Below are 57671 nucleotides of genomic sequence, written 5' to 3'. Positions count from 1 at the left end.
CCGCGTGCAGAAGGGCGATCATGTCCGCCCCGGCACTGGCCTCGGTCTTGCGATCTCCCGCGGATTCGTCGAAGCCATGCATGGCACGATCTCGGCCGCCAACCGCACCGACCGCAGCGGCGCCGTGTTGACAATCCGGCTGCCGATCCCGGCGGCTACTGCTGCGCTGGATACCGCTGCATGAACGCAACACCGATCAAGGTCCTTGTCATCGATGACGAGCCGCCGATCCGCAAATTGTTGCGGATGGGGCTGAATACGCAGGGCTACGAGATCCTCGAGGCCTCCAACGGCAAGGCGGGACTGGAGATGCTCGCGCAAGGTCCCGCGCTGATCATCCTCGATCTCGGCCTGCCGGACATCCAGGGCCACGACCTCTTGCGCATGATCCGCGCGCGCAACGAAAGCGTGCCGATCGTGGTGCTGTCGAGCCGCGGCGATGAGGCGGGCAAGGTGCAAGCGCTCGACTTCGGTGCCGACGATTACCTGACAAAGCCGTTCGGAATGGATGAGCTGCTGGCGCGGCTGCGCGCGGCGCTGCGCCATCAATTGCAGGTGCAGGGTGAACGGCCGGTGTTTCGCACCGGTGATCTCTCGGTCGATCTCGTGCGCCGCATCGTCAAGGTCGGCGATCGCGAAGTGAAATTGTCGCCGAAGGAGTACGACCTGCTTCGTGTGCTGGTACAGCACGCCGGCAAGGTGCTGACGCATCGTTTTCTGTTGAGGGAATTGTGGGACGAACTCACCGATGCGCAATATCTTCGCGTCTATGTGCGTCAGCTTCGCCAGAAGATCGAGGCCGATCCCGAGCGTCCGCAATTCGTGCTCACCGAAACTGGCATCGGCTATCGCTTGCGCGCCGCGGACTGAAGCGGGTTGCATAGGCGGAACTTTCTTCGGGCAAGGAAATTAATCTCCTTCAACCGGGAGATATGCCAATGGCACGAAAATATTCCAGGAAAACATCCGGCGACGTCAGGCGCGCGATGAAGAAGCGCAAGGCCGGCACGTTGAAGAGCGGCCGGTCCGGCCGCAAGGTCAAGAGCCGCAAACAGGCGATCGCGATCGGACTTTCGGAAGCACGCGCCAAGGGCAGGAAAGTCCCGAAGAAGGCGTCGAAGAAGAAAGCTTCCAAGAAGAAAACGACGAAGAAGCGGAAGACCGCAAAGAAGCGGAAGACGAAGCGGTAGGCCGTTGCGACACCCGTCATTGCGAGCGTTAGCGAAGCAATCCATCTTTCCGCGTGCGGAAACATGGATTGCTTCGTCGTTCCGCTCCTCGCAATGACGGTGGCTACTGCTACCCCGCCTTGCGTGCGCGGGTGGTCGAGCGATGGGCTTTCCGCGCTGTGCGACGGTGCGATGGCGGCCGGCGCGCCGTCGAACGACCTCGCTTCGCCGTCTTGCCGCCCTTCAGGCTCTGCTTCAGCGCATCCATCAGGCTGACGACATTGCTCGGCCGCTCTTCGGGCTCCGGGGCCTCGATCGGCTTGCCGGCCGCCTTGCGCCGCACCAGCGTCTTCAGCGCGTCCTCATAGTCGTCCTTGAATTTCGAGGGATCGAAATGGGCCGCCTTGCTGTCGAGGATATGGCCCGCCAGCTCGACCATGTCCTTGGTGATCTTCGGCGTCTTGATGTCGTCGAAATAGTCGGCCTCGTCGCGCAGCTCGTAAGGATAGCGCAGGGTGGTGCCGAGCAGGCCCTTGCCGAGCGGCTCGATCGCCATGACGTGCTCGCGGTTGGTCAGCACGATCCGCGCCAGCGCCACGCGGTCCTGGTCCTTCATCGCGTCGCGGATCACCGCGAACGCATCAGCGCCGGCCTTGCCGTCGGGCGCGATATAATAGGGATGGTTGAGATAGCGCTTGTCGATCTCATCGCTGGGCACGAAGCTTTCGATATCAATACTGTGATTGCTCTCGATCTGGACGGACTCGAACTCCTCCGGTTCGATCTCGACATACTTCCCTTTCCGGAGCTCATAGCCGCGCGCCTTCTGGTCGCTTTCGACGACGTCGCCGGTCTCGGCGTCCACCATCTGCTGCTTCAAGCGGTTGCCGGTCTCCTTGTTGATCATGTGGAAGCGGGTTTTGGCAACCGAGGTCGAGGCCGGATACAGCGCCACCGGGCACGTCACCAGCGAGAGCTTCAAGGTGCCTTTCCAATAGGCGCGAGGAGCCATTACATTCTCCGGATATCTCAGAGTATGGGAACTTCAACCGATGCGAGGGGTTTTGGTTCCTGGTATATACCGCCGCAAGGCGGCGGCCATTTGCGTGAGGTGCACCCGTGCTGCAGAGAAACCTGTCCACCTACCGCAAGAAGCGCGACTTCTCCAAGACCGACGAGCCCTCCGGCGAGGTCAAGGTCGCGCCATCCAAGCAGCGGCGCTTCGTGATCCAGAAGCATGACGCCACGCGGCTGCATTACGACCTCCGTCTCGAAATGGACGGCGTCTTCAAGTCATGGGCGGTGACCAAGGGGCCGTCGCTCGATCCGCACGACAAGCGGCTTGCGGTGGAGGTCGAGGACCATCCGCTCGATTACGGCGATTTCGAAGGCACCATTCCGGAAGGCCAGTATGGCGGCGGCACCGTGATGCTGTGGGACCGCGGCTATTGGGAATCGGACGATCCCGAAGCCGGGTTCAAGAAGGGCGATCTGAAGTTCACCCTGGACGGCGACAAGCTGCATGGAAGCTGGGTGCTGGTGCGGATGCGCGGCGATCGCTTTGGTGGCAAGCGCACCAATTGGCTCCTGATCAAGCACCGCGACGAATACGCCAAGGAGGAGGGGGAAAGCGTCCTCGATGAGGATTGTTCTGTCGCTTCCGGCCGCACGATGGAGCAGATCGCGGCCGGCAAGGGCAGGGCGCCGAAGCCGTTCATGCTGGCGAAGAGCGGCCGTGGCGGCGCGAAGGCCGATGCGGTCTGGCAATCCAACCGCGAGGAGACCAGCGCGGCGCGTCCGAGGACGAAAGCGCCGGCGCCCAAAACGCTGGCGTCCAAGTCGCGCGCTTCCGCCAAAGCCAAGGTAAAGAAGATCGAGGCGATGCCGGACTTCGTGGCGCCGCAGCTCTGCACCGCCGTCGATCGTCCGCCAGGCGGAACAGGCTGGTGCCACGAGATCAAGTTCGATGGCTACCGCGTGCAATTGCGTGTCGAGGACGGCGAAGCCACGCTCAAGACCCGCAAGGGCCTCGACTGGACTGGCAAGTTCGATGCGATCGCGAAAGAGGGCAGCAAGCTGCCGGATCTGATAATCGACGGCGAGATCGTCGCGTTGGACCAGAACGGCACGCCGGATTTCTCGACATTGCAGGCGGCGATCTCCGACGGCAAGACCGACGATCTGATCTTCTATGCCTTCGACCTGCTGTTCGCCGAGAATGAGGATCTGCGCGCGCTGCCGCTCGCCGAGCGCAAGGCGCGGCTGAAGCGGCTTCTGGAAGCACGAAAAGGCAAGGGCAAGCTGATCCACTATGTGGAGCATTTCGAGAGCGGCGGGGATGCGGTGCTGCAGTCGGCCTGCAAATTGCAGCTCGAGGGCATCGTCTCCAAGAAGCTGGATGCGGCCTATCGCTCCGGCCGCTCCGAGCTGTGGACCAAGGCGAAATGCCGTGCCGGGCACGAGGTCGTGCTGGGCGGCTGGAAGACCACCAGCGGAAAATTCCGCTCGCTGATGGCCGGCGTCTATCGCGGCGATCATCTGGCGTTTGTCGGGATTGTCGGCACCGGCTTTGGCCAGGACACCGTGCGCCGGCTGTTGCCGGTGCTGAAGGCGCATGAAGCCGACGAGAGCCCGTTCGGCGGCGAGAATGCACCGCGCAAGACCCGCGATATCCATTGGCTGACGCCCGACCTCGTCGCCGAGATCGAGTTCGCCGGCTGGACCGAGGGCGGCAATATCCGGCAGGCCGCATTCAAGGGACTGCGGCAGGACAAGCCGGCCAAGGAGGTGGAAGCGGAGGAGCCGGCCAGGACCGAGATCGCCGAGCCGAAGCCGGGCAGGGCTGTGGCGAGGGCCGCGAAATCGACTGCGGATAAATCCTCTGTCGTCATGGGCGTCGTGATCTCGAAGCCCGACAAGGAGCTGTGGCCGAATGCCTTCGACGGTGAGGCCGTGACGAAGATCGATCTCGCGCGCTACTACGAGGCGGTTGGCGAATGGATGATCGTCCATCTCAAGGGCAGGCCATGCTCGATCGTGCGCGCGCCCGACGGCATCAATGGCGAGAAATTCTTCCAGCGTCATGCGATGCAGGGCATGTCGAACCTGCTGGAGCTCGCAAAGGTCTCGGGCGACCGCAAGCCCTATGTGCAGATCGATCGGGTCGAGGGATTGGCGGCGGTTGCGCAGATCGGCGGGCTCGAGCTGCATCCCTGGAATTGCGCGCCCGATCTCTACGACACACCGGGACGACTGGTGTTCGACCTCGATCCCGCCCCGAACGTCGAATTCTCCGATGTGATCGAGGCCGCCAAGGACATGCGCCAGCGGCTTTCGGCGGTCGGGCTCGAGAGCTTCTGCAAGACCACCGGCGGCAAGGGCCTGCATGTCGTGGCGCCATTGCTTTATGGCACGAAGGACCGCGTGAGCTGGAAAGAAGCCAAGGCGTTCGCGCAGGCGATCTGCCAGTGGATGGCCAATGACGATCCCGAGCAATATCTGCTCAACATGTCAAAGAAGCTGCGCAAGGGAAAGATCTTCCTCGACTATCTGCGCAACGACCGGATGTCGACCGCAGTGGCGCCGCTGTCGCCGCGCGCACGCGAAGGCGCCACCGTCTCGATGCCGCTGACCTGGGCGCAAGTGCGCGGCGATCTCGATCCCAAGAAGTACACGGTGCGAACCGTGCCGTCGCTGCTGGCCAGGAGCAAGGCGTGGGATGGCTATGATGATGCCGCCTCGTCGATCAAGGCCGCGATGAAGAAGCTGGCGGCGCAGAAGTAGCAGTGCGTAGGGTGGGCAAAGCGCAGCGTGCCCACCACTTCTCCGCGATTGTGTTCGTGAATGGTGGGCACGCTACGCTTTGCCCACTACGATTTCTACGACTCGTCATTGCGAGGAGCGAAGCGACGAAGCAATCCATATCTCCACCTGCGGAGAGATGGATTGCTTCGCTTACGCTCGCAATGACGGGAACGAATCATCGGATTGGGGTGAGCGTCAGATCCTCCCGAGCAATAGCAGGATCAGCAGGATGACGATCACGAGTCCAAGCCCGCCGCCGCCGTAGTAGCCGGTGCCGTAGAACGGTCCGCCGCCCACGCCGCTGAAGCCGCCCAGCAGGAGGATGATCAGAATGATAAGTATGATCGTTCCAAGTGACATATATCTTTCTCCTCAGCCCGGAGGGCCTGGTTGCGTTCTGCCCTTCGCCTGAGGAAACGAACCGAAATCATGAAGGTTCCGGCTTTTGCGCGGCACGGATCGGCCTTCTGTTCGGCTGACGTGGCACTACATGCAGTTGATCATAGGAGGATTTTTCCAATGTCTGCTCCATTGGTCGTTTCGATTCCACATAGCCTTGGCCGCGAGGAAGCGATGCGTCGCTTGAAGACGGGGCTCTCCCGCGCCACGACCAGCGTGCCGGTGCTCAAGGTCGACGAGGAGCGCTGGGAGGACAATCGCATGATCTTTCGCGTGCACGCGCTCGGACAGGCGGCGACCGGCCATGTCGATGTCAACGAAGATCATGTGAAGGTGGAAGTGACATTGCCCTGGCTGCTGCAACGCTTTGCCGAAGTCGCGCAAACCGCGATCCGTAATCGTGGCCGCCTGTTGCTGACGAAACGCGATTGATGCGCGGTGTATCCGCGAAGAACGCTGCGCTCCCTCTCCCGCTTGCGGGAGAGGGTTGGGGTGAGGGTGTCTCCGCGAAAAGAGCAGAGATTATCTTCGGAGAGAGCCCTCACCCGGCGCTGCGCGCCGACCTCTCCCGCAAGCGGGAGAGGTGGCGTCGCTTGTTCAAGCGCGGACGCGCTTTCGCGCCGGCCTTGGAGCGGCGGCGACCTTTGCCTTGAGGACGGCAACGGGCATGTGCCGAAAGAGCGTGGGGAGCCGAAGCTCGTTCTCGCCGGCGTCGGTGACATAGCCTTTGACCGCGACCGCGCCATCGAAAGCGTCCGCTCTCGGCCAGACACGGCCGATTTCGGTGAAAGATGCAAAGGACTTTGCAGCGACGACGATGACGGCGTCGCGCTCCCATTGTCGCGCAAAGGCGACGACATGATCGCGGTGCGGTCCGCTCGTCTCCAGCGGCAGATAGTTGCCTTGCGTGAACACGTCGGGGAGTTCGCTGCGAAGCCGCAGCAGGTGGCGCGTCCAGGCGAGCTTCAGCCGACCATCGGGCCACTCGCGCACGAGCTGCGCCCAGTCCGGCGTGGCCAGCGCGGCAAGAGCGGATGCGCGCGCGGCAAAGTCGACGGGGCGGCGATTGTCGGGATCGACAAGCGAGAAATCCCAGAACTCGGTGCCCTGGTAGAAGTCGGGCACGCCGGGAAGCGTCGCCTTCAGCGTGAGCTGGCTCAGCGAGTTCAGCGCGCCCAATAGCGACAGCCGCCGTGCCAGGGTTTCCAGCGCGTTCAGGAATTCGGCCGAGCGCGAACGGTCCAGGATGCGCTCGAGGAACGTCTTGACCCCGGCCTCATAGGCCTGGTGCGGATTGAGCCAGCTCGTCTCCTGCTTGCCTTCGCGAGATGCCTTCAGCGCATAGGCCTGCATGCGCTCGAGGAAGTGGGGATCGTCGGGCTGCCATGCGCCAAGCAGCGCCTGGTAGAGCATGTACTCGAAGGTCGCCGACGGCGCGCGAAATTCGCCGTCGACCACAAGATGCGGCGCGTTGAGGACTTTCCAGCGCGATACCGCGCTGGTCCATTCGCCGGGAATTTCCGCCAGCGCCAGGATGCGGGCACGGGCGTCCTCGCCGCGCTTGGTGTCGTGGGTCGCGGTCGCGGTCATGCCGTGCGGCGATTCATTGGCGCGCCTCTGCATCATCTCGTGAAATGCGTCGACAGACAGCGCTTTCGTGGCGGGATCGCCGCCGACCTCGTTCAGCGCGAGCAAGCGGTGATAGCGGTAGAAGGCGGTGTCCTCCAGCGACTTTGCCATCATCGGCCCGGTGAATTGCTGCACCTTCTGCGCAAAGCGGCGGACGCGCGGCGCGCTGTGAGTGGCGCGGCCGGGCTTGATCAGGTCCATGGTCAGCGCGTCCTGGAGGAAATCGAAAATGCCTTCGTCGGCGGCGAACCAGTCCGTGCGCGCCCGCGCGATCGTCTCGGCGATCAGCGCCCGATCGTGCGGCGTCGGACCGGAGGCGCTGAGATAGGTGCGATAGACCGGGAAGTGCAGCACGTAGAGCTCGAGCGCCTGCCGCAGGCTGTCGGCGGAAAAATCGCGGGTCGAGTAGTGGCCGTTCGCGATTCGCGCCAGCAGCCGCCACAGCACGGTGAACTCGCTGGTGAGCAGCGTCTCGAGCACGCGGCGCTTCGCTTCTTTCAGCACCGGCGCCAGCCTCGGCGAGCGGTTGCTGATCTGTCGCCAGATCTCATCGAGCGGCTCCAGGCCCTTGCCCTCGGCCAGGACCTGGGCGATCGCGTTCATCCATTCATAGCCGGTGGTGCCGTGAACGCCGGCGAGCGCGGGCAGCTTCTCGTGCTCACCGAGGATCTTTTCGATCACCAGATAGAACGGCCGGCCGCCGCCTTGCGCATGGCGGATCAGGCGGCGCAGCCGCTGGCAATATTGCGCGGGATCGCACAGGCCGTCGATATGGTCGAGCCGCAATCCCTGCAGCTTGCCTTCGGCGATCAGCCGCTGCACGAGCACGTGGATCGCCTCGAACGTGCCGGCGTCCTCGACGCGAATGCCAGCGAGATTGTTGACGTCGAAGAAGCGGCGGTAGTTGATGTCGCTGGAGGCGAGCCGCCAATGGCCGAGCTTGTAGTGCTGGCGTTCGAGCAGGTGATGCAGCGCGAGCGTTTGCGCTTGGCGGCCCTCGCCGGCGCGATAGATGGGTAGCCCGCGCGTGATGATCTCGGCGGCATCAGCGATTGCCTTCAGTTCCGCCTTGAAGGCCGGTGCTTCCTTCCGATTGGGATGCCGAAATCCCCGGTAGCGCGACGCGAGCGCGAGAATGCCCTTGCCGGCGTCGCTCTCGGCCGCATCAGCCTCGCGCACGATCGTTCGCAGCATCTCGCCGTAGCGCTCGGGCGCGATCGGCAGGCGGTGCTCGAAATACCAGGCGGAGAAGCTGCCTTCTTCGGCATCGTAGCGCAGCTCGATCTCGCCACGCTCCAGCGCCTGGCCATAGGACGAGCCGAGGATCGGCAGCAGCACGCCGCCGCGGGCGCGGTAGGGCAACTGCTCCCAGTCGATGTCGAAGGAGATCGCGTGCGGCGATGTCGGGCCCCATTCGAGCACGTCGAGCCACCAGGGATTGTCGTCGAAATGCACGCCGACATGGTTGGGCACGAAGTCCAGGATCAGCCCGATATCGTGCTGCTTCAGCGCCGCATTCAGACGCTCGAAGCCGGCCTCGCCGCCGAGTTCCGGATTGAACTTCGTGTGATCGACGATGTCATAGCCGTGGGTCGAGCCCTTGCGCGCCTTCATGAAAGGCGAGGCATAGAGATGCGTGACGCCAAGCGCCTTGAGATAGGGGACGACTTCGGCGGCGGCGTCGAAGTCGAAATCGGCGGTGAGCTGCAACCGGTAGGTCGCGATCGGAATCGCGGGGGGCATTCTTCTATCCGATGTGCCAGCACACCGACCAAGGAGGGACGTTATCGCCCAACGCACTGCCCCACATCAATGTTCCCGCAGGCCGGTCTTTCGGCGCCGCGATCTCGCGATCCCCGAGATTGGCGGTCAGCGACAGCCGCCTGCCGTCGCCCATGCGCCAATGCGCCGTCAGCAAGGCGTTATCCGCACGCGCGTCGCCGAAACTGGCGCCTTCGAGCCGCGGCGTGATTTCGCGGCGGCGCATCGCCAGCAGGCTTCTGACCAGCGCCAGCCGCGTCCGCCCCGGCTCGCGGTCGCGCTCGGTCCAGTCAAGCACGGCCGATCGAAAGGTCGATTGGTCCAGCGGATCGGGAATCTCGTCGCCATATTTGGCGTACGCCCACGCATATTCCTCGCGCCGGCCTCTGCGGACGGCATTGGCGAGATCGCCGTGGAAATCGCAGAAGAACGGAAACGGCGCCTTCGAGCCCCATTCCTCGCCCATGAACAGCATCGGCGTCATCGGCGCCAGCAGCGTGATCGCGAGCGCGGCCTCGATGGCCTTGGGATCGGCGAGACTCTCCAATCGGTCGCCGAAGGCGCGATTGCCGATCTGGTCGTGGTTCTGCAGGAAGTTGACGAAGCAGGTCGGCGACAGCGCGCCGCTCGGCTCGCCGCGGGGAATGCCGCCCCAGAAGGCCGAGACCTCGCCCTGATAGACGTAGCCAGACGCCAGGGCACGCGCGAGGTCGCCACGCGGCGAACGCTGGTAATCGCCGTAATAGCCTTGCGCCTCGCCGGTCAGCATCACGTGCCAGACGTGGTGATAGTCGTCGTTCCATTGCCCGCGATATTTGCCGCGCGGCGGGTCCTCGGTGGCGTCGAGCAGGCTCGCGCGATTATCGCTGTTCTCGAGCACCATGTTGATGTGCCGGCCGGTTTCTGCGGCCAACTTGCCGACGGCGATGCTGAGATCGTGCAGGATCGGGATTTCGCCGGCCTCCACGATGGTGTTGACGGCATCGAGCCGCAGGCCGTCGAAGCGGTAGTCGCGCAGCCAATGCACCGCGTTTCCGATCGCGAAGTCGCGCACTTGTCTGGCGCGATAGTCGATGGCGCTGCCCCAGGGCGTGTGCGCGTCGGTGAAGAAATTGGGCGCATAGCGGCCGAGATAATTCCCTTCGGGGCCGAAATGGTTGTAGACGACATCCAACATCACCATCAGCTCACGCTGATGCGCAGCGTCGATCAACGCTTTCAAATCCTCCGGCCGGCCATAGGCGCTGTCCGGCGCGTACCACAGGACGCCGTCATAGCCCCAGTTGCGTGTCCCCGCGAAATCGGCGAGCGGCATCAATTCGAGCGCGATGATGCCGCTCTCGACGAGATGGTCGAGCCGGTCGATGATGGCGCGGTAGGTGCCCTCTGATGTGAAGGTGCCGACATGCGCTTCGAGGACGACAGCCTCATGCCACGGCCGCCCGCGCCAGTCGGCGGCGCGCCACGGGAAAGCGTCGTGATCGATCACCTCGCTCGGGCCGAACACGTCGTCGGGCTGGAACGCGGAAGCGGGGTCGGGGACGTCGATTTCGTCATCGATGCGGAATTTGTAGCGCGCGCCGGCGGCGACGCCAGGAATTTTCGCGGTGAACCAGCCATCGTCGCCGCGGCTCAGCGCATGCGGCTTGTCGAGCAGCACGTCGACACGCCTGGCAGCCGGCGCCCACAGCCGGAACAGCGCGCCGTCCTTGGTCAGCAGGGGGCCGAAATGCCGATCATTCATGCCGAGCCCGCAAAGGCGAGCACCGAGCGGGGAGGCGCCTTGGTGTCGGCGCCGGACGCGAAATCAACGGGCATCTGCTTGTTCTCGGTGGTGTTGAGCACCTGGCGCCAATTCCTGTACTCGGGCATCACAGGCATCTTGAACGCGATCTCTTCCGGTGCAGCATTCAGCACAATAAAGATCGGCGCGTGCCCTGGTTCCATCGGTCCGAGCACATAAGAGAGAAAGCGTCCTTCCGGAAAATTCCAGTCGGACTCCTTCATGTCTTCCGCCGCCGGCGTCAGCCAGAGCACGCCGTAGGAGCCATCGGCGCGGCGGCCGTCCAGCCAGCGCTGCGAACGAAGCTGGGCGAACTTGCGGCGCAGTGCGGTCAGATGGCCGACGAAAGCGGTGAAGTCCTCGGTCTCGTCGCCAAAATTGTCCCAATTGACCCAGCCGACCTCGTTGTCCTGGCAATAGGCATTGTTGTTGCCGTTCTGCGAATTACCGACCTCGTCGCCGGCGAGCAACAGCGGCGTGCCCTGCGCCAGCAACAGGCAGGCGAGCTGGTTCTTCCGCAATTGGCGGCGCAGCGCGATGATATCAGGGTCGTCCGTCGGGCCTTCGACGCCGCAATTGTTGCTGTGATTGTCGTTGGAGCCATCGCGATTGTCTTCGCCATTGGCTTCGTTGTGCTTCTGGTTGTAGCTGAAGAGGTCCATCAGCGTGAAACCGTCGTGCACGGTGATGTGATTGACGCTGGCGCGCGTCGCGCGGTTGTCGTGATTGAACAGGTCCGATGACGCCGTCATGCGGCGCGAGACTTCGCCGATCAGGCTGCCTTCGCCGCTCCAATACCGCCGCATCGCGCTGCGATAGCGGTCGTTCCACTCCGACCATTGCGAGGTGAACGCGCCGACCTGGTAGCCGCCGAGACCGAGATCCCAGGGTTCGGCGACGAGCTTGACGGTGGCGAGCACCGGATCCTGCCTGACCGCGGTGAGGAAGGACGCAGTGCGGTCATAGCCGTTCGGTTCGCGCGCCAGTGTGGTTGCGAGATCGAAGCGGAAGCCGTCGACATGGCAGACCTCGACCCAGTAGCGCAGCGAGTCCATCACCATCTGCAGCACGCGCGGATGGGTGAGCCTGACCGAATTGCCGCAGCCGGTGAAGTCGTCGTAGTAGCGCGGATTGTCCGGCTTCAGCCAGTAATAGGAGGCGTTGTCGATGCCGCGGAACGACAGCGTCGGACCCATATGGTTGCCCTCCGCGGTGTGGTTGTAGACGACGTCGAGCATCACCTCGATGCCGGCATCGTGCAATCGCGCCACCGTGGTGCGGAAGGAATCGAGCGCATTGTCCTGGGCGTAGCGCGGCTCCGGCGCGAAGAAGGCGAAGGTGTTGTAGCCCCAGTAGTTGACGAGCTTCTTCTCGACCAGGATGCGGTCGTCGATCAGGCCGTGGATCGGCAATAGTTCGATCGCGGTAACGCCGAGCCGCTTGAGATGGTTGATCATCGCGGGCGAGGACAGGCCGCCATAGGTGCCACGCAGGTTCGGCGCGACATCCTCGCGCTTCTGCGTCAGTCCCTTGACATGGGCCTCGTAGATGATCGTGTCTTCCCAGGGGATGTTGGGACGGATTTCGCGGCGGCCCCAGTTGAAGGTCTCGTCGACGACGACCGCCTTGGGCATGCCGCGGGCATTGTCGCGCCGGTCAAAGGAAAGGTCTTCGCGCGCGCTGCCGGTGCGGTAGGCGAAATGCGCATCGCTCCACACCAGCCGTCCGGAGAGCCGCTTGGCATAGGGATCGAGCAGGAGCTTGTTGGAATTGAATCGGTGGCCGCGCTCCGGCGCGTAGGGGCCGTAGACGCGATAGCCGTAGAGCTGGCCCGGCGAGACGTCGTTGAGATAGCCGTGCCAGACGTCCTCGGTTCGCTCCGGCAGTTCGATGCGTTCGAGTTCGCGCCGGCCCTGGTTGTCGAACAGGCACAGCTCCACCTTCTCCGCGTTCGCAGAGAACAACGCAAAATTGGTACCCCTTCCGTCCCAGCTGGCGCCCAGCCGGGACGACGTTCCCCCAGTCAGTCGCATACGTCAGCTTTCAGGTACGAGGAAGATCGCAGCCAGCGGCGGAATGGTCAGGCTGAGCTCGGGCACGATCCCTTCCAGCGTGAGCACCTCGCCGATATTGCCGACATTGCTGCCGCCATAGTGGGAGGAATCCGAATTCAGCACCTCGCGCCATTTTCCGGCAAAGGGCACGCGGACGCGATAGTTATGATAGACGTTCGGCGAGAAGTTGACCACCACCAGGCAGCGCGACCGCGCGTTGTTGCCCTTGCGGATCCAGGCGAACACGTTGTGGTCGGCGTCATCGGTGATGACCCATTCGAAGCCGGCCGGATCGCAATCCAGTTCATGCAGCGCCGGCAGCGCACGATAGAGCCGGTTGAGATCGCGCATCAACGCCTGGACGCCGGCATATTTCGGTTGCTCGAGCAGATGCCAGTCGAGCGAATGTTCGTGGGCCCACTCGCGCTCCTGGCCGAACTCGCAGCCCATGAACAACAGCTTCTTGCCGGGATGGCCGAACATGAAGCTGTAATAGGCGCGCAGATTCGCGAAACGCTGCCAGTCGTCGCCGGGCATGCGGCCCAGGATCGAACGTTTGCCGTGCACGACCTCGTCATGCGAGAGCGGCAGGATGAAGTTCTCCGAGAAGGCGTAGTGCAGGCCGAACAGGATGTCACCGTGGTGATATTTGCGGTGAACAGGCTCCTTGCCGATGTAGCGCAAGGTGTCGTGCATCCAGCCCATGTTCCACTTGTAGCCGAAGCCGAGCCCGCCAAACTCGACCGGGCGCGACACCTGCGGCCAGGCGGTCGATTCTTCCGCCGCGGTCGTCGCCTGCGGGAAGCGTCCGAACACTTCGGTGTTGAAGCGGCGCAGGAAGTCGATCGCCTCCAGGTTCTCGCGGCCGCCATATTTGTTCGGAATCCAGCCGCCGGGAGGACGGCTGTAATCGAGATAGAGCATGGAGGCGACCGCATCGACGCGCAGGCCGTCGACGCCGTAGCGGTCGAGCCAGAACAGCGCGTTGGAGACCAGGAAATTGGTCACCTCGGTGCGCCCGTAATTATAGATCAGCGTGCCCCAGTCGAGATGGCGGCCCTGCAGCGGGTTGGCGTGCTCATAGAGCGCGGTGCCGTCGAAATGGCCGAGGCCGTGCGGATCGTCCGGGAAGTGGCCGGGCACCCAGTCAAGCAGCACTCCTAACCCTTCGCGATGACAGGCATCGACGAGCGCGGCGAAGTCGGCCGGCGAGCCGAACCGGCTGGTCGGCGCGAACAGGCCCGTCGGCTGATAGCCCCAGGAGCCGTCGAACGGATGTTCGCTGACGGGGAGGAACTCAAGATGGGTGAAGCCCATGTCGCGCGCGTAGGCCGGAAGCTGCTCGGCGAGCTCGCGATAGGTCAGCCATTCATTGTTGCCCTTGCGCCGCCACGAGCCGAGATGGACCTCGTAAATCGAGATCGGCGCACCAATGGTGTTGATGCCCAACGGCGCTGCTTGCGGATGAGGAATGTGGTCGAGGTCGACCACGATCGAGGCGGTCTTCGGGCGCACCTCCGCGCCAAACGCCACCGGATCGGACTTCAGCGGCAGATGCTGGCCAGTGGGGCCGATAATGTCGAACTTGTAGTGGTCGCCGGCGCGGGCATGCGGGATGAACAATTCCCAATAGCCGACGCCGCGCACCCGCATCGGGTGCCGCCGCGCGTCCCAGAAATTGAAATCGCCGACCACGCTGACCCGCCGTGCGTTCGGCGCGAGCACCACGAAGGCGACGCCTTCGACGCCGTCGAGCGTCATCGGATGCGCGCCGAGCTTTTCGTAGATGCGCTGGTGGGTGCCTTCGCCAAGCAGATAGAGATCGAAATCGCTCAAGACGGGCGGGAAGCGGTAGGGGTCGTCGAGATCGACGACATTGTCGCCGAAGCGGGCGCGCAGCTGGTAGCGGCGCGAGCCGTTCGGCAGCGCACCGGCGAACAGGCCCGCGTCATGAATGCGTGCGAGCGTTGCAGTCTCGCCATGTTCGCCGATCGCCTCGACATTCGAGGCTTCCGGCAGGAAGGCGCGCACGACGCTCTGGTCGCCCTCGGCATGAATTCCGAGGTAGCGGAAGGGGTCGGAATGCCGACCCTCGATGATGGCGTAAGCTTCAGCAGGCAATCTGGTCATTGCAGCTCATGCGGTTGTTGCGCCAGGATGCGGAGCATCCCGGTAAGCGGGACGCGCAGCCAGTCGGGACGGTGCGCCAGCTCATATTCGATCTCGTAGAATGCTTTCTCAAGCAGGAAGAAGTTGAGCATCCGCTCGGCGGCTTCCGGTTCGGCCGGCCACAAGGGCTGGCCCGCCATGGTCTCGCGATAGGCAGCCAGGAATGTCGCGGTGGCCTGATCGCGCCAGTCGGCAAGCGCCAACGCGAGCTTGCCTTGCTCGTCGGGTGCAACCTTCAGCACCCGATCGAGCGCAGCGGTGACGGAGTAGTCGATCGAGCGGACCAGGCCGGCGACATCGCGCGCCGCCGGCGCCTTGCGGCGCCGCTCGGCGATGCTGCGGCGCGGCTCGCCCTCGAAATCGATGATGAAGATGTCGTCCTTGACGATCAGCATCTGGCCGAGATGGAAGTCGCCGTGATGGCGGATGTTGAGGCCATCGATGTTTCCGGGCAGCAGCGCCTTCAGCCGGGCCGGCAAGCTGTCCTGCTGTGCCAGAAACTGGGCCACCAGCGGCCGATCGGCCTCTTTGAGCGTATCCCGCCGCTGTGTCAGCGTCTCGAAGACGCGGTCGGCGCGGGCCAAGATGTCATCGATCCAGCGCTGCACGTCTTCCGGACTGGTCGGCTCCGGGACGAACTCGGGCAGGTCGCGGTTGCTGGCCAGCGCAATGTGCAGCTCGGCGACCCGTTTTCCTGTTTGCGCCATGTAGCGCAGATAGGAGATCTGCTGTTCGCTCTGCTTGGTCTCATGGTTGGTCGCAAGCAGCCGCTGTTCCTCGACGAAGCGGTCGAGATAGGCGGCGGTCACTGTCCATGCCTCGCCCTGGTTGGTGACAAAGGCATGTACGATGCCGATCGCACTGCGCTTCTCGCCCTCGATGAGCTCGACCGTGCCGAGCAGCGCCGGCGTGTTGGCGAAGCCGGCGACATCAGTGAGGAAGCGCCCCATCTCGATCTCCGGATTGATGCCGGGCTCGAGCCTTCGATAGATCTTGACGACGTAATCCTCGTCCACCAGCGCCGTGCTGTTGGACTGCTCGGTCTCCACAGCGCGAATGCGCTGGGGCTGTTTGATCGGCTTGTCCGTGAAGCGGCTGGTCGGGCGGAATTCGAGGCGCAGCGCGATGCCCAGCTCCTCGTCCTCGACCGTCAGCGATTGCGCCAGATTGCGCAACAGCAGCGCGATGAAGATCTCATCGGTCGCAACGTCGAGCAGCGTGCCCTCGCGCGCGCCCTGCCGTACGGCGGCAAGTGCGCGCGGATTGTAGCGCTCGCGGTCGAAGCGCACCCATTCGATCCGGATCGGCAGCACATAGCGTGAGGTGGCGCCGCGCTGCGTCGTCTCGAAGAAGGCGAGCCAGGGGCGGTTGTCGCCGATGTCGCAGAACGGAATGGCGGAGACCAGCAGGGGCTGGATCGCTTTCGACAAACTCTCAGGGTACCAGCGCGCCCGCGACAGGTGGCCCGGCAGCACGTCGCGCTCGAACACGCCGCGGGCGCGCGCCAGCGACACCCAGGTCGAATTCAGCGGCACCACCAGCGTTTCGAATTCCGGCACCGCGCGCCGCGGCATGGCGATGGACTTGTCGGGCTCCTGGAGCTGGAACCAGTAGAAGCCATACGGCGCCAGCGTGACCATATAGGGCAGTTCGCCGATCGTCGGGAAGCGCGTGCGGCCGAGCATCTCCAGGGGAATGCGTCCCTTGAAGGCGGAAAGGTCGAGTTCGGTCGCCTGCGCTGAGCGCGACAAATTGGCGACGCAGAGAATGACCTCGTCCTGATACTGCCTGACATAGGCGAGCACCGAGCGGTTCTCGGGGCGGATGAAGGTCATGGAGCCCCGGCCAAAGGCCAGCGTTGACTTGCGCACCGCGATCAGCCGCTTGGTGGCGCTGAGCAGCGACGAAAGGCTGCGCGACTGCGCCTCGACGTTCACGGATTCATAGCCATAGACCGGGTCCATGATCATGGGCGCATAGAGCCGCGCCGGATCGGCGCGGGAGAAGCCGCCATTGCGGTCCGGGCTCCATTGCATCGGCGTGCGGACGCCGTTGCGGTCGCCGAGATAGATGTTGTCGCCCATCCCGATCTCGTCGCCGTAATAGATGATCGGCGTGCCCGGGAACGACAGCAGCAGCGAGTTCATCAATTCGATCTTGCGCCGGTCATTGTCCATCAGCGGCGCGAGGCGGCGGCGGATGCCGACATTGATGCGGGCGCGGGGATCGTTGGCGTAGGTCGACCACAGATAGTCGCGCTCGACATCGGTAACCATTTCCAGCGTCAGCTCGTCATGGTTGCGCAGGAACAGCGCCCATTGGCAACTGGCCGGGATATCCGGCGTCTGCCGCAGGATGTCGGTGATCGGAAACCGGTCCTCCTGCGCGATCGCCATGTAGATGCGCGGCATCAGCGGGAAGTGATACGCCATATGGCATTCGTCTTCGCGGCCGAAATATTCCTGCACGTCCTCCGGCCATTGATTGGCTTCGGCGAGCAGGATCTTGCCCCTGGCGTAGGTGTCGAGCTCGCGCCGCAGCAGTTTGATGATGGCGTGGGTCTCGGGCAGGTTCTCGTTATTGGTGCCTTCGCGCTCACAGAGATAGGGAATGGCGTCGAGCCGGAAACCGTCGACGCCGGTGTCGAGCCAGCGCTTCATCACCTGCACGATGGCGCGCACCACGCGAGGGTTGTCGAAGTTCAGGTCCGGCTGGTGCGAGAAGAAGCGGTGCCAGTAGAACTCGCCCGCTTCGGGATCCCAGGTCCAGTTCGACTTCTCGGTATCGGTAAAGATGATCCGCGTGCCCTGGTACTTCTGGTCGGTGTCGCTCCAGACATACCAGTTGCGCGCGCTCGAGCCGGGATGGCTGCGGCGCGCGCGCTTGAACCAGGCGTGCTGGTCGGAGGTGTGATTGACGACGAGCTCGGTGATGACGCGCAGGCCGCGCTTCTTGGCCTCATGGATGAAGCGCTTGAAGTCCTTCATCGTCCCGAAATCGGGATTGATGTCGCCATAGTCGGCGATGTCATAGCCGTCGTCGCGTCCGGGGGACGGATAGAACGGCAACAGCCACAGCGCGGTGACGCCGAGATCCTGCAGATAGCCGAGCTTCTCGGTCAGCCCCGCGAAATCGCCGATGCCGTCGTTGTTGCTGTCGGCGAAGGCCTTGACGTGGAGCTGGTAGATGATGGCGTCCTTGTACCAGAGATCGTCCGCCGTCTCGGTGACCACCAGTTCCTTTGTCTCGACCGCTGAAAGCACGTTCATGGCGCTGCCCCCTTCAGGCCAGGCAGCGGAACAGCACCGCCGGATCGCGCATCGGATCAATCCGCACCCGGATGCCACCCCAGTCGAGTGCATAGCGTTCGCCGGTGATGAGATTCTCGACCGCGGCGACATTGCGGCGCTCGTCGCCGGCACCTAGCTGGACGTCGCCCAGCGGCAGCCAGACTTCGTGGACGTCGCGCGACAATGCAATCACGACCGCAACCGTGTTGCTCCCGTCGACGGCTTCCTTGACGAACCCGATCACGTTGCTGTCCTCGATGGGCAGGAAACGCAGATTGCTGGTCTGCTGCAGCGCTGCGTTGGCGCGGCGCGCCAGGTTGAGGTCGCGGATATAGGGCTTGATATTGCCGGGCTTGTCCCAGTCACGCACCTTGATCTCGTATTTCTCGGAATCAAGATATTCCTCGCGCCCCGGGATCGGCTCGTGCTCCAGCAGCTCGAAGCCGTTGTAGACGCCGTAGGTGCTGGACAGCGTCGCCGCCAGCGCCACGCGGGACTTGAACATCCAGGGTTCGCCGCCCTGCAGATGGAAGGGCAGGATGTCAGGCGTGTTGACGAAGAAATTCGGCCGGTAGAAGTCGTGCTCGGGATAGCCGGTGAGCTCGATCAGGTATTGCTCCAGCTCCCAGCGCTGGGTGCGCCAGGTGAAATAGGTGTACGACTGGGTGAAGCCGAGTTTTGCCAGCCCCTTCATCAGTTTCGGCCGCGTGAAGGCTTCGGCGAGAAAGAGCACGTCGGGATGGTGCAACTGCACCTGGTGGATCAGCCATTCCCAGAACGGGAACGGCTTGGTGTGTGGATTGTCGACGCGGAAAATCTTCACGCCCTGGTCGACCCAGAACAGGATCACGTCCCGCAACGCATTCCACAGCGCGCCCGCGTCCTCGCAGCCGAAAGCCGGGTTGACGATGTCCTCATATTTCTTCGGCGGGTTCTCCGCATAGCGCATCGAGCCGTCGGGCCGCTTCTTGAACCATTGCGGATATTCCTTCAGCCAGGGATGGTCCGGCGCACATTGCACCGCGAAGTCGAGCGCGACTTCCATATCGTGCTCTTTGCATGCCAGCACGAAAGCGCGGAAATCCTGCAGCGTCCCCAATTCCGGATGGATGGCATCGTGGCCGCCTTCCGCCGAGCCGATCGCATAGGGGCTGCCGGGATCGCCTTCCTTGGCGGTCACCGCATTGTTGCGTCCCTTGCGGTTGATCCTGCCGATCGGATGGATCGGCGTGAAGTAGACGACGTCAAATCCCATCGCCGCGACGTCGGGCAGGCGGTCGATGCAGTCGTGGAAGGTGCCGTGCTGGCCGGGCACCTTGCCCTGGCTGCGCGGGATCATCTCATACCAGGAGCCGAAGCGCGCCCGCGGCCGGTCGGCGACGAACGGGAAAAGCTGTGAGCGCGTCAGGTCGGGCCGCAACTGGCTTTCAGCCATCGCGTCCTGCAATTCGGGCGTGAGCAGGGGAGCCGGATCGCCGGTCTGGAGATAGGTCTCGCACTGCTTGAGGATGACGGCCGCAGCCGCCCGTCCGCCGGCCTGCGCCTTGGTCAGCATGCCCGCGCCTTCGATGGCGTCGAGCGTCACATCGGCGCCGGCCTTCTGCTTCAGCTCAAAGCCGTGGCGCCAGGTGGCGAACTCGTCGGTCCAGGCCTCGATCGCATAGAAATAGCGGCCGGGCGTGTCGGGGACGAAGGAGCCGAACCAGCGATCATTGGCATGCAGGGTCATCAGTTCGCGCCGCCACTCGTGGTCGAGTTCGCCGCGCCAGATCAGTTCTGCCGCGACGATGTCATGCCCGTCGCGGTAGACGTCGGCCCAGACCTCCACGGGCTCCCCCACGATGCGTTTCACGGGGTAGCGGCCGCCGTCGATCAGCGGATAGACGTCTTCGATATGAAAAGTGCCCGCGGCACTCTCGACAGTTTGAGCGGTTTTGTTCACGGTGATGCCGCCATTGACAAGGAAATGACGCCCCCGTTGCGTGAAGGATACGCTCCGGACTGATATAGAAAGCCGCTCGCGGGACATTGGTTCCCACGGAACGGCTGGAAGGACAGTGAGTTAAACATCATCTATCCCCTTCCTGCATCTACATAATTTTGTGACCCGCGCTCCCGGGTCGTGTGCAAAGTGCGTGCCGAATGGACCTCTACGCCAAAGCCAGAGACCTTGGAATTACGACCGAATATATCGACGGTCAGGGCCACCGCCGTGTGACAGACGCGGCTGCGTTGAAAACGATCCTCGACGCCTTGCCGCCGCGCGAGCCCCGCCGCTGGATCGACCACCCGGTCGTCGTCCGGCTGGGTCGCCCGACGCCGTCGCAGCTTTCGATGGACGCCAAGCTGCCGGTCGCATGGACGATTTCGGCCGGTGGCAAAATGATGGCAAAGGGTGAGACGAGCGACCGGACTATATCCTGGCCGCAGGACTTGCCGGTCGGGGTCTACCAGTTGCGCCTGAACGACGCCGGCGGATCGACCGAAGAGCTGCCGCTGATTGTCGCACCGGAACGCGCCTTCGGCGGCGAGTTCGACCGCTGCTGGCTGCTGGCGGTCCAGCTCTACAGCGTGCGCTCCGCGCGCAACTGGGGAATGGGCGATTTCACGGACCTGCGGGGCTTGATCGAACTCGCCCATCAATTGGGTGCCGGTGGTGTCGGACTTAACCCGCTGCATGCGCTGTTCGATGACCGCCCCAATGATTGTAGCCCCTATTCGCCGAACAGCCGACTGTTCCTCAACGCGCTCTATATCGACGTTGAGAAACTGCCGGAATTCCGCGCCGACCCCAGCGCCAATGACAAGCTCGCACAACTGCGTGCCGGGGACATCGTCGACTATCGTGCGGTTGCGGCGTCAAAATGGCAGGCGCTGCGCTCGGCGTTCGCCAATTTCAAGGCGAGCCCGACGCTCGAGCGCCGGCAGGATCTCGAACGCTTCAGGACCGAGCGCGGACCGCTGTTGTCGCGCTTCGCCTGCTTTGAGGTTTTGCGGAAGAAGTTCAACCAGCCCTGGTGGGAATGGCCCGAGGAATGGCGGCGGCCGGACGACGCCAAGTGCAGCCGTCTGCGCAAAGGTGCCGATTTCGGCGAGATCGAATTCGTCGAATTCGTGCAGTGGAATGCCGATCGGCAGCTCGCGGCGTGCGACGCGCTTGCGCACCGGCTCGGCATGAAGGTCGGGCTTTATCTCGATGTCGCGGTCGGCGTGCAGTCCGACGGCTTCGATGCCTGGAACGAGCAGGGGGCGATCTCGCGCCTGCTCGGCGTCGGCGCGCCGCCGGACCCGCTGAACACCGCCGGGCAGGACTGGGGTCTTGCCGGCTTCAACGCTGCCGGCCTCGAAATGCGCTCCTTCGAGCCTTTTCGGGAAATGCTGCGCACCTCGATGCGCCATGCCGGCGCAATCCGGCTCGACCATGTGCTCGGCTTGAAGCGGCTTTATCTGGTGCCGCACGGTTTCGGCCCGGAGAACGGTGCCTATGTGCAGATGCCGTTCGAGGCGCTGCTCGCCGCAACCGCGCAGGAGAGCGTGGCGCATCGCTGCGTCGTGATCGGCGAGGATCTCGGCACCGTGCCGGAAGGTTTTCGCGAGCAGATGAACGACTGGGGCATCTGGTCCTATCTCGTGATGATGTTCGAGCGCGACGACAGCGGGGCGTTTCGCGGCATCGATCGTTACACCGCCAACGCGCTCGTCACCTTCAACACCCATGATCTTGCGACCTATGCCGGCTGGCGTTCGTTCAGCGATTTGAAGCTGAAGCGTTCGCTCGGCATCGATCCGGGCGAGAGCGACGAGGCGCGCTGGCGTGCGCTCGGCATGCTGGACGAGGTGCTGCGCCAGAATGGCATCGACCGCCACGATCTTTATTCGGTGGCTGCTTTCCTCTCCCGGACCAGGTCCCGCCTGCTGACGATTTCGCTCGAGGACCTGCTCGGTCTGGTCGACCAACCGAACGTCCCCGGCACCGTCGACGAACATCCGAACTGGCGGCGGCGGCTGCCGGTGTCGATCGAGCACATCGCCTCCGCCATCGACGTCGAAGCGCTGAAGAACGCCACCCGCGAGCGGTCAGCCGCATCAACTTAAAAAAGGGAGCAGTCGCCACCGTGTCTTGCAGGATCGAAGATTACGGACTGATCGGCGACTGCGAGACGGCAGCACTTGTCGGCCGTGACGGCTCCATCGACTGGCTGTGCTGGCCCGCCTTCGATTGCGATGCCTGTTTCGCCGCGCTGCTCGGCAACAACAGGCATGGCCGCTGGCTGATCGCGCCGGCCGAGGCCATCATCAAGACCTTCCGCCGCTACCGCGACAACACGCTGATCCTGGAAACGCGGTTCGAGACGGCAAGCGGCGTCGTAGAGATGATCGACTTCATGCCGCCGCGCGGCAATGCTTCCGACGTCGTGCGGCTGGTGCGCGGCGTGAAGGGGACCGTCAGCCTGAAGATGGAGCTGATCATCCGTTTCGGCTTGGGCGCCGATATTCCCTGGGTCAAGAAGAGCGAGGACGGATCGGTGCTGCTGGCGATCGCCGGGCAGGACATGATCGTGCTCCGCTCGCCGGTCGAGACCCGCGGACAGGACATGACCACGGTGGCCGAATTTACGGTCGGCGAAGGCGAGACCCTGCCTTTCGTGATGACCTACGGACCCTCGCATCTGCCGGTGCCCGGGCCGATCGATCCTGCGCAGGCCCTGCAGGACACCGAGGTGTTCTGGACTGAGTGGTCGAACCGCTGCACCTATGAGGGGGTTGCCCGCAACCTCGTGCTGCGCTCGCTGATCACGCTGAAGGCGCTGACCTTCGCGCCGACCGGCGGCATCGTTGCGGCGCCGACGACCTCGCTGCCGGAGAAACTCGGCGGCCAGCGCAACTGGGACTACCGCTACTGCTGGCTGCGGGATGCGACCTTCACGCTGCTGGCGCTGATGAACTCGGGCTATACCGAGGAAGCGCTGGCCTGGCACAATTGGCTGCTGCGCGCGGCCGCCGGATCGCCGGCCAACATGCAGATCATGTACGGCATCATGGGCCAGCGGCGGCTGCTGGAATGGGAAGCGCTCTGGCTACCCGGCTATGAGGGCGCGCAGCCGGTGCGCATCGGCAATGCCGCACATGCGCAACTGCAGCTCGACGTCTACGGCGAACTGATCGACGCCTTCCACCAGTCGCGTGTGGCGAAGCTGCAGCTCGACGACCGGAGCTGGTCGCTGGAGTGCACCGTGCTCCAGCATCTTGCCGAAGAGTGGGACCGGCCGGACAACGGCATCTGGGAGCGGCGCGGCGAGGGCAGGCACTACGTCTTTTCGAAAGTGATGACTTGGGTCGCCTTCGACCGCGGCATCAAGAGCGTCGAACAATTCGGCCTCAAGGCGCCGCTCGACAAATGGCTGGTGCTGCGCGAGACCATCCACCGCGAGGTCTGCGCCAGGGGATTTGATCCTGAGCTCAATTCGTTCGTCGAATCCTATGGTTCGAAACTGCTCGACGCCAGCGTCCTGCTGCTGCCGGCGGTTGGGTTCCTGCCACCAACCGATCCGCGGATCCTCGGCACGCTGGCCGCGACCGAGCAATACCTGATGCGCGACGGCTTCGTGATGCGGCACGATCCGCGCGAGGTCTCGGAGGAGAAGCAGCCGATCGAAGGCGCCTTCCTCGCCTGCACGCTTTGGCTCGCCGACGCCTATGTGCTCGCGGGCGAGGTCGGGAAAGCGCAAACGCTGTTCGATCGCGTGACCGCCGTCGCCAATGATCTCGGCCTGTTGGCCGAAGAGTTCGACGCCGTCGCCGGCCGCCAGACCGGCAATTTCCCGCAGGCGCTGACCCATATCGCGCTGATCAACACCGCGCACAATCTCAGCGACGCCAAGCGGACGGCGGAGAAGCCGGCCGTGCAGCGGTCGAAATAGGCTGCCGCCTGGACCTGCGCGAAGGAACCCGCGGGGTCAACGATCATTGTCTGCAAACATCTCGCTGGAGGATCGGGAATGGCTCGCCTGTTCGCCGCAGTGCTGCTTGCGTGCTGGTTTTCAGGAGCGGCGTTCGCTGCCGGCCTCGATGCCGCAGCGATCAACAATGCCACCTACCGGGCTCGCCCCGCGACCGAGGACAAGGCCGATGCGACAATCATCAAGGCCCAGGTCCTGCTCGAGCGCGCGCTGTTTTCGCCCGGAGAGGTCGACGGCAAGTTTGCCGAGAATACGCGCAAGGCGCTGCAGGCGTTCGCGGAAGCCAAGGGTCTGACGTTTCACAAGACGCTCACTCCCGAGATCTGGGCCAAGCTGAACGAGACCAGCCAGAACGAGATCATCACGAGCTACACGATTTCCCAAAAGGATGTGAAAGGACCGTTTATCAGCAGAATTCCCGCCAAGCTGGAGGCGATGAAATCGCTGCCGGCGCTCGGCTACAAAACCGCGCGCGAGGGCCTCGCGGAGAAATTCCACATGAGCGAGGGGCTATTGACCCAGTTCAACCCCGGCAAGAAGTTCGACCGCGCCGGCGAGACCATTTTCGTCGTCAGCGGCCGCGATCCGCAACTCAAGCTGGGCGTGGCGCGGATCGAGGTCGACAAGTCGCGGCAGACCGTCAAGGCCTTCGATGGCGGCGGCGCGCTGGTCGCGTTCTTTCCGGCAACTGTCGGCAGCGGGGACAAGCCGACGCCGAGCGGGACGCTCAAGGTGACTTCATCCGACGCCAATCCGTATTACCGCTACAACCCGGCCTACAAGTTCAAGGGCGTGCACGCCAAGCGGCCGTTCGTCATCAAGCCCGGTCCGAACAATCCGGTCGGGGCATACTGGATCGGGCTCTCGGGGGAAGGGTACGGAATCCATGGTTCGCCCGAACCCTCGAAGATCAGCAAATCCGCATCCCACGGCTGCGTCCGCCTGACCAATTGGGACGCGACGCTGCTTGGCACGAGCGTCAAGAAAGAGACGCCGGTGGATTTCGTCGAGGGCGCGGCGAGCAAGGAGAGTTGAACGCTCCAGTCATTACGAGCGGAGCGAAGCAATCCACCTCTCGACACGCGGAGGCGTGGATTGCTTCGCTCTACCCATCCTACGGCTGTCGTTCCTGCGATGGCGGTCAAGCAGTCTCGTTGTAGTTCAGCACCATCTCGATCGCCTTGGCGAAGCCGTCGTGCTCGTTGCTGTCGGTGACGAACTTCGCCTGGCTCTTGACCTCGTCGGTGGCGTTGCCCATCGCGAAGGAAACGCCGCTCCTCGCGAACATCGGCAAATCGTTGCGCATGTCGCCGATGGTTGCCACCGCCTCGGTCGGAATGCCGAGCCGCTTTGCCATCGCCTCGACAAAGGTACCCTTGTCGTAGCCGGGCGGGGTGACGTCGAGGTAATAGGTTTGCGAGCGGACGGCGGTCGCCTCCGTGCCCACCGCCTGCTGCATCGCGGTTTCGCAGCGCGCGAGCAGCGCGGCGTCGGAAGAGGCGCCGACGATCTTGCAGGCCTGGTCGAGATAGGGCGTGAAATCGGTGACGATGGTCGGGTCGTGCCGGATGGTGTGCCGCTCGTGCGCGACATATTCGCCGTCGGGATTGGCCGTCAGCCAGCGGTCGTTGGTGAACAGCCAGATATCGACGCCGAATTCGCGCAGCAGCTCGATGCTCCGCAACGCGGTCGCCGGCGGAATCAGGTGCTGCTCGACGGGCTTGAGCTGCGGATCGATGATTGAGCTGCCGTTGAAGGAGCCGACCGGCAGCGTGATCGACAGCGGCTCGATCAGGAATCCCATGCCGATCGAGGGTCGGCTGGAGACGATGGTGAAGCCGATGCCGGCAGCATGCAGTTTTTGCGCGGCATCACTGGCAGCGTCGGTCAGGACTTTTTCCTTGGTCAGCAGCGTGCCGTCGACGTCGGAAACGAGCAGGGCGATGCGGGTCATGGGGTGATCTGTTTCATTTGGCGGATGATGGCGTTGACGATGGCGTCAACCGTCCCGTCGATCGGGACGGTGATCGGATGTTCGCTCACGCCCGGCGGCTCCAGGGTCTGGAACTGGCTGGCGAGCAAGCCCGGCGGCATGAAATGGCCCTTGCGCTGGGTGAGCCGGTTCGCGATCAGCGCCTCGGTGCCGTCGAGGTAGACGATGCCGACGTCGTTCCGTCCATGCAGGAGGATCTCGCGGTAGGCACGCTTCAGCGCCGAGCAGGCGACCACCACGTGCTGGCCTGCCTTGCAGACGCGATCGATCTCGTCCGCGATCGCCTGCAGCCAGGGACGGCGGTCGTCGTCGGTGAGCGGCTGGCCTGCGCTCATTTTCGCGACGTTGCTTGCGGGGTGAAAGCGGTCGCCGTCCGCGAAGCGCCAGCCGAGCCGCGCAGCAAGCGTCTCGCCGATCGTGCTCTTGCCCGAGCCGGACACGCCCATCACGACGAGGGCGCAGAACGTTGTTGCATCAGCCACGAAAATCCTCCGGCCGCGCCGGCTCGTCGATCAGCCAGACGGTCTCGCCGATGGATTGCGCGCGGTTCGCCGGCAGGTTCTCGCCGGCGAAGGCGCGCGTCAAGATTGCGCGCTTCTCCTTGCCTGCGGCCTCGAACAGCATTTCCCGACAGCAGGACAGCGTCGGCAAGGTCAGGCTGACGCGCGGCACGAACGGCTCGACATTGGCCTTGGGCACGCCGACCACCCATCGGTCGATCACCTCGATCGCCGGGTAGTTCGGAAACAGCGAGGCGGTGTGTCCGTCCGGCCCGATGCCCATCAGCACCAGGTCGAACAGCGGACGGGCCGCGTCGAGCGCCTCCGCGCCGTAGAAGGATTGCAACTCGCGTGCATAGCTCTCCGCCGCTTCATCGGGATTTGCGGCGCCGGTCGGGATCGGATGGATGTTGGACGTGGGCGCGTAGCGATCCAGGAAGGCCTTGCGCGCCATCGCCATGTTGTTCCTGGGATCGTCGACCGGCACGAAGCGCTCGTCGCCGATGAACCAGTGCACGCGATCCCAGGGGATCTTGGCGCGGTACGGCTCGGTCGCGAGCAACTGGTACAGCGCTTTCGGGCTCGATCCGCCGGTCAGGCAGATCGCGATCCGGCCGCTGTTGGCGTCGATCCGCGCCAGCACCCGCTCGGCGGCAGCCGTCGCCAGCGCCGCGGGATCGGCGACCGTGATGATTTGGCGGCGACCGACGGCGGTCATCATCAGCCCAGCTTTCGCCAGCTGCGGCCGTCGCGGGTCAGAAGCGCGTTGGCGGCCTCTGGCCCCTCGCTGCCGGCTTTGTAGGGTTGCAGGCCGGCGCCGCCGGTCTTTTTCCAGGCATCAAGGAACGGTTGCACCGCCTGCCAGCCGGCCTCGACGCCGTCGGCGCGCTGGAACAGGAGGTTGTCGCCGATCATGCAGTCATAGATCAGGGTCTCGTAACCGGTCGACGGCTCGGCCTTGAAGTAATCCTTGTAGCGGAACTTCATCTCGACGCCGTCGATATTGATGGTCGGGCCGGGAACCTTGGTGTTGAACTGCAGTTCGATGCCCTCGGTCGGCTCGGTCGAGATCACGAGGTAGTTCTGCGAAAGCTGGTCGACCGGCGTGTCGCGAAACATCGCGAACGGCGCCTGCTTGAACTTGATCGCGATCTCGGTGCGCTTGGCGGCCAAAGCCTTGCCGGTGCGCAGATAGAACGGCACGCCGGCCCAACGCCAATTGTCGATGATCAGCTTGAGCGCCGCATAGGTTTCGGTGCTGCTGCCCGGCTTGACGTCCGCGGTCTTGCAATAGTCCTCGATCTTGCTGTCGCCGATCTCGCCGCCGCGATACTGCCCCCGCACTGAATTGTGCAACGCCTCCTGCTGGCTCTGGATCTGGATCGCGGCCAGCACATTGGCCTTCTCCGTGCGCACCGAATGCGCGTCGAAGCGGATCGGCGGCTCCATCGCGACCAGCGACATCAGTTGGAACAGATGGTTCGGCACCATGTCGCGCAGCGCGCCGGTCGAATCATAGAAGCTGCCGCGATGGCCGACGCCGAGCTTCTCGTCGACGGTGATCTGGATGTGGTCGATATGATTCCGATTCCAGATCGGCTCGAACATGCCGTTAGCAAAGCGCAGTACCAGGATGTTCTGGACGGTTTCCTTGCCGAGGTAATGATCGATCCGGTAGATCTGATGCTCGTCGATGAGCTTCAGCAACTCGGAGTTCAGGTGCCTGGCCGAGTCGAGGTCCGTACCGAACGGCTTCTCGATCACGATCCGCCGCCAATAGCCGTTCTCCTTCAGCATGCCGGTGCGGGCGAGTTCCCTGGTGATCGGCAGGAAGGCGCCCGGCGGTGTCGCGAGGTAGAACAGGCGGTTGCCGCCGGTGTCGCGTGCGGCTTCCGCCTTGTCGAGCTGGACCCGCATCTGGTCAAAGGACGCAGGGTCCTTCGGGTCGGCTTCAACCGCGGTCACGCATTCGAACAGGCGCTTGGCGATGGCCTCGTCGACCGGGCGGGTCGCGAACTGCCGCAATCCCTTCATCAGGCTTGCGCTCAATTCCTCGTTCGACATGCCGCCGCGGGCGACGCCGGCGACGCAGAACCGGTCGGGCAACAGGTTGGTCGCGGCGAGATTATAGAGGGCAGGGATCACCAGCCGGTGCGCGAGGTCGCCCGTCACGCCGAAAATGATGAAGGAGCAGGGGTCGGGTTTCTTTTGCGCGTGACCGTTCGTCATCCTTTGCCCTTCTCTTAGCTCTTCTTGGCGCTTTGCGGCGGCTCCCGGTGGCCGCCGAAACCGGCGCGCATGGCGGACAGAATCTTCTCGGCGAAGGTGTGGTCCTTGCGCGAGCGGAAGCGGGCAAACAGCGCTGCCGTGAGCACTTCCGCAGGCACCGCCTCGTCGATCGCGGCGTTCACCGTCCAGCGGCCTTCGCCGGAATCCTCGACGAAGCCGGAGTAGTTGTCGAGGGTGGCGTTCTCGGCGAGCGCGATCGCGGTGAGGTCGAGCAGCCAGGAAGGGATCACGCTGCCGCGGCGCCAGACCTCGGCGATATCGGCGATGTCGAGATCGAAGCGGTGATCCGGCGGAAGCGCTTCGCTTTTGGCATTCTTCAGGATGTCGAAGCCCTCGGCATAGGCCTGCATCAGGCCGTATTCGATGCCGTTGTGGATCATCTTGACGAAATGCCCGGCGCCTACGGGGCCGGCATGGATGTAGCCCTGCTCGATGCGGCGATCGCGGCCGTCGCGGTGCGGGGTGCGCGGGATGTCGCCGACGCCGGGCGCAAGCGCGCTGAAGATCGGGTCGAGCCGGTCGACGACGGATTGCTCGCCGCCGATCATCATGCAGTAGCCGCGCTCGATGCCCCAGATGCCGCCGGAGGTGCCGACGTCGACATAGTGCAGGCCGCGCTCCTTCAGCGCCTTGCCGCGGCGGACGTCGTCCTGCCAGAACGTGTTGCCGCCGTCGATGATGGTGTCGCCCGGCTGCATCAGCTTCGACAGCGCTTCGATCGTCGCCTCGGTGATCTTGCCGGCCGGCAGCATCACCCAGGCGGTGCGCGGCTGCTCCAGCTTGAGCACGAACTCCTCCAGCGAAGCGGAGCCGGCGGCATTGTCGGCGGCAAGTGCCGCAACCGCCTTGGGGTCCTTGTCGTAGACCACGGTGGTATGGCCGTGGGCCATCAGCCGGCGGACGATGTTGCCACCCATCCGCCCCAAGCCGATCATGCCGAGCTGCATGTTTTCATGTCCTTGACTTGCGAGCGTGATCCGAAAACCGTGTCCGGTTTTCGGGACCCTGCTCTAGTTGAGGGCTTCGTTAAGCGCCGCGTCCAGCGTGGCCAGCGCCGGTCCAATTCCGCCCTTGAGATGGACGCGCAGCGCGCGTCGGCCACGTTCGGTCAGGACGTCGAAATCGCCGCGCGCCTGCGCCGACTTGATGACGCCGAAGCTTGCCTTCTGGCCCGGTACCGGCAGGTCCTTGGCATCGTCGGCGGTGATCTGCAGGAACACGCCGCTGTCGGGGCCGCCCTTGTAGGCCTGGCCGGTCGAGTGCAGGAAGCGCGGGCCGAACTCGGCGCAGGTGGCGAGATGCTCGCTGTCGCGCACGGCAAGCCGCATCTTCTGCAGCGCATCAATGAAGGCCTTGTCGCGCTCGATGTAAGCGAGCAGGGCGACGTAGTCGCCGCGCTGCGAACGCGAAAGGTGCGCCTTCAGCCAGGAGCCGAGCGTGCCGTCGGCCCCGGCTTTACGGAGCTCGGCAGCGTTGCGCTCGTCGGTGTAGAGGTCGGCCTCGGCGGTGGAGACCACCGGCTGTTCGGCCGGCAGCGATCCGGTCTTCTCGAAGGCTGCGGTCAATTCGCGGGTCTTGATCTTGGCCGCCTCGACATCCGGCTGGTTGAACGGGTTGATGCCGAGCACCGAGCCGGCAACAGCGGTTGCGATCTCGAAGCGGAAGAACTCCTGGCCGAGATGATCGATCGACGGCAGGACGATACGCACCACGGGATGGCCGGCCTGCTCCAGCGCGTCGAGCCTCGCGTCATGCTCGGCGTCCTCCTCGCCTTCGGTGCGAAGGTCGATGAAGAAGCGGTCGTCGCCGTAGCTGGCCGGCTCGCCCAGCGTCTCGCCGTCGATCGGGATCAGGCCCTTGCCGTCCTTGCCGGTGGATTCCGCGATCAACTGCTCGGCCCAGGCGCCGAAATCGGCGATCTTCCGGGACGAGGTGATCGTCACCTTGTCGCGGCCTTCGAGGCCGGCGAGCCCCATCGCGAGCCCGAGCTGCACGCCCGGGTTCTCGTGCGGCGGCACGTCGGCGCCGCAGGAGCGCACCATCGACAGCGTATGCTTGATCAGGCTGCGGACATTGAAGCCGGCGGCTGCGGCCGGCACCAGGCCGAATGGCGAGAGCACGGAGTAGCGGCCGCCGATCGTGGGCTCGCCGTAGAAGATGCGGGCAAAGCCCTGCCGCTTTGCGGTCTTCTCCAGCGACGAGCCGGGATCGGTCACCGCGATGAAACGGTGGCCGGCCTTGGCGGCGCCGATCGCCTTGGAGACGCGGTCGAAGAAATAGTCCTTCATCACGTTCGGCTCGGTGGTGCCGCCGGATTTGCTGGAAACGATGAACAGTGTCCTGGAGATGTCGACCGCCGCTTCCATCGCCCGCACCTGCGCCGGGTCGGTGGAATCGAGCACATGCAGCTTGGGGAAGCCGGTCTTCTTGGCGAAGGTCTCCGCCAGCACCTCCGGCCCCAGGCTGGAGCCGCCCATGCCGAGCACGACCGCGTCGGTGAATTTCTGGCCCTTCACGCGCTCGGCGAAATCCTCATAGTCGGCGATGTCGGCCTTGGCCGGGCTGGTCAGCCAACCCAGCCATTTGTCCTCATCCTCGCCGGTCCAGACCGATTTGTCCTTTTGCCAGAGCCGGCGGACCTTGGCCGAGGCACGCCATTCCTCGGTATTCTCTTCGATTGCCTTGGCAAGCTCGCGGCCGACCTTGAGCGTCTGGCCGTCGATGCCGGTGCCGAGCGAGGTTGCGCGCTTGAACGCCACGGCGCCGTAGAGCTTGTCGGCGGCATCGGCGAACAGCCTGACGCCGTCCTTGACCAGCTCGGCGGTGATCGCGTCCAGCGAAATGCCGGACTTCTCCAGCTCGTCCAGCACGCGCTGCGCCTCCTCGACGTTCTCCTCGAGGCTGTCGCGGACTTTGCCATGGTCGCGGAAGGCGTCGAGCGTCGCCGGCGGCACGGTGTTGACCGTGTCGGGGCCGATCAGCTCCTCGACATAGAGGACGTCGCTGTATTCCTTGTTCTTGGTGCCGGTCGAGGCCCACAGCAGCCGCTGCGGCTTGGCGCCCTTCGCCATGAGTTTTTCCCAGCGTGGACCGGCGAAGATGCGCTTGTAATCCCGGTACGCCAGCTTGGCGTTGGCGATCGCGACCTTGCCCTTCAGCGACGCCAGCCGCTCCTTCTCGGTGGGATCGTTGGCCTTTGCGATCTTCTCGTCGAGCTGCTTGTCGACGGCGGAATCGATGCGGCTGACGAAGAAGCTCGCGACGCTCGCAATGTGCGACGGGTCGCCGCCGCCGCTCACGTATTTCTCCAGGCCCTTCAGATAGGCCTCCGCCACGTCGCGATAGACCTTTTGCGAGAACAGGAGCGTGATGTTGATGCTGATGCCTTCGCCGATCAGGTGCTCGATCGCGGGCAGGCCTTCCGGCGTCGCCGGCACCTTCACCATCAGGTTCTTGCGCCGGACCTCCTTCCAGAGCCGCTGCGCTTCCGCGATGGTGCCCTTGGTGTCCATCGCCAGATAGGGCGACACTTCGAGGCTGACGAAGCCGTCCTTGCCATTGAGCTGGTCATAGACCGGACGCAGCACGTCGGCGGCGTGTTGGATATCCTCGATTGCGAGATGCTCGAACAGTTCGGCGACCGGGCGGTCGCCCTTCTTCAGCGCATTGCCGATCGCCCCGTCATACTCGTCCGAGCTGCCGATCGCCTTCTCGAAGATCGAGGGGTTGGAGGTGACGCCTTTGACGCCGTCTTCTTCGATCAGCTTCTTGAGGTCGCCCTTGGCGACGAAGCCGCGGGCCAGGAAATCCAGCCATACCGATTGGCCGTGGTTTTCGAGTGTTTTGACGGGGTTCATGATGCCTGTTTCTGCTCGATCGGGTCGGTGGACGGGTTCCCCAGTAGCTTTCTGGGGCGGGACCGGATTGTCAACACGGGGCGGAAAGGGCTGCCAAAGGGGGATATGCGCATCAAAAGGAGACAACTCCACCCCGACGGGTTCGCTCCCTCGGATTTGATCCGATGCAACCGCGAACTCTGAACAATTTTATGACGGTGCGGTGCACCGTTCAGGGCCTGAGATACAGGTAGCCCTGCGACTGCAGCTCGGCGAGGCGGACGACGCCGCCCTTGTCGGCAACCACGAAGCCGGGGAGGAGCTCCTTCAGGCTGACATTCTGCGATTTCATGGTGTTGCCGCAGGCGGCAAGCTCGACGCCATCCCCGGAAAACTGCTGGACGCGCCGCGACAGGTCGGGGGCGGCGGAGGCCGAATGAAAGGCGCGCAGCGCCGGGCCGTGGACCACCAGGGCGATGGTAACATTCTCGGGTCCGCCGACGCCGTCGAAATGGTTCTGGATGTTGCCGACCACAAAATTGACCTTCTCGAGGTCGCTCAGGTGATAGACCACCTTGAGCTTGGCGGGTGGCGATGTCGTCTCGGTGGCGGCGCGGGCGCGCGAGCCGGCAACGGCGCTGACGGCCGAAGCCACGCCCCACAAGATGCTGCGTCGATGCATGGCACCCTCCCTCAATTGAGTTGTCTGGCCGACGAGCGTATTATCAGCCGCACGAGCGTATCATTTGTGTCTGAGTGCGGCGAGTTCCCGGCGGTCGGTCACAAGCTCGGCACATTCTTCCGCGTCCGCGCGATCGACGCGAAAGATCTTGTCGTCAACGCCGGCGGCAAGCGCGTCTTCGGCCTCTTGGTCCGGCTCGTTGCGATTCCAAATCCCGATCCGCTCAAGGCGGATGATGGCGGACTTGTCGTCTCTCGACAACGCCACATTGATGCCGCCAACTTCACAATCGACGCCGCAGCCGAAACGAATTTCGTTGCTCGCGCCTTCTGTGACAGCGTAGCCGCGAAAGTCGCTGGAGTGGAAATTGCCGCTGCGGTGACGGTATTTAATACTAAGGTGGAATGAGTAGCCGGCAATTTTTTCCTCCGGCGCGTTCTCCGCCGTCACCAACAGTTTCATCGCGCTCAGCTTCTGCTTTGATGTTGCGCCAGATGATCGGCGTCATAACGGCGCACGAAGCAGGCGTAGGTCTTTTCGGCGAGCGGGCGCGCGAATATTCTCTTGTCGAAGGCTGCGGCCTTGGCGCTGTCGATGCCATCTTCGGCGCGACTGTGGCCAATTCCCGCAAGCATGGCGCCTGCGACAGCTAGATGAACGGAAAATAAAATATGCGCTTCATGATCTGTTCAGCGAACGCAAGCGATCTATATGAAATGATAAGCGCCACCTCGTTCGGTGCGGCAACGACGCCGTGTCACGATGTGCTGACGGTTTTGACTTAGTCGCGGCAGAAGCCGGATGCGTTCAAACCGGTGGCAGTTCGTAGGCGTGAAGGAGCAGCGCGATGGCAGCCGAAAGGCGGTCAGAATGGCATTTGCTGATGGCAGGGCAGCCCGGTCGTTGTCGGTCCCCCGGTAGAATCACGGATGTGGCGGACCAGCTACATGGCCAAGAAAGTAAATGACAAATCGCGTTTTTGATGAACTATTAGGCTGCCTGCTTGTTGATAAGGCAGCGGCTGCTTGCGCCGCGCATTGCGGAAGGGAGGCTGGCGAGTGTCCAATATGTCCAGCATGCCGACCGTGATTCGAGGAACGTTTCGGCAAACCGGCTCGTTCTCGTAAGGCGGCGCAACATATCGTGGAGAGGGATCATGTACAACGATTCTCTGTTCAACGCTTTCGCTAGGTCGTTCGAGGCGCGAAGCCAGAGCGATATGTCGATGGCGGAATATCTCGAGTCGTGTCGAACTGATCCGATGCGATATGCGAATGCCGCAGAACGACTATTGGCTGCGATCGGTGAGCCTCAGATGATCGACACGGCCAAGGACCCTCGCCTTGGCCGTATCTTTATGAACCGCACGATGCGCACCTATCCGGCGTTCGCTGGCTTCTACGGCATGGAAGACACGATCGAGCGGCTCGTCGGCTTCTTCCGTCACGCCGCGCAAGGCTTGGAAGAGCGCAAGCAGATTCTCTATCTGCTCGGACCGGTGGGCGGCGGCAAGTCATCGCTCGCCGAGCGGCTCAAGGCATTGATGGAAGTGCACCCGATCTACGTGCTGAAGGCCGGCGACGAACTGAGCCCTGTGTTCGAAAGCCCGCTTAGCCTGTTCGATCCGGATCAGCTCGGGCCGATGCTCGAGGAGAAGTACGGCATTCCGCAGCGGCGCCTCACCGGGCTGATGAGCCCGTGGTGCTACAAGCGGCTCGAAGCCTTCGGCGGTGACATCTCGCAATTCCGCGTCGCCAAGATCCAGCCGTCGCGGCTGCGGCAGATTGCGGTCGCCAAGACCGAGCCCGGCGACGAGAACAACCAGGACATCTCCTCGCTGGTCGGCAAGGTCGACATCCGCAAGCTCGAGACCTACGCGCAGAACGATCCCGACGCCTACAGCTATTCGGGCGGACTCAATCGCGCCAACCAGGGCATCCTCGAATTCGTCGAGATGTTCAAGGCGCCGATCAAGATGCTGCATCCGCTGCTCACGGCGACGCAGGAAGGCAACTACATCGGCACCGAGAATATCGGCGCGATCCCGTTCGGCGGCATCATCCTCGCGCACTCCAACGAGGCGGAATGGCAGAGCTTCAAGGCCAACAAGAACAATGAGGCCTTCATCGACCGCATCTGCGTCATCAAGGTGCCTTACTGCCTGCGGGTCACCGAGGAGCAGAAGATCTACGAAAAGCTGATCCAGAGCTCCGAGCTTGCCAGCGCACCTTGCGCGCCGGCGACGCTGGAGACCTTGGCGCGCTTCTCGGTGATGTCGCGCCTGCGCAAGCACGAGAACTCGACGCTGTTCGCGAAGATGCGGGTCTATGACGGCGAGAGCCTGAAGGAATCCGATCCGAAGGCGCGCAGCGTCCTGGAATATCGCGACGCCGCCGGTGTTGACGAAGGCATGGACGGTGTCTCGACGCGCTTCGCGTTCAAGGTGCTCGCCGCCACCTTCAACCACGACACGACAGAGGTCGGGGCTGATGCCGTGCACCTGATGTACGTGCTCGAGCATTCGATCCGCCGCGAGCAACTGCCTGAGGAAGTCGAGAAGCGCTATCTCGAATTCATCAAGGCCGATCTCGCCCCGCGCTACGCGGAGTTCATCGGCAACGAGATCCAGAAAGCCTATCTCGAATCCTATTCGGATTACGGCCAGAACCTGTTCGACCGCTACGTCGATTACGCCGACGCATGGATCGAGGATCAGGACTTCAAGGATCCCGACACCGGACAGTTGCTCAACCGTGAGCTCCTGAATCAGGAACTGACCAAGATCGAGAAGCCGGCCGGCATCGCCAACCCGAAGGATTTCCGCAACGAGGTCGTCAAATTCTCGCTGCGGTCGCGGGCGCATAATGGTGGCAAGAACCCGAACTGGACCTCTTATGAAAAGGTCCGCGACGTCATCGAGAAGCGGATCTTCTCGCAGGTCGAGGATCTGCTCCCGGTCATCTCGTTCGGTTCGAAGAAGGACGGCGATACCGAGAAGAAGCACGACGACTTCGTCGCGCGGATGGTGGAGCGTGGCTACACCGAGCGCCAGGTCCGTCGTCTCGTCGAGTGGTATATGCGCGTGAAGCAGGCTGGCTGAGGCGGATGCGAAGTGACGATGCACATTGTCGATCGGCGCCTGAATCCGGGCGGCAAGAGCCTTGAGAACCGACAGCGGTTCTTGAGGCGGGCCAAGGCCCTGGTTCAGGGAGCCGTCAAGAAGACGTCGCAGGACCGGGACATCAAGGATGTGCTGGAAGGCGGTGAGGTCGCGATTCCGCTCGACGGCATGGACGAGCCGCGCTTTCGCCGCGGGGGCGGCACGCGCGATATGGTGCTGCCCGGCAACAAGAAGTTCATCGAAGGCGATATCCTGCCGCGCCCGAACCAGGGCGGTGGCCGTGGAACGGGGCCGGGCGAGGGCGACAGCGAAGATGCGTTCCGCTTCGTCCTGAGCCGCGACGAGTTCGTCAATCTGTTCCTCGACGATCTGGAGTTGCCCGACCTTGCCAAGCGCAAGCTGGCGGAGGCGGAGAGCGAAGGCCTGCATCGCGCCGGCTACACCACGTCAGGTTCGCCCGCGAACATCTCCGTGAGCCGCACCGTCAAGCTCGCGCTGGCGCGTCGCGTGGCGCTGCGCCGGCCGCGGCCGGAACAGATCGCCGAACTCGAAGCGGAGGCGGCGGAAGCGGAGGAGCCGCGGCGTTCTGAGCTTCTGGCGCAGGTTGCGGCGCTGAAGGCCAAGGCGAAACGAATCCCGTTCATCGATCCCATCGATATCCGCTACCGGCGGTTCGAGACCGTGCCGAAGCCGGTGGCGCAAGCCGTGATGTTCTGCCTGATGGACGTGTCGGGTTCGATGTCGGAGCACATGAAGGACCTGGCGAAACGGTTCTACATGCTGCTCTACGTGTTCCTGAAGCGGCGCTACCGCCACGTCGAGATCGTGTTCATCCGCCACACCGACCGCGCCGAAGAGGTGGACGAGGATACGTTCTTCCACGGACCGGCTTCCGGCGGCACGCTGGTGTCGAGCGCGCTGCAGGCCATGCACGATATCGTCCGCACCCGCTTTCGTCCGGCCGACTGGAACATCTACGCCGCGCAAGCCTCCGACGGCGACAACATGACTTCCGACAGCATCCTGACCGGGCGGCTGCTCACGGAGCAGATCCTCCCGGTCACCCAGTTCTTTGCCTATCTGGAGGTCGGCGAGGCGGCCAACTACACCTTCGACATGCCGGACTCGTCGCTCTGGACCCTTTACGAGCGCCTGCGCAACGAGGGCGCGCCGCTTGCGATGCGCAAGGTGAGCGAGCGAAGCGAGATCTTCCCGGTGTTCCAGGACCTGTTCAAGCGTCGCGGCAAGCAGGAGAGGGCCACGCCATGACGATGATAGGTGAGCGGCTGTTCGATGGCGCTGACTGGGATTTCCGCACGCTGCAGCGGGTCCACGATGCCTGCGAGGAGATCGCGAAATCGGAGCTTGGCCTCGACGTCTATCCCAACCAGATCGAGGTCATCACCGCCGAGCAGATGCTGGATGCCTATTCGTCGGTCGGCATGCCCTTGTTCTACAAGCACTGGTCGTTCGGCAAACACTTCGCCTTTCAGGAAGCGTCCTACCGCAAGGGATACATGGGCCTTGCCTATGAGATCGTGATCAACTCGTCGCCGTGCATTTCCTACCTGATGGAGGAAAACACCGCGACCATGCAGACGCTGGTGATCGCGCACGCCGCCTTCGGCCACAACCATTTCTTCAAGAACAACTACCTTTTCAAGCAGTGGACCGATGCCGACGGCATCCTGGACTATCTCGAATTCGCCAAGGGCTATATCTCGCACTGCGAGGATCGCTACGGCCGGCGGGCCGTCGAGCATACGCTCGACGCCGCGCATGCCCTGATGTCTCATGGCATCGACCGTTATCCCGGCAAGAAGAAGCTCGACCTGCGCACCGAGGAGAAACGTGCCGGCGAGCGTCGTGCGCACGAAGAGAGCGCCTTCAATGATCTCTGGCGCACGGTGCCGACGGGACCCGCGAAGACCAGGGCTGCGCTGACCGCGGAGCGTCGCCGCATCCTGCTCGGGCTGCCGCAGGAAAACATCCTGTATTTCCTGGAGAAGACCGCGCCGCGGCTGCAGCCCTGGCAGCGTGAAGTGCTGCGCATCGTCCGCCACATCGCGCAGTATTTCTATCCGCAGAGCCAGACCAAGGTGATGAACGAGGGCACCGCGACCTACACCCACTACCGCATCATGAACCGGCTGCACGACCAGGGCCGCATCTCCGACGGCAATTTCCTCGAATTCCTGCAGTCGCACACCAACGTCGTGTTCCAGCCGGATTTCGACGATCCGCGCTTCTCCGGCTTCAACCCTTACGCGCTTGGCTTTGCGATGATGCAGGACATCGAGCGGATCGTGACCGAGCCGGAGGACGAAGACCGCGAATGGTTCCCCGACATCGCGGGCAGGGGCGATGTCATGGGCGTGCTGCGCGAGGTCTGGGCCAATTACCGCGACGAGAGCTTCGTCGGCCAATTCCTGAGCCCGCGGCTGATGCGGCGCCTGCGCCTGTTCCATCTGCATGATGATCCCGCGGAGACCGCCGGCATCCGCGTCGATGCCATCCATGACGAACGCGGCTATCGCCGCGTGCGCCGCGAATTGTCGCGGCAATACGATGTCGGCTTCATCGATCCCAACATCGAGGTCATCGATGTCGACCTGGAAGGCGATCGCCGGCTGATGCTGCGCCATACCGTGGTCAAGGGATCGCAACTGGTCGAAACCGATGCGCGACGCGTGCTGCAACACCTCGCCGATCTCTGGAGCTACGACGTGGTCCTCACCGAAGTCGACACTCACGACAAGGTGCTGAAGGAATATGTCGTGAGCCCGCGCATCCTGCCGGCGGCGGCGTAGCGCCTACTGCCGTAGCCCGGGTGAAGCGCAGCGCAACCCGGGATCGCTCTCCAATGCGGGCGCAGACGTCCCGGGTTACGCGTTCCGCTCCACCCGGGCTACGAACATCCATCCATCACGTGCTTGAGATCGTGACCGCGCGCAGAATTGCCGGCACGCGGAATTCTTGCGCGATTGCCTCATCTGGCGCGATTGGTATGGTGCGCGCGGTCAAGAAAACCAAAAAGGATTAAGACCGTGACAACTCGCAAATATCTGGCGGGCGCTCTCGCCTCCGCCGCATTCTCGATGCTGACGATCTCCGCCTCGCTCAGTGCCGAAACCACCATCAAGCTTGGAAACACCGCGCCCTACAGCGGGCCGGCATCCGCCTACAGCACCATTGCGCGCGCGGAATCCGCGTATTTCCAGATGCTGAACGACCAGGGCGGCATCAACGGCCGCAAGGTCGAATTCGACAGCCTCGATGATGCCTATTCGCCGTCCAAGACGGTGGAGCAGACACGCAAGCTCGTCGAACAGGATGAGGTGCTGGCGCTGTTCAGTTCCGTCGGCACCGCGCCCAACATCGCCGTTCAGAAATACCTGAACATCAAGCATGTGCCGCAGCTCTTCGTTTCGTCGGGCGCGACGCGGTGGAACGACCCGAAGCAGTTCCCTGGACCGTCGGCTTCAACCCGACCTACGAGCTCGAAGGGAAACTTTACGCCAAATACATTCTGAAGACCAAGCCGGACGCCAAGATCGCGGTGATCACGCCGAACGAGGACGCCGGCAAGGATTATCTCAAGGGCTTCAAGGAAGGGCTCGGCGAGCATGTCGGCCAGATCGTGTCGGAGACGACCTATCTGACCAGCGATCCGACGATCGATTCACAGATGGTGTCGATGCGCGAATCCGGCGCGGACGTGTTCTTCGCTGAGGCGACGCCGAAATTCGCGGCGCAAGCGCTGCGCAAGGCCGCCGGCATGGGCTGGAAGCCGCTGATCATCCTGCCGACCGTCTCCAATTCCGTATCCGCCGTGCTGGAGCCGGCCGGCCTGGAGAACGCGGTCGGTGTCGTCACCGGCCTGTACCTGAAGGACCCGACCGATCCGCGCTGGGCCGACGATCCCGCGCAGAAAGAGTTCGCGGCCTGGATGAAGAAATACCAGCCGAACGCGAGCCCCGGCGACCTCTTCAATGTGCAGGGCTATACGGTCGCCGGCGTGATGGCCGCGGTGCTGAAGAACTGCAAGGACGATCTCAGCCGTGACAACGTCATCAAGCAGGCCAGCAACCTCAACGGGCTCGAGCTGCCGATGCTGCTGCCGGGCATCAAGGTGACGACCGAGCCGACCAACGTCACGCCGATCAGGCAGATCCAGATGGCGCGGTTCGACGGCAAGTCGTGGGTCCTCTTCGGCGACGTGCTGAGCGACAAGTGAGGACGCGCGCTCTTCCTTCACCTCTCCCGCTCGCGGGAGAGGTCGGCGCGAAGCGCCGGGTGAGGGCTCTCTCCGCGTAATGACTCGCGGAGACACCCTCACCCCAGCCCTCTCCCGCAAGCGGGAGAGGGAGCGCCGTTAGCGCAGGCTGGCGTTGATCTTGTCCAGCGCGGCGGAGCCCGGGCAGAGCGTCTTCGCCTCGAGCGCGTTGAGCGGGGTGTCCACCGTGTTGAGATGGGCGTGCAGATCTTCCGCTTCCGGATCGACGTACAGCAGCCCGGTGACGATCTGGCCCTTGGCGGCGTGCTTCTGCAGGAAGGTCATGGCGCCCAGCCGGTCATGCGCATCGTAATCGGCATCGAGCTTGCGCAGCGCGATCCTCGAGCCGTCGTGCTGCTCCACCACCTGCACGGTGCCGGGTGCATAGTCGACATGGATCGGCTCGCGGCCGACCAGCACGTCGAGCCGGTTCACGGCATCATTGTGCTCGCGGACATAGTCGAAGCTCTTGGTGGAGCCGGCGTGATTGTTGAAGGCGATGCAGGGGCTGATGACGTCGATGAACGACGCGCCCTTGTGCTGGATCGCGGCCGCGATCAGCGGCACGAGCTGGGTCTTGTCGCCGGAGAAGCTGCGCGCCACGAAGGTGGCCCCGAGCTGCAGCGCGATCGCGACCAGGTCGATGGCGTTATCGGTGTTGACCACGCCCTTCTTCGATTTCGAGCCGCGGTCGGCGGTCGCCGAGAACTGGCCCTTGGTCAGGCCGTAGACGCCGTTGTTCTCGACGATATAGGTCATGTTGACGCCGCGCCGGATCGAATGCGCGAACTGGCCGAAGCCGATCGAAGCGCTATCGCCGTCGCCGGAAACGCCGAGATAGATCAGGTCGCGGTTCGCGAGGTTGGCGCCGGTCAGGACCGACGGCATGCGGCCATGGACCGAGTTGAAGCCGTGGGAATTGCCGAGGAAATAGTCCGGCGTCTTCGACGAGCAGCCGATGCCGGAGATCTTCGCCACCCGGTGCGGTTCGATCGAAAGCTCGTAGCAGGCCTCGATGATGGAGGCCGTGATCGAGTCGTGACCGCAGCCGGCGCACAGCGTCGAGATCTTGCCCTCGTAGTCCCGGTGCGTGTAGCCGAGCTCGTTCTTCTTGAGGCCGGGATGATGGAATTTCGGCTTTGCAATGTAGGTCATGACACGGCCTTGCGCAGAGGGGTCACCTTGAGATGGTCCTGATGGTCGCCGATCGCGTTCGCGATGAAGCGCGCGGTGATCGGCGTGCCGTCATAATGCAGGATCGGCACCAGCCGCACCGGGTCGATGCCGTTCTCGTTGACGATCAATTGGCGGAGCTGCGCGTCGCGGTTCTGCTCGACGACATAAACGAAATCGTGGTCGGCGATGAAGCTCGCGACGCTGGAATGGAACGGGAAAGCGCGGATGCGCAGCCGGTCGAGCTGGTGTCCGCGCGCCTCCAGCATCTCGATCGCCTCGTCCATCGCCGGCGCGGTCGAGCCGAAATAGATCACGCCATATTTGGTCGGCTTGGCCGCATTGGCCTGCAGCGGCCGCGGCACCAGGTCCTGCGCGGTCTCGAACTTGCGCACCAGGCGCTGCATGTTGTCGGCGTAAACCGGGCCTTCCTCCGAATAGCGCGCATAGCGGTCGCGCGAGGTGCCGCGGGTGAAGTACGAACCCTTGGTGGGATGCGTGCCGGGATAGGTGCGGTACGGGATGCCGTCGCCGTCGACGTCGAGATAGCGGCCGAAATCGCGGCCCTCTTCCAGCATCTCGGTGGTCATCACCTTGCCGCGGTCATATTGCCGCGCGTCGTCCCAGCGGAGCGGCCGGCACAGCCGGTGGTTCATGCCGATATCGAGATCGAGCATCACGAAGATCACGGTCTGCAGCCGCTCGGCGAGATCGAAGGAGGTCGCGGCAAACTCGAAGGCCTCGGCCGGATCTTCCGGGAACAGCAGCACATGCTTGGTGTCGCCATGGGAAGCATAGGCGCAGGCGATGATGTCGCATTGCTGGGTGCGCGTCGGCATGCCGGTCGACGGACCGGCGCGCTGCACGTCCATGATCACGGCCGGAATTTCGGCGAAGTAGGAGAGGCCGATGAACTCCGTCATCAGCGAGATGCCCGGGCCGGAGGTCGCGGTGAAGGCGCGCGCGCCGTTCCAGGAGGCGCCGATCACGATGCCGATCGAGGCGAGTTCGTCCTCGGCCTGCACGATCGCGTATTGCGCCTTGCCGGTCTCCGGATCGTGCCGCAGCTTCTTGCAATGGCTGGTGAAGGCCTCGGCGAGCGAGGATGACGGCGTGATCGGGTACCACGCGCACACCGTGGCGCCGCCATAGACTGCGCCGAGCGCAGCCGCGCTGTTGCCTTCCACGAAGATGCGGTCGCCGACCTTGTCGGCCTTCTTTACCCTTAACCCGATCGGGCATTTCAGGTTCTGCAACGCCCAGTCGCGGCCGAGATGCAGCGCATGGACGTTGGAGGAGAGCAGCTTCTCCTTGCCCTTGTACTGCTCGCCGATCAGTTGCTCGATCAGCTTCGGATCCATCTCCAGCAGCGCGGACAGCGCGCCGAGATAGATGATGTTCTTGAACAGTTGGCGCTGGCGCGGATCGGTATAGGTCGAGTTGGTGATCGCGGTCAGCGGCACGCCGATCACGGTAATGTCCGCACGGAATTTCGACGACGGCATCGGCTTGGTGGAATCGTAGAACAGATAGCCGCCCGGCTCGATCGAGGCGACGTCCTTGTCCCAGGTCTGCGGGTTCATCGCCACCATCATGTCGACGCCGCCGCGGGCGCCGAGATGGCCGGCTTCGGTCACTCGCACCTCATACCAGGTCGGCAGGCCCTGGATGTTGGAGGGGAAGATGTTGCGCGGTGAGACGGGCACGCCGTGGCGCAGGATCGCGCGCGCGAACAGTTCGTTGGCGCTGGCCGAACCCGAGCCGTTGACGTTGGCGAAGCGGACGACGAAGTCGTTTACGCTGCTGATCGGGCTTTGGACTGACATGTTGATCCCGCGTGAACCATATCGATGAGGTATTTCTGCATGTCCCAGGCGCCGGTCGGGCAGCGCTCGGCACACAGGCCGCAATGCAGGCAGACGTCTTCGTCCTTCGCCATGACGCGGCCGGTCTTCAGGCCGTCAGCGACATAGAGCGCCTGGTCGTGATGCGGCGAGGGCGCCTTCAGCCGCTGGCGCAGATCATCCTCATCGCCGTTCTGGGTGAAGGTAATGCAATCCATCGGGCAGATGTCGACGCAGGCGTCGCATTCGATGCAAAGCGGCGCGGTGAACACCGTCTGCACGTCGCAGTTCAGGCAGCGCTCGGCCTCACCGAGCGCGAGCTTGAGATCATAGCCGAGCTCGACCTCGGCACGGATGTCCTTCAGCGCGATCACCTTGTCGCGATGCGGCACCTTGAACCGCTTGTCGGTGGAGATGTCGTTGTCATAGCTCCACTCGTGGATGCCCATCTTTTGCGAGGAGACGTGCACCTCGGGCAGCGGGCGCTCGTTGATGTCTTCGCCGGACAGCATCTTGTGGATCGACAGCGCGGCGTCATGGCCGTGCGCCACCGCCCAGATGATGTTCTTCGGCCCGAATGCGGCGTCGCCGCCGAAGAACACTTTCGGATTAGAGGAGGCGAAAGTCGTCGGGTCGACCTTTGGCATGTGCCATTTGTCGAATTCGATGCCGCAATCGGCCTCGATCCACGGGAAGGCGTTCTCCTGGCCGACCGCGACCAGCACGTCGTCGCAGACCACGGTTTCGTCGGGCTCGCCCGACGGCACCAGATTGCGCCGGCCCTTGGCGTCATATTCGGCCTTTACCTTCTGGAAGGTGACGCCGGTGAGCTTGCCGTTGTCGTGGATGAACGCGACCGGCACCATGTAATTGAGGATCGGGATGTCCTCGTGAAGCGCGTCTTCCTTCTCCCAGGGGGAGGCCTTCATCTCGTCGAAGCCGGAGCGGACGATCACTTTCACGTCCGCCCCGCCGAGGCGGCGCGCGGTGCGGCAGCAATCCATCGCGGTGTTGCCGCCGCCGAGCACGATCACGCGGCGGCCGATTTTCTCGACATGGCCGAACGACACCGATGACAGCCACTCGATGCCGATGTGGATGTTGGCGGCCGCCTCCTTGCGGCCGGGGATGTCGAGTTCGCGGCCGCGCGGCGCGCCGGAGCCGACGAAGACCGCGTCATAGTTCTCGGCGAGGAGCTGCTTCAGGCTATCGATGCGCTGGCCGCCCTTGAAGTCGATGCCGAGGTTGAGGATGTAGTCCGTCTCCTCGTCGATTACGGAGTCCGGCAGGCGGAATTTCGGGATCTGGCTCCGCATCATGCCGCCGGCCTTGGGATCCTGGTCGAATACGGTGCAGTGATAGCCGAGCGGGGCAAGGTCGCGCGCCACCGTGAGCGAGGCGGGGCCGCCGCCGATCAGCGCGATGCGTTTGCCGTTCTTCGGCCCGGGCCGTGGCAAACGGTGCTTGATATCGTCCTTGAAGTCGGCCGCGACGCGCTTCAGGCGGCAGATTGCGACCGGATTCTCCTCGACGCGGCCACGGCGGCAGGCCGGCTCGCATGGACGATCGCACGTGCGGCCCAAAATGCCGGGAAACACGTTGGATTTCCAATTGATCATGTAGGCGTCGCTGTAACGCCCCTCGGCAATCAAACGAATATATTCAGGAACCGGTGTATGTGCTGGGCAGGCCCATTGGCAGTCGACCACTTTGTGAAAGTAGTCCGGCGCCGAGATATCAGTCGGTTTCATTCCTACCTTATCCGCGCGGAACCCAAGTCAGATGCGCGGCCTTATCTTTGCCTGCGAACGCCCAACGGACGGGTGTTCTTCTGGTTTTCCAATTGCATCATAGACGTCTCTTATTAGAGCCATTCCAGATCGGGCACACAAGCCAATTCTGCGCGACATCAGGCATTCGCGCGGCGCAGCTACGCGTCTGGCGTTGGGCTTTATGGGAGCTTTATGCGGCGGTGCAACAATTCGTGACGCCGCCGGCTTCGGTTCTGATTGAATCAGAACCGAAGCTCGGGATCACGCGCGGGGCAGGTCGCTTTTGGCGAGATCCCACATCAGCCGGTAAATGCCGCTGGATATCACCAGAGGCTTGCAGGCGGCATTGTCAGCCACCAGCGCCGCGGCTGCCGGAACGGCTTTCACGTCGGTGGCGTCGATCAGCACGAACCAGTCACCGGCGCCCGGGGCGGCATTCGACGCATCTGATGTCAGCGGCTTCGAGAGGGCAGGGTCGTTTTCGATCAAGTGGAGGGAGATGATCCCATCGAGCTTGGCGGGATCGAGCTGGTCTCGCAGGGCTTCGCGCAGCCGATCCTTGCCGTTGCCGGGCGGGCGGAGCCGGATAATGCCGAGCGCAGCGCCGCGGCCGGTGCCCCGGCTGATGGTGATGCGCGCGACGCCGCGGATCATGTTCTTGAAGCGCGCGATGTTGGCCTTGGACCATTCGGTCTGGTTGGCGAGTGCGCTGCGGTAGGCCGGGCTGTCCAACACCTCGAAGGTCGCCGTCGAGTAGAGGCTCAGATATTTCGGCTTTCCCTCGTGTGCGACGTAGCGACGCGCCTCCAGGAAGCCATCGATGGCGACGCGTTCCTCGAGATGCTCGCGGTCGTACCAGCGATTGAACTCGGCCTCGTCGGCGGGATCGATATCCATCGACGTCAGCAGCATGCCTTTTCCGGCCAAGGGCATTGATGTTCTCCGGGGTCAGGTTTCAACGGCGGAGTTACTGCCCGCCAATTCAGCCGTTCGGTAGCCCTGCTTTGCGCATACCTTCTGCGATCCGTGCGCGCTGCGCGAGACAGGTTGGGTTGTCCGTCGGCGCGCTGGCGAGGAAGTGGGAGAGCGTGAAATCGGGATCAAGGGCCAGTCCCGCTTGTACCGAAGCCTGTGCTTCCTCGATCCGCTCAAGATGCGCCAAGGCCGCGGCAAGGTAGAAGTGAACGAACGCGGCGACATTCCGATTGGTCTCGATCGATCGCTTGAACCAGCAGGCAGCGGCTTCATCGGCTGCAAGATACGACTGCGCGACACCAGCTGTATTCATCCAGCTGAACGCCCGGTTGTCGCGTGGCGAAAGCCGAAATGCCTCTATGACATGGGCTTCAGTTTCCTCGGCTCGACCGAGATAACACTTGCCAAGCCCGATCCACGCGTAGGCGGAGGCCAGGTTTCGGTCCAGCGCCAACGCGCGTTCACATGCGGCAATGCCCTGAGCGGCGCGCTTGGTAAAGATCTGGACCACGCCAAGGAGGCAATGCGCTAGTGCGTGGTTTGGCACATACGCAAGGACCTTGGTCAAAGACTGTTCGGCCGCCAGGAGGCGCGCGGTCCGGTCGCCAGTCTGCATGGACGTTCCCCGAATGGCATCGACAAACGCCACGCCAACCATCGCCTCAACGTTGCCGGAGTCCAGGCCGAGGGCCTGTTCGAAATAGTTGCGCGCTTGCGACAGGTTTGCGGGATCCGAGCCGCGGTGCACATTCGCCATGCCCTGGAAATACAGGTCCATCGAATCCGGATGTGGCGCCCGCGCCGCACGCCGCGCCTCGGCCGTGACCAGCTCTGTTCCGAGCTGATTGGCAAGACGTGCGCCAATTTCGTCCTGCATGTCGAAGAGATCGGCGAGCGTCTTGTCGAATCGTTCGGCCCACAGATGATTGCCGCTTTCGGCATCGATGAGCTGGACGTTGATACGCATGCGGCTTCCGCTACGCTGCACGGAGCCCTCAAGGACATAGCGAACGCCGAGCTCGCGACCGATCTGCTGCAAACCAACATGCTTTCCCTTGTAGGTGAAAGCCGTGTTCCGGCCGATCACGAAGATCCCGACCATGCGTGACAAATCCGTTGTCAGGCTTTCGGTCACGCCGTCGACGAAATATTCCTGCTCGGGATCAGGGCTCAGATTGGTGAACGGCAGAACGACCAGCGAGGGTTTGTCAGGAATGGCAAAGCCCGGTTGCGGTGAGCCGCCCGCCGGCCCAGACGTTTCGTGCACCGTGCCAATGAAACGGACACCCTTGCGCGGAAAGGTCCTGATGAGGCGCTGTTCATCTCCGGAATCGCCAATCGCCTTGCGCGCAGCGTTCAGGCGGGTGGTCAGGGCAACATCCGAAACGACGCGGCCTTGCCAAATGGCTTTGATGAGGTCGTCCTTGCTGACGACGCGTTCCCGGTTGCCGATCAGGTAGTCGAGCAAGTCGAAGACCTTCGGCGCGATGGCGACCACATCCGTCCCGCGACGCAGCTCGCGCCGGGCGGTATCGAATGAAAAATCTTCAAAAAAATAGCGCAAGTCACTTCACCGCACGGCGGTCAGTCGTGGACGCCTCTATGCTGAGAGCAAGAGTAAGCCGACGATAAGAGAAAAGTAAGCCGGAGGCCAAGCATATCCATCCTTGCCATGGTACATCCTACGGTAGAACCGTGCCGTAGATGGAAGCGGGGAGGCAGTCGATGATTACACGTCGTGACTTGTTGATGGTATCAGCAGCCAGTGCCGCGTTCTCTGCCACGGGTTTCGTGCCGCGGGCCATCGCACAACCGATTGCAAAAACGGTGCACATATTGACGGGCTTCACGCCTGGGCTGCAGGACGCCCTGGCAAGGCTCATTGCCGGACAGATGAGCGACTATGCCGAAACGATCGTGGTCGAGACCCGGCCGGGTGCAGCCGGTCGTGTCGCGGTGGAGGCCGTAAAGACCGCTGATGCCGACGGAACGGTCATGCTGCTCGCACCGCTCGGATTCATGATGCTCTTTCCGCACGTCTACAAGACGCTCAAATATGAGCCGCGGGATTTCACGGCGGTGTCGACCGTCGCCTCGACCCCGACATTGCTGACGGTAGGTCCGAAGGTGCCGCGCGACGTAAGAACGCTTGCGGATTTCGTCACATGGTGCCGCGGCAATCCAACGCAGGCCACCTATGGCACGGCGGGTGTTGGTACCACGCTGCATTTCATGGGCGCGCTGCTCGGCCGCACCGCCGGCTTCGATTTCGTTCACGTGCCCTATCAAGGCAATGGCTCCATTCAGGATCTGCTCAAGGGCGAAATCGCATCAGCCGTCATGCCGGTCGGCAGTTCGCTCGGTCTTGTCCGATCCGGAGATCTTCGGGCGCTCGTGACCACCGGGCCACGACGCAGTGCGTTTCTTCCGGATGTGCCGACCGTGGCGGAAGCCGGTTATCCGTCGCTCGAGGACCTCACATGGTACGGGTTTTTCGTTCCCGCGAAGACGCCGGCTCCCATCGTCGAGCGCCTCAATGGTTCCATCCAGGCTGCCCTCCGCGTCGACGAGGTGAGATCCGGCATGGTAAAGCTGGCAGTTGAGCCCGACGCGATCGCGATGGACGACTTCGCCCGGCTGATCGCATCCGAATCCGAGCGTTGGAAGGCGATCGTGCAGGCAACGGGATTCACTCCGACCAATTGAATATCGCCGGTAGCGGCCGCAGGCCTGGGCTCTCATCCTCCTGGAGGAGTATATGAGCGGATCAGAATCGATATTCGATCTCGTGCAGTCTCATCGCATCACGGCGGTGATCTATGCCGCCGCCAAGCTCGATCTCGCCGAGACCCTTGGAGATGATGCAAAATCGGCAGCCGAGCTCGCGCGATTGGTGTCTGCGGAAGAAAGCGCGCTGCGCAGGCTGCTCGTTGCCCTGACAACGATTGGTGTCTGCAACCAAACCGGCGGTGACAGGTTTGGGATGACCGACCTCGGCCGACAGCTTGACCGGAATGCCTATCCGTCTTTCAAGGACTGGGTCCTCTTCGAAGGCGAGGTTCTCGTGCGATCCTGGGCCGGCCTTGTCGATTCCGTTCGCTCCGGGAAGACCGCAACTGAGATCCGGGGAGAGGGACATGACCGCTATGCCGTGATGGGCAATTCGCCGGAAGTCGTGAGCCGGTTCAATGCCGCGATGGTCAGTCTGACGCGGAGCCTCGTTCCGAAAATCGTTCAGGCATACGATTTCTCGAAGGCGAACATCGTCATGGATCTCGGCGGCGGCTCAGGCGAACTGATCGCCGGCGTGCTGCTGCATAATCCGAATCTCAGGGGAATAGCTTTCGATCTTGCACGCTGCGAGACCGCGGCGCGAGAGCATTTTAACCGGGTTGGGATCGCCGACCGCTGCCGGTTCGTTGCCGGCGATTTCTTCGAGGCGGTTCCGCGCGGCGCCGATACGATCCTGATGAAAAGCATCCTCCATAATTGGAGGGACGATCGGAGCGAGATCATATTGCGCAAGTGCCGGGATGCGCTTCCAGTGGGCGGCAAGCTCATCATCATCGAGCGGATCATGCCAGAGCTTCCGACGACGGCCGCTCGAGACCGCGAGCGCGCCATGAGCGACCTCAACATGCTGCGGGAGCCTGGCGGCCTGGAGCGGACTGAAGCCCAGTATCGCGCCCTTGCCGAGTCGGCCGGCTTCACGTTTGCAGGCATCTCCAACGCCGGCGCGTTCAGCCTTCTCCAGTTCGACAAAGTCGCGAACTGAAGTCTGTTTGGCTCCAACCCTTGGTCAACCGAGGCTCCCGCCGGCGCTAAGCCTTCGCGAGCCATGTTTTCAGATCGGTTGGTCCAAGCCAGGCTGTTCCGCTCGGCGTCAGGGAGTCATCGTCGATCGGTGCGCCGTAATACTGCGCAGTTGGATCGCCGATAACCGATCGGCTGTCACCTGATGCCTTGAGGCGGCGCGCAATGAATTCGTTGAACGGCGCCTTGTCCGGGCCTGCAATATCCACCGTGCCGTTCAGCGGCTGTCCGACCGCGGCCCCTGCGAGGTAGTCGACGATATCGTCGGCTGCGATTGGCTGAAACATTGCCGTTGGAACGACAATCCTGTTCCCGATCGCTCCGGTTTCGGCGATGGCGCTCAGGAATTCGAAGAACTGGGTCGCGCGCACGATGGTGTAGGGAACGCGGGACGATTTGATCAATGTCTCTTGCGCGACCTTGGCCCGAAAATAGGCGATATCCGGCGAGCGGTCGGTCCCGACAATCGACAGCGCGACGTGATGCGTCACGCCGGCCGCGGTTTCCGCAGCAAGCAGATTGCCAGTCGAACGCTCGAAGAAGTCGAGCACCGCTGCGGGTTCCCAGGATGGCGAATTGGAAACGTCCACCGCGACCTGCGCACCGGCGAGCGCCGTAGCGAGCCCTTCCCCCGTCACCGCGTTCACACCCGACCGCGGCGAGGCCGGCACGGCCTCGTGTCCCTGTTGGCTGAGCTTCGCTACCAGCTTCGAGCCGATCAGCCCGGTGCCGCCAATGACGATGATCTTCATGACGCTCTCCCTCAGCGTTCGCGAAGGCGAGTCATTGCGGATTGCGGATTGACGATTGGGTGACTCGCCAACAAGCACGCAAATTATCTCACGAGCCGCGGCGTCCAGCAACACTCGGCAGCGATGATGGAAGATCGCGTGAAATGTGGTACTGCGAATGCTATTCTCAGAAAGGCTGAGAGCCGAAGCGGTGGCGGTTTCGTCCCGGCGGGCAACGATGGAATACGAAGCCGCGATCATTGGCTCAGGTGTGCTGGATGTGCTCCGCGCGTTCGACCCGCGTGTGGTCGGGACGCTTCCCTTGGCGCTTTCCGTGCCGGGAAGCGATATCGACATTGTCTGCCACGCATTTGACCCGGTGGCCTTTGCCGCGACGATCTGGAGACAATACCAATCCTGCGTCGGCTTCCGTCTCTATCAGTGGACCTCCTCGGGACAACCGGTGGTGGCCCGCTTCGAATGGGGCGGGTGGCCCTTCGAGGTGTTCGGGGATGCACGGCCGGTGGATCAACAGCACGGCTGGCTGCATTTTGAGATCGAGAAAAGATTGCTGGCTCTCGACGACGGACGCCTCCGCAAGGCGGTCCTTCAGCAGAGGTCGGCGGGGATCAAGACAGAGCCCGCCTTCGCAGCCGTTCTTGGGATAGAAGGCGATCCCTATCGCGGTTTGCTCGAACTCGCCTCCGAGAGCGACGTTCAGCTGCGCGCTCGGCTGTACTCACTATGAAGAATTGTCCGACGCACCGCCGACGATCCGCTCTGTTACCACTGTAGCTCAAATTCCGTCGCCTTTGTCAGACCGATGCCGCAAGCTTGGATGACGGAAAATGGCAAGCAGGAGAATGAAGTGCCCTACGCGGACGTTAACGGTCAGCGGCTCTATTACGAGGACACGGGCGGGTCCGGCCCGGCAGTAATCTTCTCGCACGGACTGTTGCTTGACGGCACGATGTTCTCTCCGCAGGTGATGGCGCTCCGGGATAGATACCGGTGCATCCTGTGGGACGAGCGCGGGCATGGGAAGACCGCCACGGAAACGTTGCCGCCCTTTTCTTACTATGACTCCGCAAACGATCTCTCTGCACTTCTTGCGTTTCTCGGCATCGAGAGCGCCATTCTCGTCGGCGTGTCTCAGGGCTCCTTCCTGGGTATGAGATGCGCCTTGACGCATCCCGAACGCGTCCGTGCCTTGGTCTTGATCGCGACGCAGGCAGGCGTAGATGATGCGCAAACACTCGCGAGCTATCGGGCGCTACTTGGCGCATGGATCGCAGGCAAGCTGCCGGACGAAATCGCCACCACGGTCGAGCACATCATTTTCGGTCCCCACTGGGCCGGCGCTTCCGCCTGGAAGGAAAGGTGGCGCGCCATGACGGCGCCAAATCTCTTGAGCTGTCTCGACACGCTCGCTCGCCGAGACGATATCACCGACAAGATCTCCGCGATCCGCGTCCCCGCACTGGTCATCCATGGCGACGCCGATGCCGCCATTCCCCTCTCCAGGGCGCAAGCCATGAAGCAAGCAATCCCCAATGCGGAATTGATCGTGATTGCCGGCGGTCACTCCGTCAACATGACGAACCCAGGCCCCGTGAACGCAGCGATCAAGGACTTCTTGGAACGACATCGTCTCGTTGCTTGAGCGCGCAATCGCCTTTGGGCGCAAAGCCTGCTCAATCGGAGAGAACGGCTTCGAACAGCGTGAAGCCTGCGCCGTCCATCAGCGGCACGATGCGGACAAGCCGGAAACCTGCGCGCTCCAGCAGAGACCACTCGCTTTGGCTGGCATGGGTATGGCCGACGCGCTCGCCCATCCCAATCGGCTTGGTCACGCGATCGCGGAAATAGATGACAGGTCCCGGTCACCTCATCGTAATGGTGACGCGAGCCAGGCTGGCCGAAAGCTCCACGCCCAACCTGGGTCCGCGAAGCACCAGGACGACGCCATTCGCATTCCGCAGGCGCGCCGCGCCAGCTCCGGCGACGAGAGCGCCGGCGGCTCCGACCGCAGTGTAGGTGCCTGCCAGATCGCCGGGATTGCGCAGGTTCTGGGCCTGCCCAACGAATTCGTTGACTGTCAGCGCAAGCGTGGCGCCGAAGCTCGCGCCCCAAACGTCGAAGGGATATTGTCTTCCGCGGAATGTCAGCACGCCTGTACCATTGCCGACAGCGGCGATGATCCCGGCCTTCGAGAAGAGGACATGCACGGTGCCGGTGTCTGCCAGCGAAGGACCGGTCGTCGCCATCCACGCGGCGAACGTCATCAGGCTGGATGCAATGGCACCGCGAAGGTCGCGCATGAGACCTGGTCCCTGTGTTCTGAACGCTGAGGTCGGAAATCCGAGCTTGAAACGAGACAATCCTGATCACGCGCAGGAACGCTTGAGCTAGATCAAGGCGGACTTTGTCCGAATGGAAATGCGCCGGCTCCGGAATTCCAAACCTGCGAACTGGAATCATGCTCAACGCCTGCGGCTTCAAGCGGTATGTCCGTCAGCCACGGTTCCAATTCACTGACGGCGTAGAAAGGGCCGCGACGAAAAGCCCGTGGAACGCCGAGGGGAGGCCAAGGATTGCCATAATTGGCGTACTCCTTGTTCACCGATGGTTCACCCGTCGAGGAATCCAATCGATTGGCATCCGATAGGGGATACGATCATGACGCGCATTCTGTTGGCATTGTTTATCGGCCTGGTGTCATCGATTGCGCTGCCCGCACAGGCGCAGGAGCAGGAGAAGCGGGTCGCGCTGGTGATCGGCAACGGCGCCTACGCGAGCGGCGCGCTGCCGACCGCGGCCAACGATGCGGGCCTCGTGGCGCAGACGCTTCAGGCCGCGGGCTTCGACGTCGTCGGCGCGCGTGACCTCGACGGCGAGACGCTTCGGAAGTCGTTCCGCGAGTTCGTGCAGAAGGTCCAGGAGGCGGGACCGAACACGGTCGCCTTCGTCTATCTCGCCGGCTACGGCGTGCAGCTTACCGGTGAGAATTACTTCGTTCCGGTCGATGCCAAGATCGCCCGCGACATCGATGTTCCGGTCGAAAGCCTGCGGCTGTCGGACTACATGCGCCAGCTCTCCGCGCTTCCGGTGAAGGCCAACATCATCGTGCTCGACGGCGCGCGCGCGAATTCCTTTGCCAAGGAGGGGCAGCCGCTCGCCGGCGGCTTGGCGCTGGTCGAGCCCGATGCGAAGATGCTGGTGGCGTTCAATGCCGCGCCTGGGACGATCGCGCCCGAAGGCCAGCCGCCTTACGGCCCCTACGCGCAGGCGCTCGCGGAGATGATCCGCGCCGGCGGCCTGCCGCTGCCCGAGCTGTTCGACCGCGTCCGCCTGCGCGTCAGCGACATGACCAAGGGTGCGCAGATTCCGTGGAACGCGCAGAAGATCGACACGCCCTTCATGTTCTTCGAGCGGCAGCAGGACGCGCCGCCGACCCAGGTGGATGCCAGCGTCCGCGACAAGCCGATCCGCGACTTCGACGCCAAGGACGCCTATGCCGCCGCGCTGGAGCGCGACACGCTGCAGGGCTACGAAGACTTCCTGCAGGCGTTTCCGAATGATCCGCTTGCCAAGCGGGTGAGGGCGATCGTCGCTGCGCGGCGCGAGGCGATCACCTGGGGGCGGACCTATCGCACCGATTCGCCGGATGCCTATTGGTCCTATCTCCATCGCTATCCGCGTGGCCCGCATGTCGCAGATGCGCGGCGGCGTCTTATGATCCTTTCGGCAGCGCTGGAGCCGCCGCCGTCCTTTGCGCCGATCGACTACGATGTCCCTCCACCGCCGCCCGATGAGTTGATGTATGTGGACGATCGGCCGGTGCTCTATTTCGACGACCCGGTGTACGCCTTTGCGCCGCCGCCACCGCCGCCGGTGTTCTTCCTGCCGCCACCGCCGCCGGATTTCGTGGTGCTGCCGCCACCGCCGCCTCCGGTCGCACTGTTCGTGCTCCCCGTTCCGCTGTTCGTGCCGATCCCGGTCTATGTCCGGCCGCCGATCTACGTTGCGCCGCCGCCGAACAACATCGTGTTCGCCAACATCCACAACCGGACTGTTATCAACGAGGTCATCAACAATCCGAACCCAACCCCGGCGCAGCTTGGCGCACTCGGGACGAAGTTCAATGGTGGCGGAGTTCGACCGGCGATAGCGCCATCGCTGCCGCCCGCCGCGGCCCAGCGGGCCAATCTGGTCCAGCCATCGCCGCAAGGCGCCGCTCAGCCGGCGCTGGGCACCAAGTTTGCGCCGCCCGCGTCAACAGCGCCGGGCGCGGCACCCAACGCCGCCGGCGCGCATGCGCTGCCGGGCGCCGGGAGGCAGCCATTGCCGCAGGCGACAGCGCCCGCGACCGCCGCGCAGCCTGATCCGGGCTCCAAGGCGACCAGACTGACGGCTCCGCCCAACGCGGCTGGTGCCAATGCGCCGGCCGGGACCAGGGGCCAGCCTTCGCCGCAGACCGCGACGGCGCCTGCCACCGGCGCGCAGCCGAACGTGACCAGGCCTGGAGCTTCGCCGAGCGTTGCCGCTGCGCCGACCGACACGAAACTCAACCGGGCAACGCGCGGACAGCGCCCATCGGCCGCACGGCCGGCGGATATTCCAAGGGCCGCTGGCGCGCCGCCGTCGCGCCACGCGCCCGCGGCAACCGCATTGGCGAGGCCGACGCCATCAGTCGCTCCGCGCGCCGCGGCGCCACCGCCACGCATGGCCGCGCCACCACCGCCGCGGGTCGCATCACCGCCGCCGCAGATGCATCAGGTGCAGCGCGCCGCGCCACCGCCGCGGCCTGCTGCGCCGGCCGCTCGCGGAGGAGCGGCCTGCCCGCCTGGCAGGTGCCCGCAGCATTGACTCATGGGAAGCTCTAGCCCGCCTTGCGCGAGGCGAGATCCGCGATTGCCCTCATCACGGCGTCGCGGACACCTGGGTCGTAGAGGATGTGCCCGGCGCCTTCGGCGATGCGGACTTCGGCCTTCGGCCAGCGTGCGGCCAGTGCAAACGATGTGGCCGGCGGACACAGCAGATCGTAGCGGCCCTGCACCAGGATGCCGGGAATCTCCGCAAGCTTGCCGATTTCGTTCATCAACTGGTCGGGCGCCATGAAGCAGTCATTGGCGAAGTAATGCGCCTCCATGAACGGCGTCGCGGGCAGGGCACGCGAAGAGTTCAGCGAGGCGGGATCAAGCCGTACGCGGGCGGGCGCGTGGACGGAGAGGATGTGCTCGGTATCATGCCAGGCGCGCGCGGCGGGGCCGTGCACCGCCGGATCCGCATCGAGGATGCGCCGCCAATAGGCCTCGAGCGGCCGGTCGCGCTCCTCGATCGGCAGCAGGCTCAGGAAGTCCGCCGACAGCGCGGGATAGAAGCGCGGCAGCGTGTCGAGAAAGACGCTCTCCAATTCGGCGCGCGTGCCGAGGAAGGTTGCGCGCAGCACAAGACCGGTGACGCGCTCCGGATGCGCTTGCGCATAGGCCAAAGCGAGCGTCGCGCCCCAGGAGCCGCCGACCACCAGCCAGCGCTCGAAGCCGAATTTCTGCCGGATCGTCTCCATGTCCGCGATCAGGAGCGGCAGCGTGTTGGCCTCGCGCTTTCCCTTCGGCCGGCTGCGTCCGGCGCCGCGCTGGTCGAACAGCACTGCATGAAAGCGCTCGGGATCGAACAGGCGGCGGTGATCAGCCTGGCAGCCGCTGCCGGGGCCGCCATGCAGATAGACCGCCGGCACGCCGCCCTCGCGGCCGACGCTCTCGACATAGATCTCGTGATCGTCGCCGACATCAAGGAATTCGGAGGTCAGTGGCGCGAAGGGATCCGTGCGGCCCAATGATTTGCCTGCCTCGGCGTCAGGCGCCATGGTCGCCTTCTGTCTCCAGCGTGCCGCCGGCGAAATTGCGATAGAGGAAGCGGTTGTTGTTGGCGGCCGCCTCGGTCTCCGCGAGCTTGAAGATCCTCTCGTGCATCGGCGACAGCGTGCAGGCCGGGTCGGTATTGCCGGCATCGCCGGTCAGCGCAAAGGCCTGGCAGCGGCAGCCGCCGTAATCGACCTCGCGGAATTCGCAGGATTTGCATGGCTCGGGCATCCAGCCCGTGCCGCGATAGCGGTTGAAGGCTTCCGAGTTCTGCCAGATCCAGGCGATCGAGTGGTTCGAGCGCACGGATTCGAACTCAAGCCCGGTGATGCTTTCGGCGGCATGGCACGGGAGCACCTTGCCGGCCGGCGAGATGTTGAAGAACTGCCGGCCCCAGCCGCCCATGCACTTCTTCGGCCGCAGCGCGTAATAATCCGGCACCACGTAATCGATCGCGAGCACGCCTTTCAGCCGAGCCTGCGCCTCCTCGACGATACGGCTGGTCTCCTCGATCTGCGCGATCGTCGGCATCAAGGCGGCGCGGTTCTTCAGCGCCCAGCCGTAATACTGCACGTTGGCGACTTCCAGCCGGTCGGCGTCGAGATCGACCGCCATCTGGATGATATCGGAAAGCTGGTGCAGGTTCTGCCGGTGCATCACCGCATTGACGGTGAGCGGCAGGTCGAGCTCGCGCGTCCACCTCGCGGCCTGGATCTTCTTCTCGTGCGAATTCTTCAGGCCCGCGACACGGTCGGCCACGACAGGCTCGTTGCCCTGGAAGCTG

General features: G+C 63.6%; 43 protein-coding genes and 1 pseudogene (2 of these 44 cut by a window edge). 17 read left to right on the top strand and 27 right to left on the bottom strand.

From position 1 onward, the window contains the following. From K288_RS0115565 to K288_RS50590, 3 genes are all read left to right on the top strand, one after another. Positions 1-184: the 3' end of a sensor histidine kinase KdpD gene (locus tag K288_RS0115565; protein ID WP_027580407.1), read on the top strand. Its footprint begins 2540 nt before the window's first position; the window shows 184 of its 2724 coding nt (coding positions 2541-2724); its start codon lies off the left edge, out of view; the stop codon is at positions 182-184. Then, positions 181-870: a response regulator transcription factor gene (locus tag K288_RS0115560; protein WP_027580406.1), complete on the top strand. Its 690-nt coding sequence runs from the start codon at positions 181-183 to the stop codon at positions 868-870. Before K288_RS0115565 ends, K288_RS0115560 begins: the two co-directional genes overlap by 4 nt. Positions 871-938: 68 nt before the next feature. Then, complete coding sequence (locus K288_RS50590) at positions 939-1190, top strand: DUF6496 domain-containing protein (protein ID WP_084799605.1); 252 nt, start codon at positions 939-941, stop codon at positions 1188-1190. A gap of 109 nt (positions 1191-1299) precedes the next feature. Here K288_RS50590 and K288_RS0115550 read toward each other — a convergent pair whose 3' ends face one another. Next, on the bottom strand, positions 1300-2181 hold the full coding sequence (locus K288_RS0115550; RefSeq protein WP_027580404.1) for a Ku protein: 882 nt from the start codon (positions 2179-2181) through the stop codon (positions 1300-1302). 110 nt (positions 2182-2291) lie between these two features. Between K288_RS0115550 and ligD the strand changes: the two genes are divergently transcribed. Next, entirely contained in the window at positions 2292-4952 is a 2661-nt protein-coding gene (gene ligD / locus K288_RS0115545; RefSeq protein ID WP_027580403.1) for a DNA ligase D, read from the top strand. A gap of 216 nt (positions 4953-5168) precedes the next feature. On the opposite strand, the gene K288_RS50585 is transcribed toward ligD, so the two are convergent. After that, the gene (locus K288_RS50585; protein ID WP_084799604.1) at positions 5169-5333 is read right to left on the bottom strand and encodes a DUF3309 family protein; all 165 of its coding nucleotides are present in this window, start codon (positions 5331-5333) and stop codon (positions 5169-5171) included. 159 nt (positions 5334-5492) lie between these two features. On the opposite strand from K288_RS50585, the gene K288_RS0115535 reads away from it, so the two are divergent. Then, positions 5493-5804, top strand: a complete 312-nt coding sequence (locus K288_RS0115535; protein WP_027580402.1) for a polyhydroxyalkanoic acid system family protein — start codon at positions 5493-5495, stop codon at positions 5802-5804. 165 nt (positions 5805-5969) lie between these two features. Here K288_RS0115535 and treY read toward each other — a convergent pair whose 3' ends face one another. Genes treY through K288_RS0115505 form a run of 6 tightly spaced genes read right to left on the bottom strand, consistent with a single transcriptional unit; the run spans position 5970 to position 20000 of the window. Then, positions 5970-8744: a malto-oligosyltrehalose synthase gene (gene treY / locus K288_RS0115530; RefSeq protein ID WP_027580401.1), complete on the bottom strand. Its 2775-nt coding sequence runs from the start codon at positions 8742-8744 to the stop codon at positions 5970-5972. A gap of 4 nt (positions 8745-8748) precedes the next feature. Further along, positions 8749-10506 carry a malto-oligosyltrehalose trehalohydrolase gene (gene treZ / locus K288_RS0115525; protein WP_027580400.1) on the bottom strand — a complete coding sequence of 586 codons (1758 nt, stop codon included), beginning with the start codon at positions 10504-10506 and terminating at the stop codon, positions 8749-8751. After that, positions 10503-12578, bottom strand: coding sequence for a glycogen debranching protein GlgX (gene glgX / locus K288_RS0115520; RefSeq protein WP_027580399.1), 2076 nt, complete (start codon positions 12576-12578; stop codon positions 10503-10505). Before glgX ends, treZ begins: the two co-directional genes overlap by 4 nt. 3 nt (positions 12579-12581) lie before the next feature. Next, positions 12582-14729: a 1,4-alpha-glucan branching protein GlgB gene (glgB, locus tag K288_RS0115515; protein ID WP_027580398.1), complete on the bottom strand. Its 2148-nt coding sequence runs from the start codon at positions 14727-14729 to the stop codon at positions 12582-12584. Further along, the gene (treS, locus tag K288_RS0115510) at positions 14726-18037 is read right to left on the bottom strand and encodes a maltose alpha-D-glucosyltransferase (protein ID WP_027580397.1); all 3312 of its coding nucleotides are present in this window, start codon (positions 18035-18037) and stop codon (positions 14726-14728) included. The genes glgB and treS overlap by 4 nt, the downstream gene beginning before the upstream one ends. Before the next feature lie 13 nt (positions 18038-18050). After that, positions 18051-20000: an alpha-1,4-glucan--maltose-1-phosphate maltosyltransferase gene (locus tag K288_RS0115505; RefSeq protein ID WP_027580396.1), complete on the bottom strand. Its 1950-nt coding sequence runs from the start codon at positions 19998-20000 to the stop codon at positions 18051-18053. A 200-nt stretch (positions 20001-20200) separates the two neighbouring features. Here K288_RS0115505 and malQ point away from each other — a divergent pair, with 200 nt between their 5' ends. The 3 genes from malQ to K288_RS0115490 all read left to right on the top strand — a co-directional run bounded on the left by malQ (position 20201) and on the right by K288_RS0115490 (position 25053). After that, entirely contained in the window at positions 20201-22153 is a 1953-nt protein-coding gene (gene malQ / locus K288_RS0115500) for a 4-alpha-glucanotransferase (RefSeq protein WP_027580395.1), read from the top strand. 20 nt (positions 22154-22173) lie between these two features. Further along, a complete protein-coding gene (locus tag K288_RS0115495) occupies positions 22174-23979 on the top strand; it encodes a glycoside hydrolase family 15 protein (protein WP_027580394.1) in 1806 nt (601 codons plus the stop codon). Positions 23980-24057: 78 nt separating this feature from the next. Continuing rightward, a complete protein-coding gene (locus K288_RS0115490; RefSeq protein WP_043159923.1) occupies positions 24058-25053 on the top strand; it encodes a L,D-transpeptidase family protein in 996 nt (331 codons plus the stop codon). A gap of 106 nt (positions 25054-25159) precedes the next feature. Here K288_RS0115490 and K288_RS0115485 read toward each other — a convergent pair whose 3' ends face one another. The 9 genes from K288_RS0115485 to K288_RS54705 all read right to left on the bottom strand — a co-directional run bounded on the left by K288_RS0115485 (position 25160) and on the right by K288_RS54705 (position 33953). After that, a complete protein-coding gene (locus tag K288_RS0115485; protein ID WP_027580392.1) occupies positions 25160-25972 on the bottom strand; it encodes an HAD family hydrolase in 813 nt (270 codons plus the stop codon). Then, positions 25969-26457 (bottom strand): gluconokinase, encoded by a 489-nt coding sequence (locus tag K288_RS0115480; protein ID WP_051334549.1) that lies wholly within the window; start codon positions 26455-26457, stop codon positions 25969-25971. Before K288_RS0115480 ends, K288_RS0115485 begins: the two co-directional genes overlap by 4 nt. Before the next feature lie 28 nt (positions 26458-26485). Next, complete coding sequence (gene pgl / locus K288_RS0115475; RefSeq protein ID WP_027580390.1) at positions 26486-27229, bottom strand: 6-phosphogluconolactonase; 744 nt, start codon at positions 27227-27229, stop codon at positions 26486-26488. A gap of 2 nt (positions 27230-27231) precedes the next feature. Further along, a complete protein-coding gene (zwf, locus tag K288_RS0115470) occupies positions 27232-28740 on the bottom strand; it encodes a glucose-6-phosphate dehydrogenase (protein WP_027580389.1) in 1509 nt (502 codons plus the stop codon). Between the two features lie 14 nt (positions 28741-28754). Next, complete coding sequence (gene gnd, locus K288_RS0115465) at positions 28755-29747, bottom strand: phosphogluconate dehydrogenase (NAD(+)-dependent, decarboxylating) (RefSeq protein ID WP_027580388.1); 993 nt, start codon at positions 29745-29747, stop codon at positions 28755-28757. Between the two features lie 63 nt (positions 29748-29810). Further along, positions 29811-32657 (bottom strand): bifunctional transaldolase/phosoglucose isomerase, encoded by a 2847-nt coding sequence (locus K288_RS0115460; protein ID WP_027580387.1) that lies wholly within the window; start codon positions 32655-32657, stop codon positions 29811-29813. A gap of 211 nt (positions 32658-32868) precedes the next feature. Further along, entirely contained in the window at positions 32869-33318 is a 450-nt protein-coding gene (locus K288_RS0115455; protein WP_027580386.1) for a DsrE family protein, read from the bottom strand. A 60-nt stretch (positions 33319-33378) separates the two neighbouring features. Then, complete coding sequence (locus tag K288_RS45555; RefSeq protein WP_244443150.1) at positions 33379-33780, bottom strand: hypothetical protein; 402 nt, start codon at positions 33778-33780, stop codon at positions 33379-33381. 5 nt (positions 33781-33785) lie between these two features. Then, positions 33786-33953 (bottom strand): hypothetical protein, encoded by a 168-nt coding sequence (locus tag K288_RS54705; protein WP_244443149.1) that lies wholly within the window; start codon positions 33951-33953, stop codon positions 33786-33788. Between the two features lie 521 nt (positions 33954-34474). On the opposite strand from K288_RS54705, the gene K288_RS0115445 reads away from it, so the two are divergent. The 4 genes and pseudogenes from K288_RS0115445 (at position 34475) to K288_RS45550 (ending at position 40676) form a co-directional block, all read left to right on the top strand. Continuing rightward, on the top strand, positions 34475-36418 hold the full coding sequence (locus K288_RS0115445) for a PrkA family serine protein kinase (RefSeq protein WP_027580385.1): 1944 nt from the start codon (positions 34475-34477) through the stop codon (positions 36416-36418). Positions 36419-36436: 18 nt separating this feature from the next. Next, positions 36437-37708, top strand: coding sequence for a YeaH/YhbH family protein (locus tag K288_RS0115440; RefSeq protein WP_043159918.1), 1272 nt, complete (start codon positions 36437-36439; stop codon positions 37706-37708). A 5-nt stretch (positions 37709-37713) separates the two neighbouring features. Then, a complete protein-coding gene (locus tag K288_RS0115435; protein WP_027580383.1) occupies positions 37714-39249 on the top strand; it encodes a SpoVR family protein in 1536 nt (511 codons plus the stop codon). Between the two features lie 288 nt (positions 39250-39537). Beyond that, positions 39538-40676 (top strand): annotated as a pseudogene (locus K288_RS45550) (ABC transporter substrate-binding protein). Between the two features lie 138 nt (positions 40677-40814). Here the strand turns inward: K288_RS45550 and K288_RS0115420 are convergent. The 5 genes from K288_RS0115420 to K288_RS0115400 all read right to left on the bottom strand — a co-directional run bounded on the left by K288_RS0115420 (position 40815) and on the right by K288_RS0115400 (position 48043). Continuing rightward, positions 40815-41870, bottom strand: coding sequence for a 2-oxoacid:ferredoxin oxidoreductase subunit beta (locus K288_RS0115420; RefSeq protein WP_027580382.1), 1056 nt, complete (start codon positions 41868-41870; stop codon positions 40815-40817). Then, the gene (locus tag K288_RS0115415; protein WP_027580381.1) at positions 41867-43714 is read right to left on the bottom strand and encodes a 2-oxoacid:acceptor oxidoreductase subunit alpha; all 1848 of its coding nucleotides are present in this window, start codon (positions 43712-43714) and stop codon (positions 41867-41869) included. The genes K288_RS0115420 and K288_RS0115415 overlap by 4 nt, the downstream gene beginning before the upstream one ends. Beyond that, positions 43684-45483, bottom strand: coding sequence for an FAD-dependent oxidoreductase (locus K288_RS0115410; protein ID WP_027580380.1), 1800 nt, complete (start codon positions 45481-45483; stop codon positions 43684-43686). The genes K288_RS0115415 and K288_RS0115410 overlap by 31 nt, the downstream gene beginning before the upstream one ends. A 282-nt stretch (positions 45484-45765) precedes the next feature. Then, positions 45766-46437: a DUF4286 family protein gene (locus K288_RS0115405; protein WP_027580379.1), complete on the bottom strand. Its 672-nt coding sequence runs from the start codon at positions 46435-46437 to the stop codon at positions 45766-45768. A 49-nt stretch (positions 46438-46486) separates the two neighbouring features. After that, positions 46487-48043: a winged helix-turn-helix domain-containing tetratricopeptide repeat protein gene (locus tag K288_RS0115400; RefSeq protein WP_027580378.1), complete on the bottom strand. Its 1557-nt coding sequence runs from the start codon at positions 48041-48043 to the stop codon at positions 46487-46489. Positions 48044-48204: 161 nt separating this feature from the next. On the opposite strand from K288_RS0115400, the gene K288_RS0115395 reads away from it, so the two are divergent. Next, positions 48205-49185: a tripartite tricarboxylate transporter substrate-binding protein gene (locus K288_RS0115395; protein WP_027580377.1), complete on the top strand. Its 981-nt coding sequence runs from the start codon at positions 48205-48207 to the stop codon at positions 49183-49185. A 52-nt stretch (positions 49186-49237) separates the two neighbouring features. After that, the gene (locus K288_RS0115390) at positions 49238-50254 is read left to right on the top strand and encodes a methyltransferase (protein WP_027580376.1); all 1017 of its coding nucleotides are present in this window, start codon (positions 49238-49240) and stop codon (positions 50252-50254) included. A 46-nt stretch (positions 50255-50300) separates the two neighbouring features. Here K288_RS0115390 and K288_RS0115385 read toward each other — a convergent pair whose 3' ends face one another. After that, positions 50301-51044, bottom strand: a complete 744-nt coding sequence (locus K288_RS0115385; RefSeq protein WP_027580375.1) for an SDR family oxidoreductase — start codon at positions 51042-51044, stop codon at positions 50301-50303. 217 nt (positions 51045-51261) lie between these two features. Here K288_RS0115385 and K288_RS0115380 point away from each other — a divergent pair, with 217 nt between their 5' ends. Next, positions 51262-51771 carry a DUF4269 domain-containing protein gene (locus K288_RS0115380; RefSeq protein ID WP_027580374.1) on the top strand — a complete coding sequence of 170 codons (510 nt, stop codon included), beginning with the start codon at positions 51262-51264 and terminating at the stop codon, positions 51769-51771. Positions 51772-51891: 120 nt separating this feature from the next. Further along, complete coding sequence (locus K288_RS0115375; protein ID WP_027580373.1) at positions 51892-52686, top strand: alpha/beta hydrolase; 795 nt, start codon at positions 51892-51894, stop codon at positions 52684-52686. Positions 52687-52717: 31 nt separating this feature from the next. Here K288_RS0115375 and K288_RS53630 read toward each other — a convergent pair whose 3' ends face one another. Together K288_RS53630 and K288_RS0115365 are read right to left on the bottom strand one after the other, a co-directional pair. Next, entirely contained in the window at positions 52718-52876 is a 159-nt protein-coding gene (locus K288_RS53630) for a hypothetical protein (protein ID WP_210164430.1), read from the bottom strand. 30 nt (positions 52877-52906) lie between these two features. Then, the gene (locus K288_RS0115365; RefSeq protein ID WP_027580372.1) at positions 52907-53344 is read right to left on the bottom strand and encodes a hypothetical protein; all 438 of its coding nucleotides are present in this window, start codon (positions 53342-53344) and stop codon (positions 52907-52909) included. Positions 53345-53702: 358 nt separating this feature from the next. Here K288_RS0115365 and K288_RS45545 point away from each other — a divergent pair, with 358 nt between their 5' ends. Further along, positions 53703-55892 carry a caspase domain-containing protein gene (locus K288_RS45545; protein ID WP_043159917.1) on the top strand — a complete coding sequence of 730 codons (2190 nt, stop codon included), beginning with the start codon at positions 53703-53705 and terminating at the stop codon, positions 55890-55892. Between the two features lie 13 nt (positions 55893-55905). Here the strand turns inward: K288_RS45545 and pip are convergent, their stop codons facing one another. After that, positions 55906-56892 carry a prolyl aminopeptidase gene (gene pip, locus K288_RS0115355; protein WP_027580371.1) on the bottom strand — a complete coding sequence of 329 codons (987 nt, stop codon included), beginning with the start codon at positions 56890-56892 and terminating at the stop codon, positions 55906-55908. Then, positions 56882-57671 carry the 3' portion of a pyrroloquinoline quinone biosynthesis protein PqqE gene (pqqE, locus tag K288_RS0115350; RefSeq protein WP_027580370.1) on the bottom strand. 419 nt of this gene lie beyond the right edge of the window, so only the last 790 of its 1209 coding nucleotides appear in the window; the start codon falls outside the window, past its right edge — the gene reads right to left on this strand; the stop codon is at positions 56882-56884. Before pqqE ends, pip begins: the two co-directional genes overlap by 11 nt.

The sequence above is a fragment of the Bradyrhizobium sp. Ai1a-2 genome (assembly GCF_000426245.1).
Lineage (GTDB): Bacteria > Pseudomonadota > Alphaproteobacteria > Rhizobiales > Xanthobacteraceae > Bradyrhizobium.
The sequence above is the reverse complement of the archived record's forward strand: the minus strand, read 5'-3'. Positions and strand labels throughout refer to the sequence as shown.

What these genes read in the sequence shown, in the direction of transcription:
- K288_RS45545 (WP_043159917.1), top strand. Translation starts at nt 53,703, where the DNA reads ATGACGCGCATTCTGTTGGCATTGTTTATCGGCCTGGTGTCATCGATT.
- K288_RS0115535 (WP_027580402.1), top strand. Translation starts at nt 5,493, where the DNA reads ATGTCTGCTCCATTGGTCGTTTCGATTCCACATAGCCTTGGCCGCGAG.
- K288_RS0115410 (WP_027580380.1), bottom strand. Translation starts at nt 45,483, where the DNA reads ATGAAACCGACTGATATCTCGGCGCCGGACTACTTTCACAAAGTGGTC.
- K288_RS0115380 (WP_027580374.1), top strand. Translation starts at nt 51,262, where the DNA reads ATGGAATACGAAGCCGCGATCATTGGCTCAGGTGTGCTGGATGTGCTC.
- K288_RS0115440 (WP_043159918.1), top strand. Translation starts at nt 36,437, where the DNA reads ATGCACATTGTCGATCGGCGCCTGAATCCGGGCGGCAAGAGCCTTGAG.
- K288_RS0115490 (WP_043159923.1), top strand. Translation starts at nt 24,058, where the DNA reads ATGGCTCGCCTGTTCGCCGCAGTGCTGCTTGCGTGCTGGTTTTCAGGA.
- K288_RS54705 (WP_244443149.1), bottom strand. Translation starts at nt 33,953, where the DNA reads ATGCTTGCGGGAATTGGCCACAGTCGCGCCGAAGATGGCATCGACAGC.
- glgB (WP_027580398.1), bottom strand. Translation starts at nt 14,729, where the DNA reads ATGACCAGATTGCCTGCTGAAGCTTACGCCATCATCGAGGGTCGGCAT.
- K288_RS0115415 (WP_027580381.1), bottom strand. Translation starts at nt 43,714, where the DNA reads ATGTCAGTCCAAAGCCCGATCAGCAGCGTAAACGACTTCGTCGTCCGC.
- K288_RS0115395 (WP_027580377.1), top strand. Translation starts at nt 48,205, where the DNA reads ATGATTACACGTCGTGACTTGTTGATGGTATCAGCAGCCAGTGCCGCG.
- treS (WP_027580397.1), bottom strand. Translation starts at nt 18,037, where the DNA reads ATGAACGTGCTTTCAGCGGTCGAGACAAAGGAACTGGTGGTCACCGAG.
- K288_RS50585 (WP_084799604.1), bottom strand. Translation starts at nt 5,333, where the DNA reads ATGTCACTTGGAACGATCATACTTATCATTCTGATCATCCTCCTGCTG.
- K288_RS0115445 (WP_027580385.1), top strand. Translation starts at nt 34,475, where the DNA reads ATGTACAACGATTCTCTGTTCAACGCTTTCGCTAGGTCGTTCGAGGCG.
- K288_RS50590 (WP_084799605.1), top strand. Translation starts at nt 939, where the DNA reads ATGGCACGAAAATATTCCAGGAAAACATCCGGCGACGTCAGGCGCGCG.
- K288_RS0115460 (WP_027580387.1), bottom strand. Translation starts at nt 32,657, where the DNA reads ATGAACCCCGTCAAAACACTCGAAAACCACGGCCAATCGGTATGGCTG.
- K288_RS0115365 (WP_027580372.1), bottom strand. Translation starts at nt 53,344, where the DNA reads ATGCGCGACCTTCGCGGTGCCATTGCATCCAGCCTGATGACGTTCGCC.
- glgX (WP_027580399.1), bottom strand. Translation starts at nt 12,578, where the DNA reads ATGCGACTGACTGGGGGAACGTCGTCCCGGCTGGGCGCCAGCTGGGAC.
- treY (WP_027580401.1), bottom strand. Translation starts at nt 8,744, where the DNA reads ATGCCCCCCGCGATTCCGATCGCGACCTACCGGTTGCAGCTCACCGCC.
- K288_RS45555 (WP_244443150.1), bottom strand. Translation starts at nt 33,780, where the DNA reads ATGAAACTGTTGGTGACGGCGGAGAACGCGCCGGAGGAAAAAATTGCC.
- pgl (WP_027580390.1), bottom strand. Translation starts at nt 27,229, where the DNA reads ATGACCGCCGTCGGTCGCCGCCAAATCATCACGGTCGCCGATCCCGCG.
- K288_RS0115560 (WP_027580406.1), top strand. Translation starts at nt 181, where the DNA reads ATGAACGCAACACCGATCAAGGTCCTTGTCATCGATGACGAGCCGCCG.
- K288_RS0115550 (WP_027580404.1), bottom strand. Translation starts at nt 2,181, where the DNA reads ATGGCTCCTCGCGCCTATTGGAAAGGCACCTTGAAGCTCTCGCTGGTG.
- treZ (WP_027580400.1), bottom strand. Translation starts at nt 10,506, where the DNA reads ATGAATGATCGGCATTTCGGCCCCCTGCTGACCAAGGACGGCGCGCTG.
- K288_RS0115480 (WP_051334549.1), bottom strand. Translation starts at nt 26,457, where the DNA reads ATGGGCGTGTCCGGCTCGGGCAAGAGCACGATCGGCGAGACGCTTGCT.
- malQ (WP_027580395.1), top strand. Translation starts at nt 20,201, where the DNA reads ATGGACCTCTACGCCAAAGCCAGAGACCTTGGAATTACGACCGAATAT.
- K288_RS0115385 (WP_027580375.1), bottom strand. Translation starts at nt 51,044, where the DNA reads ATGAAGATCATCGTCATTGGCGGCACCGGGCTGATCGGCTCGAAGCTG.
- K288_RS0115390 (WP_027580376.1), top strand. Translation starts at nt 49,238, where the DNA reads ATGAGCGGATCAGAATCGATATTCGATCTCGTGCAGTCTCATCGCATC.
- gnd (WP_027580388.1), bottom strand. Translation starts at nt 29,747, where the DNA reads ATGCAGCTCGGCATGATCGGCTTGGGGCGGATGGGTGGCAACATCGTC.
- K288_RS0115405 (WP_027580379.1), bottom strand. Translation starts at nt 46,437, where the DNA reads ATGCCCTTGGCCGGAAAAGGCATGCTGCTGACGTCGATGGATATCGAT.
- K288_RS0115455 (WP_027580386.1), bottom strand. Translation starts at nt 33,318, where the DNA reads ATGCATCGACGCAGCATCTTGTGGGGCGTGGCTTCGGCCGTCAGCGCC.
- pip (WP_027580371.1), bottom strand. Translation starts at nt 56,892, where the DNA reads ATGGCGCCTGACGCCGAGGCAGGCAAATCATTGGGCCGCACGGATCCC.
- zwf (WP_027580389.1), bottom strand. Translation starts at nt 28,740, where the DNA reads ATGACGAACGGTCACGCGCAAAAGAAACCCGACCCCTGCTCCTTCATC.
- K288_RS0115485 (WP_027580392.1), bottom strand. Translation starts at nt 25,972, where the DNA reads ATGACCCGCATCGCCCTGCTCGTTTCCGACGTCGACGGCACGCTGCTG.
- K288_RS0115420 (WP_027580382.1), bottom strand. Translation starts at nt 41,870, where the DNA reads ATGACCTACATTGCAAAGCCGAAATTCCATCATCCCGGCCTCAAGAAG.